The organism is Picosynechococcus sp. PCC 73109 (assembly GCF_001521855.1).
Taxonomy (GTDB): Bacteria; Cyanobacteriota; Cyanobacteriia; order Cyanobacteriales; family MRBY01; genus MRBY01.
The window spans coordinates 1,881,954-1,938,589 of the sequence record NZ_CP013998.1 but is presented as its reverse complement, the minus strand read 5'-3'; the positions used below and the strand labels follow the sequence as shown (position 1 = coordinate 1,938,589).

Genomic DNA, 56,636 nt, shown 5'->3' with positions numbered 1-56,636 from the left:
ATGAACTGTTTCAATTTAGTGAAACTTGGCAGCAAACCCCCTTTCTCCGGGCTGGGGAACGGGGCGGGCAACAGGTAGAAGGCTGTGAGCTTGGCAATTCTCCTCGCAGTTGCACCCCAGAAATGGTGGCTGGGAAGCGCCTCTTCTTAACAACCACCAACGGCACGAGGGCCCTCAAGCGCGTTGAGCAAGCGTCCACAGTGATTACCGCAGCCCAAGTGAATCGCCAGAGCGTGGTGAAGTTTCTCCAGACAGAACAGCCAGACACCGTTTGGTTCATCGGTTCCGGTTGGCAGGGGGATTATTCCCTCGAAGATACCGTCTGTGCTGGGGCGATCGCCAAGGCCCTGTGGAATGGGGACAGTGACCAGTTAGGGAATGACGAAGTAATCGGGGCAATTTCCCTTTACCAACAGTGGCAGCAAGATTTATTTGGCCTCTTTAAGCTCGCGAGCCACGGCCAGCGTCTCCTGCGCTTAGACAATGAAATCGATATTCGCTATTGTGCCCAAAGCGATACCCTGGCGGTTTTACCGATCCAAACAGAGCCGGGTGTTCTCAAAGCCTATCGCCACTAAAAAAAATTAAGGGAGCCATGAAAAAAGGGTTCCGCACGGAACCCCCAAGTCTGCTTCTGTGGCAGATTTAGACAAATTTACTTATAAAGCTCAGTGGAGAGCCGGAAAGCCAAAACACCAGGAATGAGGGCAATGGCAAGGGCCACTAACACTTGGGTATCAGAAATTCCCATAATTTTAAAAACTCCGAATATAAACTGAGGTTTATCCCTTAATTTGCGATATTGCCTCTGGTTTCCCCAAGGTTTTGTAACAAGACGCAACATATCACCCCAACCTGCACCCATTCACCAAAAATGCGTCGCTTTAACCTTGATTCTGAGAAGTTTCTGCCGTTGACTGGATAGTTTGTTTACAATGGCCTTAAGGTGACCCATTTGCCGCCACAGCAACCCGACGGGCGGTCTTTTTTTGTCTTGAATTGTTCTCAAAAGTTTACTGTGTCGAATTTTTCCCATGCTCGAGCAAATTCTTCATCCCCAGTTGCATTTCAGCTTAGAAACGTCTTTCATTCTCGTGATTTTGGTGGCCCTAGAAGCTGTTCTTTCAGCCGATAATGCCATTGCCCTCGCGGCGATCGCCCAGGGGTTAGCCAGTCCGACCCAACAACGCAAAGCCCTCAACATTGGTTTGATGGTGGCTTACATTCTCAGAATCACCCTCATTTTCACGGCAACCTGGGTGATCCATTATTGGCAAGTAGAACTTTTGGGGGCACTGTATTTGCTGTGGCTGGTTTTTCGCTACTTTACCTCCCCTGAAGATGATAAAAATCACCACCATAGCCTAGAGTTCAAGTCCCTCTGGCAAGCGATCCCGATGATTGCGGTCACGGATTTAGCCTTTTCCCTCGATAGCGTCACAACGGCGATCGCCGTCGCGGAAGACATTTGGTTGATTGTGCTTGGGGGCACCATTGGCGTTCTGACCCTCCGCTTTCTGGCGGGGCTGTTTATCCGCTGGCTCGATGAATTTACCAACTTAGAAGATGCGGGTTTTGTGACCGTGGGCTTTGTGGGGGTTCGTCTCCTCCTTAAGGCGGTTTATCCCAGTTTTGTGATGCCTGAATGGCTGATGATCACGGCGATCGCCGCCATGTTTATTTGGGGATTTTCTAAACGCAACCCTGATTTTGTCCCCCAAGAGGACTCGCCATCGCCCTAATTTGTGCCTGGATCCCTTAGTCCGCCGTAGTTTCCCCTACGGCCCATTTGTCATTCTCAGTAACTTTACATTTATTAAATAAACTTAATAAAACTCTAATTTTTTGGTAAAATAAATTCATAAATAAAAATTAAGCATTTCGATTCTCGTTTTTTCACCAAGGTTAAATCGCTGCTCCGTCAGTACAGACCTTGCCTGTTTCCTTTAGTGGACAACTCACTTTTTCCGCAGCCCTGGCGAATCCAGTCTAGGGAGTAGCTTCTTATTTTCATTTTTTAAATTTCGTCCTTTCTAGCCGAGTTGACCTATGAAAACTGCCAAATACTCCGCCGATCCTGTCCGTACCTACCTCAAAGAAATTGGAAGAGTTCCCCTTTTAACCCACGAAGAGGAAGTCCTTTATTCTCGCCGTGTCCAGAAAATGGTCAACCTAGAGAAGCTTAAAGCCGAATTAGCAGAGAAGCAGGATCAAGAGCCGAGCCTCAAGGAATGGGCCCAGGCAGCGAACCTTTCCCAGCGGGAGCTGAAAAAGCAACTCCTCCTAGGGAAGCAGGCAAAACAAAAAATGGTCGAAGCGAACCTCCGCCTTGTGGTCTCAGTGGCGAAAAAATACATTAAGCGCAATATGGATCTCCTCGATTTGATTCAAGAGGGCACCATCGGCATGCAACGGGGGGTAGAAAAATTTGACCCGACCAAGGGTTATCGTTTCTCGACCTATGCTTACTGGTGGATCCGGCAGGCAATCACCCGGGCGATCGCCGAAAAAAGTCGCACGATTCGCCTCCCGATTCATATCACCGAAAAGCTCAATAAAATTAAGAAAGCCCAGCGCCAACTGGCCCAAGCTAACGGACGTTCTGCCTCAATCCCAGAACTAGCCGATGAACTAGGTTTAACCACCAAGCAAGTCAGGGACTACCTCGAAAAATCCCGCCAGCCCCTTTCCCTAGACCTGCGGGTTGGCGATAACAACGACACGGAACTGATCGAGCTCCTCGAAGACGATGGCTTGACCCCCGACGACTACGCGACCCATGCGGCCCTAAAACGGGATTTGGCGCGGATGTTAAATGATTTGACCGCCCAACAACAGGAAGTTTTAACCCTCCGCTTTGGTCTCCGGGATGGGACGCCCCACACCCTCGCAAAAATTGGTGAACATCTGAGCATCAGCCGGGAGCGAGTGCGTCAAATTGAACGGGAGGCCCTTGCGAAACTCCGCAAACGAAAAGCGGAAATGGGTGAATATTTAGCCAGTTGATTTCCCAATCAAAGGATAATTTGGCGATCGCCTAGGGGGGAAAAATCGTAAAAATGCCACCGCAAAAGTTCGGTTACACTCCCCTCTAGGTTGTCAATAAGTTGTTACATTAGCCTTAGTTAGTATTGCATCAAAACACAGTGATTCAACCCATCACTTCCATTGAGCATCTAGGAGGAAAGACTGGTGAATAACGAAGCCCAAAGTTTTTATGGTCTCACAGGTAACAAACAACAAGGTTCAGACGAGCTTTGGCATTATGTCCAGTCTTTGTCTCCAGAAATGATTGCCCATATGTCAAAGCCCCAATCTCCAGCGGTGAATCAAGTGATTGAGCGTAATATTGTTGGGTTATTGGGGGTTTTATCCCACGCCGATGGATTTAACGTATCGGTCAATATGAGCCGTGAACAGCTTGGTCAACTGTTGGCCTCGGCGATGATGGGCGGCTACTTTATCCGTAACGCCGAGCAACGGTTTCAGATCGAAAAATCCCTCCAGGAGCAGGATCTTAATTTACCCGATTAAAGTTTATTCTCTAGCAATGATTTAGACTGTAAAATTCAGGAAACTTCAAGGGGAAAGCCTCCCCTTTTTTATTGTTTATTTATCTGCATAAGTAATTTAAACTCTGGCTCTGTGAGCGTAGCTAATATATCCAGACAAACCCGTTCCTATTAAAAATAAACCTTGGCCTTTAACGAGCCAATTTCCCCAGTGGACATAGGGTGTTTTTTTATCGCTTAAATATATTTGTGCGCTGTAGGTGACAAATTCATTTAGGGAAGATAACCACAAAGTTTTTCCGGTGGGGTCAATCACGCCCGAATGACCCGTATTGTTTGCCCGCACTAACCAGCGACCATTGGCGATCGCCTGCATCACATCGAGGGCATGGTGTTGGGCTGGCATGGTTTCACTGTAGTGGGCGTCATTGGAAGCCACAATGATAAATTCTCCCCCGGCGGCGGTTTGGCGACGGAAATGTTCTGGATAGGCAGATTCATAGCAGATAGCGACGGTGGCTGGGCCGAGGGGGGTTTGCATCACTGCTGGGTTTTGGCCCCGCACCAGGTGAGCATCAAGGGGCGACAGGCGATTAATGATCTTGCCCAGGACAGCTTCAAAGGGAATATATTCCCCCAGGGGCACGAGGCGCTGTTTGTTGTAGCGGCTGAATACATAGCCTTGGCGATCGAGAGTAAATAGGCTGTTGGTAAAGTTATTTGCTTCACTACCAAAAGCCCCCAGGACAAGGGGGACGTTTTCTGTGCGGATCAGGCGGGGCCAAAAGGTTGCTTGGAGAATTTGTTCAATGCGAAAGGGTAAGGCCGTCTCCGGGGTGATAATCAAGTCTAGGGGCTGTTGGGCAAGGGTTTCATAGCCCGCGCGATAATTGGCGATCGCCAACTGATTACCATCTTGGTAGAGTTTAATTTCGTTGGGAATATTCCCCTGAATAATGCCGATTTGGGCAGGGCGATCGCTGGTAACGGGCATTGTCTGCAGTAGCGACCAACCAATCAGGTGAGCACTACCTAGAAGAATTAGAGTGAGTCCCCCCAACAGACCACTGCAACGGTGGAAACGCACAGTCCCAGTCTCATCGAAACAGGCCTCCGCAAGACAGCCATTCACCAGCACAATCAGCCAAGAAATGGTGGTAAATCCCGACAGTTGAGCCAATTGTAAAATCGCTAAATTATGGGGACTCTGGCTAAAGGCAAGGAAGTGCCAAAAAAGATCACTCTGGCTCCAGAGATATTCGATCACACACCACAAGGACGCCCCATAAACAACCCGGTAAAGTCGTCCGGCAAAGCTTAAAGGCCCGAAGGAAGCACGAAATTCCTCGAAACAAACCATCCCTAACGCCCAGAGCACCGGGATGCCCGCCCCCCACAGGGTGATAATGATCCAGCAAAGAATGGCGATCGCCAAACTCCACAGCCAAGGAACCCCCATCCAGGTCATCGGGTGAATCCCCGTAATCCAAAACAGCGTAAAACCCTGGTACCCCAAACCCCAATAAAAACTCAACCAGAGGGGCTGTTTGTATCTCTGGTAAAAATTACGCATCGCCCGTAGACCTTTACGACCTTGAGCAGACGGGGATGACTTAGTCCTTTGGGGCGATCGCCCAAGATAAATCCAGAGGGGGATCAGGGCGATCCAAGCTAGATACCAAGCTTCGACGGGGGCCGAGGCCATGCCCATCAGTACCCCTGCCCCTAATACGAGAAATCTAGGAGCCCAGATGGGGCGGAAACTGCTGCGTACGAACATCATCGCTATAGCGTTGGACTGCGTTGGTAATCAGATTGTCTAAGTCTAAATATTGTTTGGCAAAGGGGGGCGCTTTTTCACTGAGGCCCAAAAGATCCGCTGTCACCAGCACTTGCCCATCACAATGGCGTCCCGCGCCGATGCCAATGGTCGGAATTGTCAGTTTTTCGGTAATCGTCTGTGCCAGGGTCGCTGGAATATGTTCTAAGACCACCGCAAAAGCCCCGGCCTGTTCGAGGGCGATCGCCTCTTGGATTACCCGTGTCGCTTCTAGTTCCGTATTGCCCTGTTGTCGATAACCCAGGGTATGCACCGATTGGGGAGTGAGACCCACATGACCCATCACCGGTACGCCTAAGCGAGTGAGACGTTCCACCGTTTCGGCCATCGCTGGGTGTCCCCCTTCCAGTTTGATCGCCTGGGCGGTGGTTTCCTTGAGAATCCGACCCGCCGTATGGATCGCTTGGGAAAGGCTTTCTTGGTAGGTTAAAAAGGGAAGATCGCTGACCACTAAGGCATTCTTGACCCCCCGACAAACGGCCTGGGTATGGTGAATCATCGCCTCTAGGGTCACAGGCAGCGTATTTTCATAGCCGAGGGCCACCATCGCGAGGGAGTCCCCCACTAGGATGACATCGACCCCAGCTTGATCGACTAAGCGGGCGATCGCATAGTCCCAGGCCGTCAGGGTCACGATGGGTCGCGCCGTTTTTTTATAGTTTTGTAGTGTTCTCGGTGTAACCCGCATCAATCGTTCTCTAGGGCACAATAAAGCTGACCGGGCTAGTGAACAACACCCCAAAGCAGCTTGAGCTGCAACCGACGGTGTTGGGACTTTTCCGGTAATACCTGAGCTATTATGCCCCAAATCAAAATTCTGGGGAAATCTCGGCGTTCGTGCCCCCAGATTTGCCCCAGTGATCACTACAATTTTCCCTTTCGATTTTGACTCTTTAAAAGAGACCGATTCTTAACCTTGCCAGTTGGCCCAATCCTGGGGCTTGAGGAACCGTTCATAAAGTTCTGCTTCTGGGGTGCCAGGCTCTGGGCTATAGCTATATTCCCAGCGCACCAGGGGCGGTAAAGACATCAAAATCGATTCGGTACGGCCATTGGTCTGCAAGCCGAAAATAGTTCCCCGGTCATAGACGAGGTTAAATTCGACGTAGCGGCCCCGGCGGTAAAGCTGGAATTGTCGTTCGCGATCGCCATATTCTGTGTTGCGTCGCCGTTCAATGATCGGCACATAGGAATCGAGGAAGGAACCACCACAGTCTTGCACAAACGCAAAAAGATCTTCCCAACTGCGCTGGGGCTGTTCCCCTAAATCCTTACTGTAGGCAGCAGCAGCTTTATCGGGGTGGGGGCCTTTATACAGTTCCCCGGTGCCATCTTGATAGTCGAAGAACAATCCACCGACTCCACGGGTTTCGTCCCGGTGCTTCAGGTAGAAATATTCATCACACCAGCGCTTAAAGACGTTGTAATACTCCTTGTGGTGGCGATCGCAGGCGGCTTGGTAGGTTTTGTGGAAATGGGCCGCATCCTCAGCAAAAGGATAGTAGGGCGTCAAATCTGCACCACCGCCAAACCACCAGACAGGGCCAGCTTCAAAATAGCGATAGTTGAGGTGAACCGTTGGGATATAAGGATTGCGCGGATGTAAAACCATTGATGTGCCCGTGGCATAGAACCCGTGGCCTGCGGCTTCAGGGCGCTGTTTCAAAATAGAAGGCGGCAGTTGATCACCCCATACCTCAGAGAAATTGACGCCCCCCTGTTCTAGGACATTCCCCTCACGCATTACCCGAGAACGACCGCCGCCGCCCTCCTGTCGCTGCCAAGAATCTTCCTGAAATTTTCCTTTTCCGTCGGCCACCTCTAATCCCTGACAAATTTTGTCCTGGATTTGCTGCATAAACTGGCTCACCCGTTCTTTGGAATCACTGGGGGGCACAGGCTTAGCGGGGCTGGCATTGGTGGATTCTGTTTGCAAAGCTGTCATGGTTGCGTGGGAAGAAGTTTTATTTATTAAAAGGGTTTACCTGATGGCCCAAAGGCTGATGTTGCAAGGCTTCTTTAGGTCGACACAGGTCAAACTAGTATTCCAGACTAACCTGAATTGGCACGTTTTCGGCCTCGGTGAATGTGATTTTTCATGAAGTTTGTAACGAATAATTAAAAAGCTGCCTCCCGTGAATTCGTCGCCTGAGGTTATCCCCAGAGGCAAGGCGATCGCCCCCAATCCCGCTCTAAGGTTAAGAATAGATTAACTATATCCTTACGGACTTTTCCGTTTAAAAACCCTGATACAAAGGAAATCTCCCAAAAGCTTCGGTGTATACTAAAACTAAGGTTAAGAAAAAGTAAATTATGACTTAATCCTTTCATTACCTATTGGCGTGTCCAGGAGATTTGAACAATGCATCATGTTGCTAATCCAACCACCCCCCAAACTTCGATCCCTTTTCCCCTCAAAACAGATCGAAATGTGCCGACTCGCCTCGTGGCCCACTGGTTAACAGATGCGAATGGTAAGCTCTATCGAATCTGGGTCAGCGAAAAAATTTAGTCTCTTCGTCCCAACAAATTCCATCCAGCAAAAATCCCACAGAATCCGTCAGTGACTCTGTGGGATTGTAGGTTTTTAAGATTAAAGCAAAATTAGGCGCACTTCAGCCTACTCCGACTTCGGCGTTGCTCCAAACTGTTCGATTAAAATATGCTTCACAGTTGCCTTGAGGGTGTCCCCACAGGGCACTTTCTGAGCTACCGGCGCACCGAGGCTCGCCTGGTTACCGACCGTTCCCCCAGTGAGCACATTAACCGCTTCGACAATCGCCCCATCAACTTTCGCTTTAGAGCCGATAAAGCCGATATCACCCACCTGGGCTTGACCACAGGAATTTGGGCAGCCAGTCCAGTGCATTCGTACCCTTTGGGGAATATCTAATTCGGCATCCAATTCACGGGCCAAAGCTAACCCCTGTTCCTTCGTCTCCACAAGGGCAAAATTGCAGTAGCGATTCCCTGTGCAGGACACAAAAGAACGTACCAGGGTCGAAGGATTCACCGAGAATTTTTCTAGCAACGGTTCCTGAAGTAGCGCCTCAACATTTTCGCTTTTAACGTAGGGAATAATAAAATTCTCTTCCACCGTGGCCCGAATTTCGCCATTACCATAGGTTTCTGCGAGGCGTGCCACCTCGAACATGTCCTCTGCGGTCAAGCGTCCGGCGGGGACATGCAGGCCCACGTAGTGATAACCTGCTTGTTTTTGGGCATAGACACCGATGTGATCTCGCTTATCCATGGTTAAGGCGTGTTCTGGGGCTGCCGGTTCTAAAGATTGGCCAATTTCTGCTTCTAATCTCGCCCGGAAAGCATCGACACCCCACGCTTCAACCAGCCACAACACCCGCGCTTTGGCCCGATTTCCCCGGAGACCTTCCTCGGCACTATGGCGGGTATATAGCGCTAAAATGCCACGACTGACCGCAAGGACAGCCTCATTGGGGGGAACCCAAACATTAATCGAAATCCCTTCGGCTTGTCGCTGGGCAGAAAAATATCCGCCAACCAGGACATTGAAGCCAAATTGCCCATCCTTAAAGGCCGGGACAAAACCAATGTCATTAATTTCTACGTGGGAAGAATTATCCGGCGCTCCTTCTAGACAGATATTAAACTTCCGGGGGAGGTCACTAAATTCGAGACTGCCTTCACCGTAATTGGTGATCATATTTTGGAGTTGGGCCGCGAGTTCCCGGGTATCAAAATATTCTTCTGGATCGATACCAGCAACGGGAGACCCTGTAATGTTGCGCACGTTATCGTGGCCAGACTGTACCGTGCTGAGGCCCACTTGCTTTAATTTCGTCAAAATCTCTGGGGTGTCTTCCAGACGAATGCCGCGTAATTGGATGTTTTGGCGGGTTGTGATGTCGGCACTCCCGTCTTCGCCGTAGCGTTGCACAATTTCTGCTAGGGCGCGCACTTGGGCACTGTTGAGGATGCCGTGGGGAGTCCGCAGACGCAGCATAAATTTACCTGGGGTCACCGGTCGGTGAAAAAGTCCCAGAAATTTAAGACGAATGATTAAGTCATCTTGATCCATGGCTTCCCAGCCAGCCTGGGCCAGGGTTGCCAACTCATCTTTAATCGCTAAGCCGGGTTTGGCTTGTTTGGCTTGTTCGATTTTTGTGAGTTTGATTTTTTGGATTGTGGCGGCGTCAGTCATGGAGTTAATCCTGATTTCAATACTGATGTTGCTATGGGCGTCGGCTGGATATCCAGGGTGATTTGACCAAGGTAAACATTCAGTCAGGGAGATTTTGTAGTGTTAACTACGGGCCTGGCTCGCTTTTGCGAAATCAGAATATTGATGATGCGATCGCCGCATTCAATCGACAGAAGGAACTTAGGTGCTAACCAGTCCAGTTTGGGGAGAACTGGCACTGGCAATATGTTGAACTGGAATGCGCCCGGCCAGGTGAGCGAGGCGGCCGGCAGTGGTGGCTAACCCCATGGCTCGACCCATTTGTACGGGATCTTTAGCGAGGGCGATCGCCGAATTGACCAGTAGCGCATCGGCTCCTAATTCCATCCCGTAGGCCGCTTCACTAGGGGAGCCAATCCCTGCATCAATCACCACGGGAACCTTGCTCTGTTCAATAATAATTTTGATGTTGGCTTCATTTTGAATCCCCTGGCCAGACCCAATGGGAGAACCGAGGGGCATCACCGTGGCACAGCCCACTTCCTCTAGGCGTTTCGCCAACAGAGGATCGGCATTGATATAGGGCAGCACCGCAAACCCTTCTTTGACCAATTGTGCTGCGGCTTCGAGGGTACCGATGGGATCCGGCAGCAGGTAGCGGGCATCGGGGATCACTTCTAATTTGACAAAGTTGTTATCTTCTTGGCCTAACAGACGAGCCATTTCCCGACCTAAACGAGCTACCCGGATCGCTTCTTCGGCAGTTTTACAGCCCGCCGTATTAGGCAACATCCAAATTTTTTGCCAGTCGAGGGCTTCGGCAAGTCCTTCGTGGCCTGGGGCTTTGGTTTGGACGCGACGCACCGCCACCGTGACAATTTCGCAACCGCTGGCTTCAACGCTTGCTTGCATTGCGGCAATTGAGGGATATTTCCCCGTTCCTGTCATTAACCGGGAAGTAAAGCGACGACCGGCAATGACCAGCTGATCAGGGGTTTCTGTGGGGTTTGGCGTTGCAGTTGTGGTTTTGGGGCTGATAAAAAAGCTCGGCATTGAGCCGTTTTGACCATTCTGACTGTTGTGACCGTTTTGCATGGGTTGATGGGTTGAGTTGTCTAAAAAGCGTTGGTAGGAAAAATGTTGGAGGAGGGGATCTGCTTGGTTGCGGATCAGGCGATCGCCAATGAGTTTCGCCGTGATGGGGGCCAACAAAATGCCATTGCGATAATGACCCGTGGCATAGGTGAGATTTTCACAGGGGGATGCTCCCAGAATCGGTTTTTCATCGGGAGTTGCGGGCCGAAAACCCCACCAGAGTTCCGTGATTTCCCAATCTTTGAGTTTCGGCAGCAGTTGAATCGCTTTATTTAGGAGGGTTTGGATCCCTTGGGGGGTATTGTTGGGTTGCCACTGTACAGTTTCTGCGGTGGCCCCAATGATTAGGGTGCCATTGGTGCGCGGCACGAGGTACAGATTATCACCAAAAATCACCCGCCGGAGGGCCTCAGGATCCGGCATCCTCAGGGACATCATTTCCCCTTTAATCGGATAAACGGGCAGGGGCGTAATCTGACTCGACCAGGAACCTGCGGCTAAGACATAATGACCCGCTTGGAATAGCCCTTGATCGGTCTGCACCGCTTGCACTTGCCCTTGGATTTGTTGGAGACCCAAAACAGTAACGCCTTCTTTAATTACTACCCCCAGACCCCGCGCTGCTTGGAGTAGGGCTTGGCTCAAACGGCGGTTGTCTACTTGGCCATCTTCGGGGTGCCACCAGGCCCCCACCACCCCATCACCAAAACCCGGTTCATGGTAGGTCAGTTGGGCGCAGTCTAGCCAAACAGAAGCACTATCGGTCACGGTTTGGCTCGGCGCAACGGATTTGGGAGCAAAGATACCACAGGGCAAGTAACCCACATCGACGCCGCTGAGTTGTTCAATTTTGCGACACCAGTCGGCGTACATATTGCGCGATCGCCGCCCCAATTCGAGCATCGTTCCTGTTAACCCTTCGGCCTCCGGGGCAAGCATTCCGGCAGCGGCATGGCAGGCAGCCTCGGTAAAGTTTCGATTCAGGATTGTCACGGCACAACCCTGTTGTTGCAATTCGACGGCGATCGCCAAACCAATGATCCCGCCTCCTAAAATTAAAACGTCCGCTTGCTGTGCCATTTTTTCCATCACCTTAAATTCCTTCCGGTGCCTTCCTTTAAGCTACAACGGCCAAGATTTTTGCGGCAACCTTGACTTGTAAATAAAAAATCCCCACTCCAAGTAGCAGGGATATCACGTTAGGGTACTGACATTAACCAGCCATCACAGGGGCTTTAAACTGTTGCCAATTCCTTTTGGCCACGTCCCGTTAATTTTTCAACCTCTGCCAGTTCTTGCATCACCTGGTCGAAAGCGTCTGGGGTGAGAGATTGGGGGCCATCGGAAAGGGCTTTCTTCGGATTGGGGTGAACTTCGATCATCAGCGAATCAGTGCCAATGGCGATCGCCCCTTTAGCCAGCGAGAGAACAAATTCAGACTTCCCTGTACCGTGGCTCGGATCGATCATCATCGGTAAGTGGGTCAAGCTGCGCAGTACCGGAATCACCGATAGATCCAAAACATTGCGCGTGTACTTACTGTCGAAAGTCCGGATACCCCGTTCACAGAGAATCACCTGGGAATTTCCTTCAGCCAAAATATATTCTGCAGCCATTAACCAGTCGTCGATGGTAGCGGCCATCCCGCGCTTCAACAACACCGGCTTATTCTGAGCTCCTACCTTCTTCAAGAGGGCAAAGTTTTGCATATTGCGCGCGCCGATTTGAAGCACATCGGCAACCTCAGCAATTTTTTCTACGTCCGCCGTATCCATTACTTCTGTGATAATCCCTAGACCGGAGGCTTCCCGTGCTGCCGCCAACAATTCTAAAGCACTTTCACCGTGGCCCTGGAACGCGTAGGGAGAAGTTCTCGGCTTGTACGCCCCACCCCGGAGGAATTTTGCCCCGGCTGCTTTGACCCGGAGGGCAGTTTCAACGATCATTTCTTCATTTTCAACGGAGCAAGGGCCAGCGACGACGACCACCGGATGATTGGGGCCGAAAGTGACATCCCCGTTCGGAGTGGGCACAACGACCTCGCTGTATTGACCATGACGGTACTCAAGACTGACCCGCTTAAAGGGCTTTTCGACCCGGAGTACATTTTCGATCCAGGGGCTCATTTCTTGGATCAGTTCAATGTTAAAAGTGGCGGTATCTCCCACTAAGCCAATGACCACTTTGTGGGCCCCAACAATTTTTTCGGGGGTCAGGCCTAACTCTTTAAGCTCACTCCCTAAACGGTTGATTTCGGCTTCAGGAGTGCCAACTTTCATGACTACGATCATGGTATTTCCTCGAAGATTTACGACAGGTAAAAGAAATTTTATTTATGGAATAACGATGTAATAGGGCGTTTTTTATGGATAACGTTCTTAAAAACTAAGTTGTCGGCGATCGCCACCCTCCCAGTCTTATCTTGACACATTCACCTGAGAAAATTTTGATAACCGACAAGGCTGCATACGTGATATTTAAGCTCGGAAACCCTGAAAAACCAAGGGTCTAAACTTTAAGATTTGCTGCGGGCTTCCCGGCGACTGGCACGCCAGGCTTGAACCATCCGGCCGAGGTTCAGACTAAATTCCTCCCAACCGAGACGGCTCCCCGGACGATTTTCATCCCAGGATGTGGAGAGAATGCCGTAGCTCAGCCCCACAACCCCCAAACCGAAACAGCCTAGGCTCACCAGCAGCACAGCAATGGTGGGCAACTCCAGCAGTTCGCGGGAAACAATATAGTAGGACACCACAAAAGATGTGATCCCCATAGCCGTGGGAATCCCGGAGAATAAGGCCATCCGACGAATCATCCGTTTGCTCACTGCATCGGGGATCGCCGATAAACTGGCCTCATCCTTTGGCGATCGCCTAGGTGCATTTGATCCTGAACTAGACTGGGTCGTTGCCGTTGCTGGGGGCTTTTTGGGAGCCTTTTGCTTCGTTTGCTTTGGCTCGAAGGGGAGTCGATCTCGCTTCGGTTCAGAGGACATGGGTTGGGTAAAAACTTAACGACGAATTCCGAGGCGACCAATCAAGGTTTGATAACGTTCTTGGTCGTTGGATTTAATAAATTGTAAAAGGCGCTTCCGCTTCCCAATCATTTTTAACAAACCACGCCGGGAGGAATGGTCTTTTTTGTTGACCTTGAGGTGTTCGGTCAGTTGGTTAATGCGCTCCGTGAGGAAGGCCACTTGGAGATCCGCAGACCCAGTATCAGTTTCGTGTACCTGATACTCGCCCATGAGTTCCTGTTTACGCTCTTGCGTTAAAGCCATAATCTGTTTTTGTAGAAAATAAAATACAAATATTGCAGTCTATTATGCTAACACTGTTTGCTCCGAAAGCCTATGGACAGGCGGAATCTTTTTGACCACAGCAACACGGATATCCCTGTGGGGCAAAATGGCCGAAAATTCCCCACTACCAACCGCTAATAGCGTAAAGGGGATTGGTTTCCGCAGCCGCAGTCGCCGTTGCCGAGGATGTCTGGATACGCTCTTCCATACAAAAAGTCGTTGTGTTAAAGCCCCCAAAGCGTTTTACGGTGCTGGTGCGCAGGCGTAGATCCGGGTTGGCGAACCAAAACCGTTCGTAGATCGTCATGGTTTCGTATTCGGTGGTCAGAACGAGGCCATCTTCGTGATCTAGATGATATTCACCAGCGACGGGGACGATTTCCGCATAGCCGCGCTCCCGCAGCAGTTTTCCTTGGCGGGGGTTGTCAGCATCGGGGATGAGGGCAAAAACAGTGCTACCTTCGTGGTTTTCATCATCTTTGTCCCATTGCATCGTGCCAGCCCAGGTGACATAGGAGCCGCCGACGCTGAGGCTAGCGTCCATGTCGTGCATCTGGCAAATTTCAATGATGCGGGGATCGTCTTTTTCGAGGGTTTCGACTTGGATATTAGAACCACCGGATTCGGCCCGTCGGAAGGGCAGGTGGTGGGTAACGCGTCGAGACTGCCATTGTCCGGCACTGTATTGGAAAAATTCCTTGGCATCCGCAAAGCTTTGCATATCGAAAAATTGTCCTCTGGGTCTTGGCTGATTACAAAAATATCGTTTTATCGGTGTTTGTTAAAAATATCTTTCAGCTTAACGAATTTCGGGCCGCTCCCTGGAAAATAGGCGATCGCCCCATTGTTTCTTTTTGTTTCAATTTTGACAGAATGATTGACAGAGGTTAGATTAAATGCAGTAGAGGCATTCGCAATATTCGCCAGAGCTATTGGCAAGGAGCTGCCCATGTCCCCGGAAACCAATTTGACCCTCGAACAAAGGCTACAGGTGCAAATCTTTGAAACCCGTACCCAAGACCTGAGCCTGGAGCAAGCCCAAGAATTTTTAATGGAAATGTTTCGGCAAATGCTGGTGAAAGACAACCTGTTCACCAAGTTAACGGAAAGCTAGACCCAGGTTTAGGTGTCTAGGAATAGTATTGAAAAAAACTGTCGGCGATCGCCCTTCTCCTATTCCTCTCAGGTGGCGATCGCTTTTTATTGGGATTTTTTGTGGGCAAATTTTTGCTAATCCCTAAGCTTTTAGGAGCCAAAGGGCAGTGTGAGTCACATCGGAATCGTCCGGTTGGATCAAGAGAAAATGTAACCCCTGGGCCTGCTGGAGCCGTTGTTGATAACGTTGTCCGGCGCTGGCGATCGCCACGTCATGGAAAGTCATGATCACCCACCGTTGGGTATCGGCCCCGGTAAGGACAAGTCCGCCCGCGAGGTTGGCCTCCGTTTCCTGGTAAAAAACCGTTTGGGGTTGCTGTTCCTGGAGCCACTGGGCCAACTGCATCGACTGCCTGCCGCCATAGATAATCGTCCCCGGAATCAACACATTAGAAGCTAGCCCTAATTTCACCGGCTGCAACTCCTCCGGCAGTGACAAAATTGGAATCGGGCGATCGCCAAACAAATCCCAAAAATCTCCAGCGGGAATGCTGCCAAAACGCCAATTTTCACCCAAAAGTTCATCGGGCAAAGGTTGGGGGGGAGCGGGTAAATTTTGCGCCATAATCAATTCGCCTCAGGGATTGTTTTCATACAAACTAATACAGACTTTGAATCCAGTCCCATTCTCGCCGCAGGCCCTCACTGAGTTTCACCTGGGGGTCATAACCCAAAATCGTTTTCGCCTTGGTCACATCGGCGCTGGTATGTCTGGCATCTCCCCGGGCGCGATCGCCATAGTTTCGTGGAATTGGTTTGCCAACGATCTGGTCAATTTCATCGAGCACATCATTTAAAATCACCCGACTGCCACCGCCGATATTGAAAATTTCGCCAATCGCCTTTGGTTCCTGGGCTGCCAAAAGGTTCGCCTGTACTGCGTCGCTGATATAAGTAAAATCACGGGTTTGTTTCCCATCGCCATAAATACCAATACTTTCACCCAGGATTGCCGCCCGGAAAAACTTATGGAAAGCCATATCGGGCCGTTGTCGGGGGCCATACACGGTGAAATAACGCAGGGATGTGACCGGGACAGCGTAATTTTTTAAATAAAGCCAGCAGAGCCGTTCCGCCGCTAATTTTGTGATGCCATAGGGAGAAACGGGCTGGGGACAGATGGTTTCTGGGGTGGGCATGGTTTCCGCATCGCCATAAACCGAGGATGTACCCGCATAGACAAAACGTTCTAAAGTACCGACCTTTTTCGCCGCTTCGAGCATCACCTGGGTGGAATTAATATTTCGTTCGGTGTAGTCCCGAAAGCCGATGCCCCAACTGGCCCGTACTCCGGCTTGGGCTGCCTGATGGTAAACCACACTCATACCTTTCAGCAGATCTTCCCAATCGAGATGCTGGATATCTGCTTCGATGAGTTGGAAATTTTGGTACTGAGCGAGGGCGGCTAGGTTTTTACGCTTGAGGGTTGTGTCGTAATAGTCATTCACCTGATCAACACCTACCACTGTAATCCCCTGCTGGAGGAGAGTTTCTGCGAGGCTAGAGCCAATAAATCCCGCAGCGCCTGTGACAATGACCTTCGACATGATGATGTTCGGGGGGGGAAAAAATTTGATGTTTCCAAAATAGAGGATGCGGTTAGGCGATCGCAAAGTTTTTTTCAGCCATTAGCACTCCCCCAATTTTGTTGTATTACAATATGCAATACGATAATGGTGTTGTTGATGATTACCCTAAGACTTGACCCAGACCTAGACAAAATAGTTAGTAATACGGCCAAAAATTTAGGCATCACAAAATCTGAACTAATCCGCAAAAGCCTAGTTGAATACATTCACAATCTCGACCAACAAAGTGCTTGGGAAACTGGCAAAGATTTGTTTGGCAAATATAGCAGTGGTAGAGATGATTTATCTTCCTGTCGAAAAATGCTCCTAAAAGAAAAGCTTAAAGCGAAGCGAGCATGAAAAAGATTCTGATTGACTCTGGGCCGCTGATTGCCCTGTTTGATGCGTCGGATAAATATCATCCAAAAGCCTTGGAATTCATTAGAAACAATAATCTGCCGCTGATCACAACGATTGCCTCAATCACAGAAACCCTCCATCTGTTAGATTTCAATCGCAATGCACAAATTGATTTTCTGGAGTGGATTAGTAGAGGTGGTATAGAAATTTATCAAATTGAAAACCATGATTTTCAGCGGCTACGGGAACTGACAGAAAAGTACCGTGATTTACCCATGGATTTTGCGGATTCTTGCTTAGTGCTTCTCGCAGAAAAATTAAATTTAGATACCGTCGCCACCATTGACCGCGATTTTTCTATTTATCGGATTAAGGGCCGGAAAAAATTTAAAATCATCCTTTCCTAAAAAATGCAGAATTAATTCTTCATTCAGTAACGCAAGTCTCGTCCAAGTTGCTCCGCCCCTAAAAAACTGCTTCAATCGGCAAAGGCAACATCGTTCAGGGAAATCCATGCCAGAACTACCAGAGGTGGAAACCGTTCGTCGCGGTTTGATGCAGATTAGTGTAAATCAGCGGTTTACAGGGGCAGAAATTCTCCTCCGGAAAACCCTAGCCCATCCTGTGGATCCTGATCACTTTCTAGGGGCAATCCAAGGCTTGGTTATTCAAGATTGGCAACGGCGCGGCAAGTATTTACTCGGAAAATTATCGGATGGCTCAACCCTTGGGATTCACCTGCGGATGACGGGGAAATTTCTCTGGACAACCCCGGATGTGCCTGTGCAAAAACATACTCGGATGCGGTTTTTCATAGAAGGCGATCGCGAACTGAGATTTGTTGACCTGCGCACCTTTGGGCAAATTTGGTGGGTACCAGCAGGAACTATTGTGGAATCTGTAATTACGGGATTGACACGCTTGGGTGTGGAACCCCTTTCCCCAGATTTTACGGCGGATGTGCTAGCTACTTGCTGCGAAAAGCGCCAGCGGCCAATGAAAACGTTTTTACTTGACCAAAGCATCGTGACTGGCTTGGGCAATATCTATGCTGACGAAGCGCTGTTTAAATCTGGCATCCATCCCACCCGCAAGGCTAGCAGCTTAAAGATATCGGAAATCGAGAAGCTCCATAAAGCGATTGTTGAAGTGCTGGAAACTTCTATTGCCCAGGGCGGCACCACCTTTAGCGATTTTGTCAGCACCACGGGCACCAACGGCAACTATGGCGGTATGGCCCTCACCTACGGGCGCACGGGAGAACCTTGTCGCGTTTGCAGTCATCCCATCGAACGGATCAAACTCGGTGGACGATCGACCCATTTTTGTCCCCAATGTCAGAGCTAATGTTTTTGTTTGATTAATCTTTGGCTTGGATGATGTAGCCGCACTGGTGTTCCCCTTCGTTGATCCATTGAGTGCGGGTTACGGTGCAGTCGGGTAAAACTTCTTCAAACATCTCCAGTTCGTTACCACAGACCATCGGAAAGGATTCGGCCACATCGGCGATCGCACAATGATGTTCCGTCAATAAAAAGCCATCGTGACCGTGGTCTGTCGCCGGAATGACCTCCGCCATGTAGCCTTCTTCTTTGCGTAAATTGACCAAACGGGCTAAACGCTCTGGCAAAGAACCATCCCCAAGGCGATCGCGGTAACTGTGGGCCTTCTTTTGCCATTGTTTGCGGAGCACTTCCTTAACTTGCTCTTCCCCCGCCGTCTCTGCCAAGGTATCCAAAAAAGACACCGCAAAATCGTTATAGCGGTTCGGAAAGCGATCGCGGCCGGCCCGACTCAGACCATAAAAATAATTAGGACGCCCCAAACCCTCCTGCTTTGCCCGGTGTTCAATGAGGCCTTCTTCCTCTAGATCTTTCAGGTGACGTCGCACCGCCTGGGGGCTAATTTGTAAAGATTTCGCCAACTGCACAGCCTTAACTTGACCATGTTTCAATAAATATTCCAAAATGTCATGCTTCGTTGAACGGGTTTCGGCGCGGGTGTCAGAAAGGGTCATGGATAAGCCGTTAGACAAGATCTACCACAAATATTTGACAACTTTTTTGTTGTTAAAGTACCTTGAATAGAAACTAAAACAACCAAACAGTTGTTAAACTAATCATATCGCGTTTTCTTAATCCGACAACGCCAAACCCAGAAAGCATTACCCATTCTGTAGAGAGACTGACCCCAGCATGAGTGCGACCGTCAAAACCCTTGTCAATCAGCCCTATAAATATGGTTTCGTCACAGATATCGAGACGGAAAAAATTCCCCGTGGCCTCAGCGAAGATGTCGTTCGCTTAATTTCCGCCAAGAAAAACGAACCGGACTTTATGCTGGAGTTTCGTCTCAAGGCTTACCACCAGTGGCTTAAAATGGCTGAGCCAGAATGGGCCCATGTTAAATATCCCCCCATCGACTACCAGGACATCGTTTACTACGCTGCCCCCAAAAAAGAAACTAAAAAAATCGAGAGCCTAGACGAAATTGATCCGGCCCTCCTAGAAACGTTTGAGAAGCTAGGCATCCCCCTTTCAGAACAAAAGCGTCTATCCAATGTCGCTGTAGATGCCGTTTTTGATAGCGTTTCCATTGCGACCACCTTTAAAAAAGACCTCGCCAAACACGGTGTAATTTTCTGCTCCATTTCCGAAGCACTGCAGGAATACCCAGACCTGGTCAAAAAATATCTCGGTACCGTTGTGCCCACTTCTGACAACTACTTTGCGGCGCTCAACTCCGCCGTGTTTAGTGACGGTTCCTTCGTCTTTATTCCCAAAGGCGTGAAATGCCCGATGGAGTTGTCCACCTATTTTCGGATCAATGATGGGGAAACAGGTCAATTTGAACGGACGCTGATTATCGCCGAAGAAGGTGCCTCCGTGAGCTATCTCGAAGGTTGTACCGCACCGATGTTTGACACCAATCAGCTCCATGCTGCTGTGGTCGAACTGGTGGCCCTCGACAACGCTGATATCAAATATTCCACCGTCCAAAACTGGTTTGCGGGGGACGAAGAGGGCAAAGGCGGTATCTACAACTTCGTGACGAAGCGGGGCCTCTGTAAAGGTATCAATTCTAAGATTTCCTGGACTCAGGTAGAAACCGGCTCGGCGATCACCTGGAAATACCCCAGTTGTGTCTTGCTCGGCGATAACTCCGTGGGTGAATTTTATTCCATTGCTTTAACGAATAATCACCAGCAGGCCGACACGGGCACCAAAATGATCCACATCGGTAAAAACAGCCGTAGCACAATTATTTCTAAAGGCATTTCGGCAGGCAAGTCGAAGAATAGCTACCGGGGCTTGGTGAAAATGCACCCCAAAGCCGACGGAGCGCGGAACTATTCCCAATGTGATTCGATGCTCATTGGCGATACAGCAGAAGCGAATACCTTCCCCTACATCCAAGTGGATAATCAAAATGCCAAGGTGGAACATGAAGCCTCCACTGCAAAAATTGGCGAAGAGCAGCTCTTTTACTTTGCCCAGCGGGGGATCGCCGAAGAGGACGCCATTTCAATGCTTGTTAGTGGCTTCTGTAAGGACGTGCTCAGTGAGTTACCGATGGAATTTGCGGCTGAAGCGGATAAACTTCTCAGCCTCAAACTCGAAGGCACTGTTGGGTAGTTTCAAACCTCAATTATCAGCAAATAAGTATTCGTTTTTTAGTTCAGAAATAAGCAATTGAAGGCAATGAGTGACGTTATTTTAGCGATTAAAAATTTGACCGCGACCGTCGATGGTCAGCCGATTCTCAAGGGCGTTGATCTAGAGATCAAAGCAGGGGAAATCCACGCAATTATGGGCCGGAATGGTTCAGGAAAAAGCACCCTGTCAAAAATTATTGCGGGGCACCCTGAGTATGAAGTCACTGGTGGCGAAATTATCTACAAGGGCGAAAACCTCTTGGAGAAGGAAGCCGAAGAACGGGCTTTAGATGGTATTTTCCTCGCGTTCCAATATCCGTTAGAAATTCCTGGGGTGAGCAACCTTGATTTCCTGCGGGTTGCCTACAATGCCAAGCTCAAGCATCAGGGCAAAGAAGAGATTGATGCCTTTGATTTTGAGGATTTGATCGAAGAAAAACTCGAAGTGGTCAAAATGAACCCCAGTTTCCTCGAAAGAAGCTTGAACGAAGGTTTTTCTGGGGGCGAGAAAAAGCGCAACGAAATTTTACAGATGGCCCTATTAGAACCGAGTTTAGGCATTTTAGATGAGATTGATTCTGGCCTCGATATTGATGCACTGCGAATTGTGGCGGAAGGGGTTAATCAATTGGCAACACCCGATAATGCGTTTCTTTTGATCACCCACTACCAACGCCTATTGGATTACATCACGCCTCAGTTTGTCCATGTGATGTACGATGGCCGGATTGTGAAGAGTGGCGGTAAGGAACTTGCCCTGGAATTAGAAGCAACGGGCTATGATTTCCTCGATCAAGAACTGGCTGCGGGGGTTGTGTAACTATGTCTAGCAGTACCATGACAGCGGCGATCGCCTTTTCCCAGAGTCAACCCACAGAAGTCGATCCCAATCTGGAAAAATTTCTCGAATTACTTGACCGAAACCAATCAGCGGAATTTCAAGCCATTCGCGATCAAGGCCTTGAAAAAGTTCGCCAAGGAAAATTCCCAAGCCGACGGGATGAAGCCTGGCGGGTAACAGATTTATCGGTGCTCAAAAATACGGCTTTTCAGGCGGCGCAACCGACAACCCCAACGGCGGCAGATTTGGAAGTTTTCGCCCTACCGGAAACAGCCAACAGTCGTTTGGTATTTGTGAATGGCCACTATGCCCCCGACCAGTCCTGCGTTTCGGGATTACCTGACAACGTTTTTGTCGGCAACTTCACGGCATTAGCGGCGGATCAAAAAGTGGCGATCGCCAAATATCTTGGCCAGCAGACCGAGCAACTGGATGTGTTTGCCGCCCTCAATGATGCAGGTCTTGGGGATCTCGCCATTGTTTGGGTGCCGAAAAATACCGTTGTTGAACAGCCAATCCAACTGCTATTTGTCGGCAACGGTGCGGATCAACCGATGGCTATGCAGTCCCGCTGTCTCGTGATTGCGGAAACGGGAGCCCAGGCCAATGTGGTGGAATATTACGGGGCGATCGCCCAGGGTTGCACCGATCAAGATACCCACCGCTATTTCAACAATGCTTTAACGGAAGTCTGGGTGCAGGCCAATGCCCGCCTTAACCATGTGCGGGTACAACGGGAAGCTGGGGGTGCGATTCATCTCGGTAATACGGCGATCGCCCAAGCCCAAGACAGCCATTACCAACTCACAGAAGTTAATTTTGGTGCCCAACTGAGTCGCCATACCCTGACCCTGACCCAAAACGGCCCCCAAACAGAAACCGTTCTAAAAGGGTTAACCATGGTTGGCGCCGAACAACTCAGCGACACCCACACCGCCGTTTATCTCCAGCATCCCTACGGCAGCGTCGATCAACTACATAAATGCATTATTGACGATGCGGCCCGGTCTGTTTTCAACGGCCAAATCCATGTGCCTCAGAAAGCGCAAATGACCAACGCGGCCCAACTGAACCGTAATTTGCTGCTGTCTCCCAAGGCCAAAGTCGATACCAAACCCGAACTGCAAATTACCGCCGATAACGTGAAATGTGCCCACGGCGCCACCGTCAGCCAACTGGAAGCCGAGGAAATTTTCTACCTCCGTAGTCGCGGTCTCAATGACTATGATGCGCGCCATTTGCTGATTGATGCCTTTGCTGCGGAAATTCTCGATACCGTGGCGATCGCCCATTTACAGCAGGCCCTTACGGGTTGTGTTGCCTGTCGCACCGTTGACTAACTTGTAAATTACCGCCCCAACTGTTCCCGCTCACCCATCCGACCCAGTGAATCCCTTATGATCACAACCCAACCGAAACCCCTTGCCGAACAGGTTCGTGACGACTTTCCCATCCTGCATCAAACCGTGCACGGAAAGCCACTGATCTACTTCGATAACGCTGCCACCTCCCAAAAGCCCAAGGCCGTCCTCGATGCGTTGCTGCATTATTACCAGCAAGATAATGCCAATGTTCACCGGGGGATCCATAGCCTGAGTGCCCGGGCAACGGATGGCTACGAAGGGGCACGGGATAAAGTCGCCCGGTTTATCAATGCGGCCAGTCGTGATGAAATTGTTTACACCCGCAATGCCAGTGAAGCGATTAATCTTGTCGCCTACAGTTGGGGGTTGAGTAATCTGGGGCCGGGGGATGAAATTATCCTGTCGGTAATGGAACACCACAGCAACATTGTGCCTTGGCAAATGATCGCGGCGAAAACTGGGGCTGTCTTGAAGTATGTGCCGTTAACCCAGGATGAGACCTTTGATTTTGAGCAATACCAAGCGCTACTTAGCGACAAAACGAAGCTAGTCACAGTGGTTCATATCTCCAACACCTTGGGCAATGTAAATCCGGTGACGGAGATCATCCAAGCGGCCCGTAAATATGGCGCCAAAATTCTCATTGATGCCTGCCAGAGTTTGCCCCATATGCCCGTTGATGTGCAGCAAATGGACTGTGACTGGCTCGTCGGCTCTGGTCACAAAATGTGTGCGCCCACGGGCATTGGTTTTCTCTATGGAAAACGGGATATTCTCGAAGCGATGCCTCCCTTCTTGGGCGGTGGAGAAATGATCGCTGAGGTCTTCTTTGATCATTCTACCTACGGTGAACTGCCCCACAAATTTGAAGCGGGAACCCCAGCCATCGGTGAGGCGATCGCCCTTGGAGCGGCGGTGGATTATCTCTCTCAAATTGGGATGGATCGCATCCATGCCTACGAAGCTGAACTCACTGCCTATCTTTTTAAGGGACTCCGGGACATCCCGAACCTAAAAATTTATGGCAAACAACCCGATGCCCAGGGGGAAGGTCGGGCGGCCCTCGCGGCCTTTAATGTTGCTGGTGTCCATGCCAATGACTTAGCGACCCTCCTCGACCACGACGGCGTTGCCATTCGTTCCGGCCACCACTGTACCCAACCCCTCCACCGTCTGTTTGATGCCTCTGGCAGTGCCCGCGCCAGCCTCTATTTTTACAACACCACCGCTGAAATCGATCAATTCATTGTTGCCCTGAAGGACACCATTGATTTCTTTACCAGCATGGGTAGTTAATGAAGCATACTTCTCAAATCTCCCTAATTTTCTCTAATTGCTAGAGATTATCAGGCAATACTACGAAAACTCACATTGTCTCCTTCTTCTGACTGTTTAAAGAGGAGTAGCGGTGTGGGTTTTGCTTTTTGATCCCATTCAATGGTGACGACACGCCCTTGCACCGTGGGCTGCCAATAGTCAGGGGCTTCACTGGGATTGAGGAACTTTTCGAGACAATCAATAATTTGTTCAACGGTGATGCTGCTAGCTTGGGCGGGAAGTTTTGTAAGGCTAATATTTACGCGAAATAAAACCCCCTCTTGACGTTGACCTTCTCGATTAATCGTGTCGTAATAAACATCAAAAATTTCATCCACGGGGCGACCACTGGTGGCGATCCCCACAGTGGCTACATCGGCGGTACTGGGGCGTAGGGCAACGCTGATAATTAGACGCACCTTAATTTTGAGCTGGTTCACAATCACGTAGTGGAACTGATCTTCTTCCATCCGCATCCGGAGGTAATCGAGGTTAAATTCCCGGGAGTGTACCAAATCCGGATTGCTTTCCATTTTCTTGATGGTGTTCAGGGCTAACTTGAGTTTTTTCCTGAGATCGTTGATTTTGTAACGATTGAGCTTGGCTTCTTTTTTGTGCTTTTGATTAATGCCACGAATATAGAACAAAAGACCTAGGGTAGTGCAAAAGAAGGCTGAAGCAAGGGCAATCCATAGGGCAATGCCACCAAAGGTCGGGCGATCTAAGGTTGTAATCGGTGTGGGCTGTTGCGCGATGATCGGCTTTGTGGAAGGGAGGGTTGGCGGCATATGCAAGGATAAACGGAAAATTTTAGGATGAAGGTATGGCCAGAAGTTATTAACAGATTAACAAGGGTCGGTAGGGTCTGTTTCCAGAAGTATAGAAAAAATTTAGAACCATGGAGAGTTCATCGGCCACAATTGGCGGCGGGGCGATCGCCGAATCATTCCCCAGCATTTTCACAAAAACATTGTGTATGATGAGGCGTCTCTGGGAAAATAAGAGAGTGGCAATTTTCAAAAATTGTCCAGGCCCGGCAAAAATTTAATGGAATAGGTTGCAAACCCACGATGAACAAAGCCCTTGGTTGTTTGGAGCAGTCAGTGAATACCCGTTGGACAGTGGCGCATAGCGAGACGTTATACCAAGTGGCAGGGTGGGGGGAACCATATTTTTCGATTAACAACCAGGGTCATGTGCAGGTGTCTCCCCTTGGGGACGCAGGGACGAGTATTGATCTATTTGAGCTGGTAGAATCCCTCAAACAGCGAAACATTGGTTTACCCTTCTTAATTCGTTTTCCGGATATTCTCCGCGATCGCATTGAACGGCTCCAGGACTGTTTTGCGACGGCGATCGCCCGGTATGACTATCCGAACCATTACCGGGGTGTGTATCCGGTCAAATGCAATCAGCAGCGCCATTTGGTAGAAGATCTTGTGGAGTTGGGGCGCACCCACCACCTGGGCCTAGAAGCGGGTTCTAAGCCAGAACTCATGATTGCGATCGCTCTGTTAGAACCAGAGGCCGATCAAGAGCGACTGCTCATTTGCAACGGTTATAAAGACCAGCATTACATTGAAACGGCCCTCCTGGCGACCCAATTGGGACACCGCGCCTTGATCGTGATCGAACAGCCGGAAGAATTAGACTTGGTGATTCGGGCGAGTCAAAGTTTGGGCATCCGGCCGATGTTGGGCATTCGCGCCAAGCTTGCCAGTCGCGGCATTGGTCGTTGGGGGGGCTCCTCTGGCGATCGCGCTAAATTTGGGCTAACTATTCCGCAGATTTTGCGGCTCGTGGAAAAACTACAGGCAGAGGAAATGCTCGATTGCCTGCAATTGTTGCACTACCACATCGGTTCCCAACTTTCCTCGATCAGTGTTGTTAAGTCTGCCATCCGAGAAGCCTCACAAATCTATGTGGAACTGGTAAAACTCGGCGCTCCCATGGGCTTTTTGGATGTGGGCGGCGGTCTCGCGGTGGACTACAGCGGCTCCAAGAACAATTTCCCCTCCTCGAAGAACTACAATATGCAAAACTACGCCAACGACGTGGTGGCGACGGTGCAGGATACTTGCGATGAAACCAACGTGCCCGTGCCCGTGCTGGTAAGTGAAAGTGGGCGGGCGATCGCCTCCCACCAGGCCGTGTTAATTTTTGATGTCCTCGGCAGTAGTGAAGTTGATCCGATTTTGCCCCCGAAGCCCGACTATAAAGAGCATTTGGTGCTGCGTAATTTGCGGGAAACCTACGACACCATTACCCCAGAAAATTACCAGGAAAACTATCACGATGCCGTGCAATTCAAAGACGAAGCCATCAGCCTGTTTAATTTGGGCTATCTCAGCTTAGGCGATCGCGCCAATGCCGAGGAATTGTACTGGTCTTGTTGTCAAAAGATTTTTTCGATTATCCAAGGGCAAGCCAGCATCCCCGAAGACTTTGAAGAACTTTGGCAAAATATGGCCGCCCTCTACTATGTGAATTTGTCTGTGTTCCAATCGGTGCCGGACAGTTGGGCCATTGATCAGCTTTTTCCGATTATGCCGATCCACCGACTCCACGAAGAACCTACAAAAAAAGGCATCCTGGCAGATTTAACCTGTGATAGCGACGGACGTATTAACCGTTTTATTGATACCAAGGCCGAAAGTAAAAATCTTCTTGAACTGCATCCTCCCAATGGTCAGCCTTACTATCTGGGTCTCTTTTTAATGGGCGCTTACCAAGAAATTATGGGCAACCTCCACAACCTGTTTGGCGATACCCATGTGGTGCACGTGCGTCTGACTGATGACGGTTACCACCTCGAACACCTCGTAGAAGGGGACACGATCAAAGAAGTTTTGCAGTATGTGCAATATGACGTGGCCGATCTCCTCGAAACAATGCGGTGTCGCACCGAGAAAGCCCTCAGTGAAAAACGCCTAACCCTCCAGCAGTCACAGCTTTTGATTAACCATTATCGTCAAAGTTTAGAGAGCTACACCTACCTCCACTAATCATCCGATCAGCGCACATTCACAAGGAATCTGTATTTACTCCAAGCCCAAATATTGACTTGTTTTTCTACAGGATAAGAAAAGCAGCCGTTCTCTCTATGCTTGGCTATTAACAGCTTTAATTTGAGAACTTAAGAGGCGATCCATCCAATGTTCAAAAAATTCACGGTTTGCCTGTTGCTCAGCGAGGGTTTTGGGTTCTAACCCGTGGGGAGCCAGCCCCATCAAAGCCGCACTGGTCACACAGAACATTGATTTTTGGAAGGTTTGGCAAATTTTAACCCGCAAATCCTGCTCTTTGCGCAGGGTGCCCATATAGTAATCCCAGAGATAATCGGGTAAGAAGTGGCGCATATCTTGCATCAACAGAGTCGGCGGAATCCCCGAACCACCAATGGGTAATGGGTCGGCATAGAGGGCCCCATAGGTAAAGATTCCTTGTTCGGCGGGGACTTGGGCGGCCTGGGCATTGTAGGAGATGGTGCCAGCAAAGGGAGTTCCCCGGAAGAAAATCGCTTCGACGTAGGGAACGGCGGTATCCATCAGGAAAGTTAAACCCGCAGATTCTGGGATCAACTCATACACTTCCCCTTTGATTTCGACCTTGTAGGTGATGGGACGGCTGGCATCAGCCACCAATCCGGCTAGGACATGGTTGGTCACGTCGGCGGTGGTTTTGATTTCGCCGGCATCGTAGCGATCGCTCAAGTCGAGAAACATATCACTCATGACGCGCCAAAACTGACCCAAGCCTGTGTAGTAGGCCATTTGTCGGGTTTGCTCTAGGAGAAAATCGGGGAAGAGTTTATTCAAACCCAACATGAAGGGATTATTTTTCCAGCGGGCGGCGATCGCCTTTTTGGCGGCCTCAATAAATTCTGGCGTGTCGAGGTAGGCATCTAAACCCCCCCCACCATGCCAAAACATCGACTTCATGCAATATTCGGCATATTCAAAGTTAATCCGGTCATGCCACCAATGTTTCAGGAGGCGATCGCCCGTTAATTGGCCGTTGAAATACTTAAAAAAGGGAAAAACATTGAGAAATTGCGATTCGGCCACATAGTTCAGATTATTCGAGTAGGCATCTAAGACCACCCCATAACTCTTGAGGATGCCCACTACTTCCATCACATTTTGATCGCTATTTTCCAGCATCGGTAAACCTTGCTCAAGGCGATGAATGAAAGGGGCAAGGGGATGCCGCGAAGGCTCTAAAACAGCAGTGACCATATTCATATCCACAATTCTTAAACGCTTACTCTTACTTTAAAGAAATTTCAATAGCTGTCGGGGATGCCACCAAGGCCGCCGTGTCGATCTCACTCCAGCGCACCAGCCACTGGGGCTGCAACCCAAAGACAAACAGTAATATCACTAACATAACCGCCGGAAACTGATCCGCCCAATTGACCGGGGACATATTCGTCAGTTCTGGGGTCAAGCGGCCAAAAAAGACCTTATTAATCATCAGCAGAAAATACACTGCTGTGAGACCTGTCCCCACCATACACAGGAGAGTCGCCACTGGATACACCGGAAAGCTGCCCCGAAAAATGAGGAATTCAGCGATAAAGCCCGCCATTCCCGGCAAACCCGCACTGGCCATGACCCCCAGGATCATCAAACTACCCGTCAGAGGCAGACCCCGTTCTGGGGTGAGCAGTCCCCGTAGATAATCGACATCCCGACTGCCCGTTTTTTTGTAGACAATGCCCACCAACAAAAAGAGCAGCCCAGAGATTAAACCATGGCTGACCATCTGGATTTCTGCCGCTGCCAAACTTAAGGGGGTCGCCGCCGCCGCCGCCAGCAGAATAAACGCCATGTGGGCAATGGAGGAATAGGCCACCACTTTTTTCATGTCTTTTTGGGCGATCGCACAGGAAGCCCCATACAAGGCACTGATTGCCGCCCAGATCGCTAGCCAAGGGGCCACGACAGCCCAAGCCAGGGGAAATAGGCCAATCCCAAACTTCAGTAGACCGTAGGTACCAACTTTGAGGAGCACCCCCGCCAAAATCACCGATACAGGGGTAGATGCTTCGACGTGGGCATCCGGGAGCCAGGTATGGAAAGGCAGAAACGGAATTTTGATCCCAAAGCCCACCAAAATGCCGCCGAGGAGAACTAATTGGGTCGTCAGGGGCAACAAATCACTGTGGAGGGCACTGTAGGCAAAGGTATTAGATTCTGTGAGGAAGGCCAGACCCAAGAAAGAAGCCAGAATTAAAATTCCGGAAACGGCTGTGTAGAGCAAAAATTTAATGGCGGCATAGCCTCGTTTTTTGCCGCCCCAAATCGCAATGAGGAAATATAGGGGGATAATTTCAATTTCGTAGAACAGAAAAAAGAGCAGCACATCCTGGGCCAAAAACGCCCCATTGACACTCGCCTGCAAGAGCAAAAAGAGGGCGTAATAAAAGCGAGGGCGGTGCAGATCCTTCGGACTAATCCAGAGGGCTACTAGGGTCAACAATGCATTGAGGGCAAGGAGGGGCAACGATAAACCATCAACACCGAGATCGTAGTTTAGGCCCAACCACTCAATCCAAGGATAATGTTCGACAAATTGGAGGCCGGCGATCACCACATCATAATGGAGCCCCAGCCAAGCTGTCCAAACAAAAACGAGGGCAGCCGCTCCCAGGGCCATCGTCCGGGAAAACTGATTTTTTTCTCCCTGGGGGAGTATCGCCACCAACAGAGCTCCGACCAAGGGCAGCCAAATTAAGGCACTCAGCATTCTTTCCTCCAAAATTCACAAAAAAGCAGATTTAACAACAAAGAGAGAAACTCCTTAGGCCAACTGATTCGACCAAAAATCCGTAATCATCGTCCATTGACCCGTGGCCATAAACCAGACTAGGCCGAGGATCATCCCTAAAACAATCGTCAAAACATAGAATTGAGACTGTCCCGAAACGTTGTAACGTAGAGCGCTTCCACTAAAAAGTGTCGCCAAACCGGTTAAGTTGACAAAGCCATCCACAACGTAGCGATCAAACCAAGCGGCGAGTTTTGAAAGGGTTGTGACTAGCCAAACCACCGTCACGTTGTAAATGCGGTCAATGTAAAAATCGTAGGCCAGCAAATCCTGCAAAAAGCGCAGATAAAGCTGTCGAGGGCGACTCAGGGAAGGATTCAAAGTAATCGTTAGACCAGCGACTAAGCCGAGGCCTCCCGCGATCATCAGTGCAGGTATTGCTAAAGTCACGATGAGCGGCCGTTCAACAAGGGTCGGCAGGGATGGATTAAAGAGCAATTGCCATTGGTGCAAAAAGAAGGGCACCATCAGAGTCATCAGGATCAGACTCACCATGGGCACAGCCATTTGCCAGACCACCTCAGGCGATCGCCGCGTTTTTGGCTTGGGGGCACCGAGGAAAACAGAACGAAAGACCCTGGTCAGATTAAAGCTGGAGCAGAAGTTTACTCCCACAAGGAGTAGCACGAGCCACGGGGGCGTATCCCAAAAACCATCAACCCAACGACGCATCGTCCAAAACGTCCCCAGGGGAAAGAGGCACACAAGCCCCGCTGACCCCACCACAAAGGCACTGGTGGTCGCCGGCATCCGCGACCAGAGGCCGCCCATTTCCGTAATGTTTTGGCCGTGGGTATTGAGAATAACCGCACCAATACTCATGAATAAGAGCGCTTTGGCGATCGCATGGGTTAGCAAAAGCAACAGGGCAATATCGACTTGATTTAACCCCACCGCAATAAACACCAAACCGAGGTAAGCACTGGTGGAGTGGGATAAGGCCCGCTTAATATCAATTTGGGCTAGGGCAACCAACGAAGCTCCCACCGTAGTTACAGTACCGATAATAATCAAAGCGTCGGAGGTGATCGGCGTAATCGTAAAAACGGGCTCCATTTTGAGCAGCACGTAGGCCCCCGCAGAAACCACCACCGAATTACGAATAATCCCCGCTGGGTTTGGCCCTTCCATCGCTTCATCAAGCCAGAGGTTCAACGGGAACTGGGCACATTTACCAATCGGCCCGGAAATGAGCGCAAGGCCCACGAGACTGGCTTCCCAGGGGGGCAAGGGAGGATTCGCCGCCCAAGTTTCTAGTTCACTAAATGTGAGCCCCGTACCATAGCTGGATAAGGCGACAATGCCCATCAAGAGCAAGATATCGCCGACCCGTTTGGTCAAAAAAGCATCCCTAGCCGCCGTCACGACCAGGGGTTGGGCGTACCAAAAACCAACTAATAAGTAAGTAGAAAGGGTTAATACTTCCAACAGGCCATAGCTCAAGAGCAGCGAGTCGCTAATGGCCAAACCCGATAGGGCCGCCTCAAAAAAGCCCATCAAGCCATAGAAGCGGGCAATAGACCAATCCTTTTCTAGGTATCCAAGGCCGTAGAGTTGAGCCATGAAACAAATGCCAGTGACCAGTTCCATTGCGCCGAGGTTAACCGGAGAAATTTCAATAACCAGGGAAAGGTTTAGATCGGCAACCTGGAGCCACTCCAGTGATAGTTGTTGGGGGGGCATGTTCCAAAGGGAAGCGAAGGCAAAGGAACCGTGCAAAAGACCCAAAAAGGTCATGATCAGGTTGAGGTAGGCGGCAGGTCGAGGCCCGGTGCGCCGAATTAACCCGAGGGACCAAGGCAAGGTCAAGAGTGCCCCCGTAATTCCGTAGACTGGAACTAGCCATACGCTTTGTAAAAGAAATTCACTCATGGAGGGTGTCTAGAAAATCACAACAGAAGGTTGGTTGGCATTGGGTGGATTGGCCAGAAAATATTTCAAATCGTCGGTCTACAGTCTTTGTAAGAGAGTGTAATCGATTAGATGGCGATTTCCCAAAGGTTTGAGGCTTTTTTGTGGTGATAGCGATGCTTAATTGACATAGCGTTAAGAAATAATAATTTGGCGATCGCCTACATGGTTTTGTTAATTATTAAGTCGAAATGTCAGCCTTTGCCGACCCTTTGATGTTTCTTAAAATTCAGCCGAGGGGAACCACTCCTATGATTGGCGTAGTGGCTGTTGACCGTCAATTTGAAATTCTAAAAAGATGACTTTGAGTTGATGCCCAGCGGGCCGCTTTCCCGTCACCAACTTATTCGTTGGAGTAAACCTCTCCATGGCATCAATCGCAAATATCGGGCACTGGATCTCCCGCCCAACCTTTAGACATTGGCGTGGTGATTTTTTTGGGGGGCTAACGGCGGCCATTGTCGCACTCCCCCTTGCCCTTGCCTTTGGGGTTTCTTCCGGAGCCGGGGCGATCGCCGGGATGTATGGGGCCATTTGTACTGGATTTTTTGCCGCGTTGTTTGGGGGAACTCCCGCCCAGATCACGGGACCTACGGGGCCGATGACGGTGGTGATGGCAACGGTTTTTACCGCCGCCGCGAAGACCGCTGATGATCCGGCCACAGGCCTAGCGATCGCCTTCACCGTGGTTATGCTGGGGGGTCTCTTTCAGATCCTTCTAGGCATCCTGCGCCTGGGAAAATACATCACCCTGATTCCCTACACCGTCATTTCTGGGTTTATGTCTGGGATTGGCGTGATCATTATTGTGCTTCAGTTTGGCCCCTTGCTTGGTTATCCCGGCGGCGCGAATATTTTGGGGGCCGTTCAAGAAATTCCCTACGATCTAACCCATCCTTACCTCGGGGCCACGGCCCTGGGCCTTCTGACTTTGGCGATTGTATTTGCTTCACCGGCCCGACTCAATCGTCTTGTCCCTTCTCCTCTCCTGGCTTTGGTCATCTGCACGATTTTATCTCTGTTAATTCCCAATCCTAATTTGGCGCGCATTGGCGACATTCCCCAGGGTTTTCCGACCCTCCATTGGCCCTATTTCAGCCTGCCTCTGTTGCGTCAAATGCTCGGTTATGGCGTGATCCTCGGTACCCTAGGCGCCATTGATTCCCTTCTGACCTCTTTAGTTGCGGACAATATCACCCGTACCCAGCACGACTCCGACCAAGAATTAATCGGCCAAGGCATTGGCAATTTTCTCTCCGGCTTTGTGGGAGGACTACCGGGGGCTGGGGCAACGATGCGGACAGTGATCAATGTGCGCTCTGGGGGCAAAAGCAACCTTGCAGGCATGCTCCATGCTTTGGTGTTATTGGTGATTTTACTTGGGGCGGCCCCCCTCACGGCCCCTATCCCCCATGCGGTCTTAGCGGGCATTTTGATTAAGGTGGGCATTGACATTATTGATTGGAGTTTCTTGAAACGGGCCCACAAAATTTCCTGGAAAGCGACGGGATTAATGTATGGTGTTTTATTGTTAACCGTCTTTGTCGATTTGATCACGGCGGTGGCAGCGGGGGTTTTTGTGGCGAATCTCCTGACGGTCAAAAGCCTCACAGATTTGCAAATGCAGCGGCTAGAAACCATCACTGCTGGGGCCGATACAAATACGTTAAATGAGCGCGAACGGGAACTGTTACACCAGGCCCAGGGACACATTATTCTTTTTTGTTTAGGTGGCCCCATGAGCTTTGGGGCAGCGAAAGGGATTGCCCAACGGATGGCCATCGTTGAAAAATACGAGGTTTTAATTTTAGACCTCAGTGAGGTACCCCGGATGGGAGTGACGGCCTCCCTGGCGGTGGAGACGATGATCCGGGATGCCCACGGTCGGGGACGGGAAGTGTTTTTAGTGGGGGCCATGGGCCAGGTGCGCGATCGCCTGAGGAAATTAGAAGTGTTAAAGTTGCTGCCACCCCGCAATCGTGTAACAAATCGTTTAGATGCGCTCCAACAGGCGATCGCCTTCATTCAGCAGCGAAAAGCTTAGTCCTCTGACCTTTGGGCAACTTCTTCTAGAAACCCCTGTCTATTTAAACGATGAAGCATTGACTCTACTTAACCTTGGTATTACGAAATATCATTGCAGTTTATGTTGTCAAAGGTGCCATTGTTGCTTATGCTCTTCATAGCTTGCCAAAATCAAAATTAGTAACAAACGCGATTCTTGGCGATCGCCTTGTCCACTATAAAGCCTGTAAAGGACCCTAACCCCTGCGCAGAGGCAAGTGGTCGGTCTTATGCCGCTTCCGTTATCCCAACTAGAAGCAGACCAAACTCCCAGGGGGACGCCTGTTCCTTAGTATTTTTAAGACATTAAGCTTGATAAGCGAGGATAAATTAGATGCCTATTGCAGTTGGAATGATTGAAACCCGCGGTTTCCCCGCAGTTGTAGAAGCTGCTGACGCGATGGTAAAAGCCGCCCGTGTAACCCTCGTTGGTTACGAAAAAATCGGTAGTGGCCGCGTTACTGTGATTGTCCGTGGTGATGTTTCTGAAGTCCAAGCCTCCGTTTCCGCTGGCATTGAGAGCGCCAACCGTGTCAATGGTGGTGAAGTGCTTTCTACCCACATCATCGCCCGTCCCCACGAAAACCTCGAATACGTCTTGCCGATTCGCTACACCGAAGAAGTAGAACAATTCAGAACCTATTAACCCTGGGACAGAGGGGCGATCGCCATTCTTTTTTCGGTCACGCATCCTCTGTGATTCCCAGAACCCATTAATTAAAAGCAAGAGGAGAAAAACTCAATGTCTATTGCAGTCGGAATGGTAGAAACCCTCGGTTTCCCCGCAGTTGTAGAAGCTGCTGACGCGATGGTAAAAGCCGCCCGTGTAACCCTCGTTGGTTACGAAAAAATCGGTAGTGGCCGCGTTACCGTAATTGTCCGTGGTGATGTTTCTGAAGTCCAAGCTTCCGTTTCTGCCGGTACTGATAATGTCAGCCGCGTCAACGGTGGCCAAGTGCTTTCTACCCACATCATCGCCCGTCCCCACGAGAACCTCGAATACGTTCTGCCGATCCGGTACACCGAAGCCGTAGAACAGTTTCGTGAAAGCGTGAATCCCCAACCTCTGAGAAGAGTGTAATTTTTTAATAAAAAAATTTTTAGTTATAAATTTTCATGCAAATTGCCAAAGTACGTGGCACTGTCGTCAGCACCTACAAAGCAGAAAGCCTCCGGGGGATTAAATTTTTGCTCGTTCAATTTATAGATGAACAGGGTCAGCCCCTTCCTAAATATGAAGTGGCAGGAGATCTCGTAGGCGCTGGCGTCAATGAATGGGTTTTGGTCAGTCGTGGTGGTGCTGCCCGTACCGAAACGGGAATGGAGGGAAGACCCCTAGATGCGATGGTCATTGGCATCATTGATACGGTCAACGTCGATAATCGTTCCCTTTACAGCAAGAAAGATGCAGGCTAAATGGTCTGAATTCTTTCCAGCCGGACTACCCAAAGTCAATGCGTGGCTCGTTTGGTAATCTCAAGCAATTTATGGCGGATGGTTAAAAGCTAGCGAGAGAAGCAATCAATGACATTGAGAGGAGGGATTGATTCATGGTAGTCCGCAGTACCGCGGCTCCCCCAACACCTTGGTCTAAGGACTTAGCTGAACCAAAGATTCACGAAAGTGCCTATGTGCATTCTTTCTCGAATTTAATTGGTGATGTCACAGTTTGCGAACATGTGCTCATTTCTCCGGGAACGTCTATTCGGGCAGATGAGGGCGCACCTTTCCATATCGGGGCAGCAACCAATATCCAAGATGGCGTTGTAATCCATGGTTTGGAGCAGGGCCGTGTCGCTGGGGCAGATGGCCATGACTATTCTGTCTGGATTGGCGATCGCAGCTGTATTACCCACATGGCCCTTGTCCATGGCCCCGCCTACATTGGCAATGATTGCTTTGTTGGCTTTCGTTCCACAGTGTTTAATGCCCGCATCGGCGATGGTTGTGTCATCATGATGCACGCCCTCGTTCAAGATGTGGACATTCCCCCCGGCAAGTATGTGCCTTCGGGAGCTGTGATTACGAACCAGCAGCAGGTGGAGCGCCTCTCCAATGTGACCGAGGCCGATCGCGCCTTTGCCAAACAGGTGGTGGAAATCAATGAAGCATTACGGGAGGTCTCCCCAGGGGCCACTAATAATGGTTCACGGATTGCTGCCAACCAGCAACCAACCCCCTCTTCTTCTACAAATACAAGCGGTACTAGCGAACATCAATCGGTGGGAAATATGAGTTTAAACGGAGATCTTTACAATCAGGTGCGTGGCCTTGCCGCCCAAGGGTGCACCTTCACCGCAGAATATGCCAACAAGCGGCGCTTCAAAACCAAATCTTGGTTGAGTGCTGGTTTTGTCGAAGGTCATTCTGCCGATCAAATCATTGGTAACTTGAACCGGGTGCTGGCTGATCACGCCGGGGAATATGTCCAGTTAATCGCTGTGGCTCCCAATAGCAAATCAAGGGCGGCAGAAATTGTTGTGCAACGTCCAGGCGATAGTGCTCCAGTCCAAACATCGACAACGGCTAGCTACAGCAACAACGGCAACCGCAGCAACGGCACCAGTGCGGGAAGTCAAGCGGCAGCGGTTGGGGGCGATTTAACGTCTCAGATCCATGCTTTAGCGTCCCAGGGCTGTAGCTTTACGGCTGAACACGCCAATACCCGTCGTTTTAAGACGCAATCTTGGTTGAGCGCTGGTTTTGTCGAAGGTCATTCTGCGGAACAAATCATTGCCAACGTTAATGGCTTGTTGGGTCAATATCCCAATGAGTATGTGCAAGTCATTGCCGTTGACCCCCATAGCAAGTCTCGGGTAGCGGAATTAATCGTCCAGCGTCCTGGGGAAACGGGGACTTTGTCTACTAAAGCAACAGCCTCCTCCGCCCGTCGCAGCGGCAACAAGGTGGTTAACACGGCCTCTGGTGGTGATGTGGCAGGGCAAATCGCGGCTCTGGCTTCCCAGGGTTGTAGCTTTACGGCAGAACACGCCAGCACTCGCCGTTTTAAAACACAGTCTTGGCTAGGGGCAGGCTTTGTGGAGGGTCATTCTGCTAATCAGATTTTGGCAAATATCCAGGCGATCGCCGCCCAGTTCCCCAACGAATATGTCCAGTTAATCGCCGTTGACCCCAACTCCAAAACACGGGCCGCAGAGATCATTATCCAACGCCCTGGCAACAATGCGCCTGTCCAGACAGCAACCGCAACCAGTAGTTTTTCGGGAGGCACGAAAGCAGCCCCAAGCAGCAATGGTTTCGGGGGTCACAGTAGTGGGAGTCTCAGTGGGGACGTGGTTTCTAAAGTCCGTTCGCTTTTGATGCAAGGCTACAAGATTGGAACAGAACACGCCGATAAGCGCCGTTTCCGGGTTAAGTCCTGGAGTAGCTGTGGCACCATTGACAGCACCCAAGAGGCAGAAGTTTTACGTCACCTCGAAGGTTGTCTCCAGGAGCACAGTGGCGAATATGTCCGCATGATTGGTGTCGATGAAGCGGCTAAACGACGGGTGCTTGAGGAAATTATCCAACGCCCCTAGGTTGTGTAACGCGACCACTTCGTTATGGGGGAGAAAACGAATGTCTATCCCCCAACTCTTACCCCACCTGTGATTAATTGAATCACCGTTGACAAAATCATTGTGACTTTCCAGGCAATTACCCATCCAGATATTCAAATTAATGGCGATGTAAGGATTCATCCCCGTGCGGTTATTGCCCCCGGTGTTATTCTGCAAGCAACCGAAGGCAATTATGTGGCGATCGCCGCTGGTGCTTGTATTGGTGCAGGTGCGATTATCCAGGCCCACGGCGGCAACATCGAGATCCATGCCGGCGCGATTATCGGGGTAGGCTGTCTCATCATTGGCCAATGCTCAGTGGGAGAAAATGCCTGCTTAGGTTATGGCTCTACCCTATTTCAAGCGACGATCGCCGCCGCCGCAATTCTCCCGCCCCAAAGCCTCATTGGCGATCCGTCCCGCCAAGAAACTACCGCTTCTTACCAGACTCAACCGTCAAAACCCGCGAATCAATCGACAACCCAACCCCTCGATCCTTGGCAAGCAGAAGACACAACCAACCAGACTGCCACAACTTTTTCGCCACCAGGGCGATCGCCCACTAGCAGCGGTAGCCGTCCCAATGTCCAGCCCCCACCAGAAGCAGGATCCCCTCCAACTGAAACACCAAACACCGAAGTGATGCCGACGGTTCCAGAATCAAAGGAATCCCTAGAATCGGGCGAAAAAACACCAGTTGTCGGGCAAGTTTATATCAATCAACTATTAATGACCCTATTCCCTCACCAAAATTCTCTCAATACCCCAAATCCACCAGATGAGCCTTAGCCTCACAAAACTTTCATGATTTCTTGAGTGAAAATTAAATGTTTAAAGTTCTTAAAGGAGATTGTTGAGAAACATAAATACTTAATTCATCTCACTTGAGCACTTTCCCTCTCTAAAGGTCCCAACAGAAAACGGTTTTAGCCCAATGTCTCATTAGGTAGCATGGCTGAATTCGGGCGGGATTTTATGGCTTTTTTAGGTATTTTTGTAAGGGTAAAATAGGCCCACCAAACAGCATTAGAAATGCTAATCAGCCCAAAAAACAAAAGCAATCTTTTTTTGTTGCTAAAAGATAAAAATAAGTCGAGGCTGTGGTAACATATCCCACAGATTAAAGAAAGTCATAAGACTTGAATCTTCAGAATTTTAAAAAGCAGTTTTGCCAACGTAAGATTTTTGAAGTTTTCGACCAACGATACCGTTACTGGTATTTGTCTGTTAAAGATAAGCATTTTTGCTGGAGGAAAACCGCATGGTTCAGACCAAATCTGCTGGGTTTAATGCCGGTGTACAGGACTACCGCCTGACTTACTACACCCCCGATTACACCCCGAAAGATACCGACTTACTCGCTTGTTTCCGGATGACTCCCCAACCTGGAGTCCCCCCCGAAGAATGTGCTGCGGCTGTTGCGGCTGAATCTTCTACCGGTACTTGGACCACTGTATGGACCGATGGTTTAACTGACCTCGACCGCTACAAGGGTCGTTGCTACAACGTTGAACCCGTTCCCGGTGAAGACAACCAATATTTCTGTTTTGTTGCTTACCCCCTCGATCTGTTTGAAGAAGGTTCTGTAACCAACGTTTTGACTTCCTTGGTTGGTAACGTATTCGGTTTTAAAGCGCTGCGTGCCCTGCGCCTCGAAGATATCCGCTTCCCCGTTGCGTTAATCAAAACTTACCAAGGGCCTCCCCACGGGATCACTGTAGAGCGTGACCTCCTCAACAAGTATGGTCGTCCTCTCCTCGGTTGTACGATTAAGCCGAAGCTCGGTCTGTCTGCGAAGAACTACGGTCGTGCGGTTTATGAATGTCTCCGTGGTGGTCTTGACTTCACCAAAGATGACGAAAACATCAACTCTCAGCCTTTCATGCGTTGGCGCGATCGCTTCCTGTTCGTTCAAGAAGCTATCGAAAAATCCCAAGCTGAAACCAACGAAGTTAAGGGTCACTACCTCAACGTAACCGCTGGCACTTGCGAAGAAATGCTCAAGCGGGCTGAATTCGCCAAGGAAATCGGCACGCCCATCATCATGCACGACTTCTTAACCGGTGGTTTCACTGCGAACACTACCCTCGCGAAGTGGTGCCGTGACAACGGTGTTCTGCTCCACATTCACCGGGCAATGCACGCGGTAATTGACCGTCAGAAGAACCACGGTATTCACTTCCGGGTTCTCGCTAAGTGTCTCCGCCTCTCCGGTGGTGACCACCTCCACTCCGGTACCGTTGTGGGTAAACTCGAAGGCGATCGCGCCGCCACCCTCGGTTTCGTAGACCTGATGCGTGAAGACTACGTTGAAGAAGATCGTTCTCGCGGTGTATTCTTCACCCAAGACTACGCTTCTCTCCCCGGCACCATGCCTGTGGCTTCCGGTGGTATCCACGTATGGCACATGCCTGCCCTCGTTGAAATCTTCGGCGACGATTCCTGCCTCCAGTTTGGTGGTGGTACCCTCGGTCACCCCTGGGGTAACGCACCTGGTGCAACTGCAAACCGTGTTGCTCTGGAAGCTTGTGTTCAAGCCCGTAACGAAGGTCGCAGCCTGGCCCGTGAAGGTAATGATGTCCTCCGTGAAGCAGGTAAGTGGTCGCCTGAATTGGCAGCCGCCCTCGACCTGTGGAAGGAAATCAAGTTCGAATTCGATACCGTTGACACTCTCTAAGCTCCTGATGAGCATCAGTGGATGGGGAAGTTTGTCACAATCTACCTATTCACTGATGATTTCCTCCCATGGAGTTTAAAAAAGTTGCGAAGGAAACGGCTATCACTTTGCAAAGCTATTTGACCTACCAAGCGGTGCGTCTGATTAGTCAGCAACTTAGTGAAACCAATCCTGGACAGGCGATTTGGTTAGGAGAGTTCTCTAAGCATCATCCCATTCAAGAGAGTGATCTTTACCTCGAAGCGATGATGCTAGAAAACAAAGAACTTGTCCTCAGAATTCTGACGGTGCGAGAAAACCTTGCGGAAGGAGTTCTGGAGTTTTTACCAGAAATGGTCCTCAGCCAAATCAAGCAGTCCAATGGAAACCATCGCCGTTCTTTATTAGAGCGTTTAACTCAAGTTGATTCTTCATCAACTGATCAGACTGAACCTAACCCTGGTAAGTCTGATACTTCAGAAGATTCTGAATAAACTTTGATCCGATAAAGAGGACATAAATCAATGAAAACTTTACCTAAAGAAAAGCGTTACGAAACTCTTTCTTACTTGCCCCCCCTCAGCGACCAGCAAATCGCTCGCCAAGTCCAGTACATGATGGATCAAGGCTATATTCCTGGTATCGAGTTCGAAAAAGATCCGACTCCCGAACTTCACCACTGGACACTGTGGAAGCTGCCCCTTTTCAACGCAAGCTCTGCTCAAGAAGTACTCAACGAAGTGCGTGAGTGCCGTAGTGAATATTCTGACTGCTACATTCGTGTTGTTGGTTTCGACAACATCAAGCAGTGCCAAACCGTTAGCTTCATCGTTTACAAGCCCAACCAAACCCGTTACTAAGGTTTTGTCGGTTTTTGTGACCTGAATTTAATTTGAATCATGCGGAATGCGATCGCCTTAAGACGGTCGCATTTTTTTGTTTAAGTTTAAAATTTTCGAAATACACTACTAGAATTTTTAGCATATCTGCCAGTTTCTATTGTTCTCACACTATGATCCATCGCCAAAGTCAGTGTCTAGTTCCCGATTGTCAAACTATCAATCCCTATGATCATAAATTTTGCCAGCGTTGCGGTAAAAGGTTGACCCTAAGAAATCGCTATCGTTCGGTGCAGTTTTTAGGGGAAGGTGGTTTTGGAAGAGCATTTTTGGCGATCGACTCGGATACCTGGGACACACCCTGCGTGATTAAGCAGTTTTTGCCGAACTTGGGAGGAGCATCTGGCAGTGCGGTGCTCGAAAAAGCGAAAGAATTGTTTAAACGGGAATCGAAGCAGTTGAAAGAGTTGGGCAAACATCCCCAAATTCCTGATCTGTTGGCATTTTTTGAAGAAGAGAGCAAGCTTTATATCGTTCAAGAATATATAGAAGGGCAAAACCTGCTGGATCTAGCATTGTCTCAAGGGCGTTTTCCTGAGGCAAAGATCCGAGAATTTTTGGTTAGTCTGCTCAAAGTTTTGGAATTTGTTCATGGGCAAAAGGTAATTCACCGAGACATTAAGCCAGAAAACATCATTTATCAGACGGAAAAGCGGCAATATGTACTGATTGATTTTGGGGTGTCGAAGCAGGTGGGCAGTACTTTAACTCAGATAGGGACGAGTGCGGGGACTACGGGGTATGCGCCACCAGAACAAATGCGAGGGTATGTGGATTATTCTTCTGATCTTTATGCTTTAGCGGCGACAACAGTTCGGTTATTAACGGGGAGGTTTGCGCAAGAGGTCAATGGCTTGATCGAAGATGAAGTCTATGACATTCCTAATTGTGAATGGGTCTTTGGGGATTGGTGTCGGCGTAATCAGATTTCCCTAAGCGAAGAGCTAGAACAAGTGCTCTTGAAAATGTTGAGCCTGCGTCCAAAGGAGCGTTTCACCACAACAACGGAAGTTCTATCAGTCCTAAATAAGAATCAACCACAGCAGATTGCTACACCACCAGTATCTTCTCTTAGCAATCAACTATCTTTGCCATCTTCTTTTGTGGAGGATTTGGGGAATGGAGTCAAACTGGAAATGATTCTGATTCCAACCGGTAGTTTCATGATGGGTACACCAAGAGGATCTGGGATTGAGCGTGCCATGCCACAGCATTACGTAGAAATTACAGAGCCTTTTTACATGGGAAAATTTTTGGTCACTCAGAGACAATGGCAACAAATCATGGGTACTAATCCCTCACACTTCAAGGGCCCTGTAGCTGAAGACTTTCATCGCAATCTCTCTGCAATAGCAAAGATTTATATGCGCTATGCCTACCCCCAAATACTCAAATTTGCTGACAGTCGCTATCCTGTAGATTCTGTTTCATGGCATGATTGCCAAAAGTTCATTCAGAAACTGAATGATATTACCGGAAAAACTTATCGTTTACCCAGTGAAGCGGAGTGGGAGTATGCTTGTCGAGCCGGAACGACGACAGCATTTTATTTTGGAGAAACTATCAGCACAGACCAAGCAAACTATAATGGCAATTTCGTCTATGCTCAAGGTAAGAAAGGAACATATCGAGAAGAGACAACTTGGAATTATAGTTTTCCAGCTAACGCTTTTGGTCTATATGATATGCATGGCAATTTATGGGAATGGTGCGAAGATGATTGGGAAAATAATCATAAACAAAGAAGGACTCAAGCAGCTTATAAAAAGATGACAGGTCATCAGAAAGTTTTGCGGGGCGGTTCTTGGATGAATAAGCCATCACACTGTCGATCGTCACATCGGAGCTGTGCCAACCCATCCGTTGCTAACAAGGTCAGAGGGTTTCGGCTTGTGTGTGGATAGGTGTTTACCATGGTAATTACTAAAATAACCATAGAAATAAAATTCTAGGGGAATTCTTAAGATGAAAAAACGAGTGACCTTAACCTTTCCCCAAGACACGGTGCAAATGCCCGTCACCTATCGCTTGGCAAAGGATTTTAATATTGCGGCGAATATCATCCGCGCCCAGGTCGCCCCAAACCAGGTGGGCAAGTTGGTGGTGGAACTCCAGGGGGATATTGATGCCATTGAGATGGCCTTGGAATGGATGAAAGGCAAGGGGATTTTAGTTTCCCTCGCGAGCAAAGAAATCGTGATTAACGAAGATATTTGTGTGGATTGTGGTCTCTGTACAGGGGTTTGTCCGACGGGAGCATTATCGCTAGATCCCCAAACGTTTCGACTAAAATTTACCCGCCAAAAATGTGTGGTTTGCGAACAGTGTTTACCCGCTTGTCCGGTGCAGGCGATCGCCACGAATTTCTAACCTAAAAAAGTGCTGTTGGCGGTGATGAAATCAACCCAAAGATTGCAATTGTTAATGAGAGTGATTATAAATTCTGTTGAAAAATGTATTTAAAGGTAGAAACCATTGTGTTTTAAGCTTTTTGGGTCTGTTTTGAGCAATTAAGAAGATTATTCTAGGCCAGAGCATCCCTTAGGATATTGTTAGGAATCCCTAACTTTTTAATTCTTCATGAAAAAACAGGCCAACGTTCAGCGTCACACAGAGCCCGCAGATCAGAATTTGCGGCTAAAAAGTCATGGCAATTTATTCTATTTATTGGCTGTGGCGGCGGGCTTGATTTTTTTGCAGGGTTATATGATTGCGCCCTTAATTCCCCGTTTATCGGAGATTTTTGGCGTTTCTGTCCAGGAAATTGGCTTTATTGTGCCGATTTATATGCTTTCCTACGCTGTCATGGCTCTTTTTTATGGCATTCTCTCGGATCGTTTTGGTCGTTGGGCAATTATTCGAGTTGCACTGATTATTTTTGTAATTTGTACCGGGTTAACAGCGACATCCCAAAATCTGTCCCAATTAGCTACTTGGCGACTATTAACGGGCATTGGGGCCAGTGGCATTATTCCAATGACCTTTGCTCTAATTGGAGATCTGTTTCCCTTTGAGCGTCGGGGCGCAATGTTGGGTTTAATCTTTGCGGCAATGGAAGGGGGGATGGCTGCGGGTTCTGCTGGGGGCGCAATCCTAGAGCCGTTTATTGGCTGGCGGACTTTGTTTATCGGCACGGCGATCGCCGCTGGTTTAGTGCTGTGGCGACTGCAACCCTATGGTGCACTGTTTGACGAAGCCCCCCAGGAATCTCCTCCTTCGATCCAGCAAATCTTCCGGGGATACTGGCAGGTACTCCGTAGCTTTCGGGGCCAGCGCACCTATGCCTATGTCCTGTGGAATGGGATTTACCATGCAGGGGTCTTTACTTGGTTGGGCCTTTATCTCTCGGAACGCTTCACCATGAGTCCCTTGAATATTGGTTTAACCATTTTGGGTTATGGGGTGCCGGGCCTATTGCTGAGTGCTTGGATCGGCAAAGCGGTAGATCGTTGGGGAAGACGCTGGTTAGTGCCGGCAGGTCTGGTGATGGCGGCCCTGTCGGGTCTGGTGATGATCTTACCGATTACCCCTTGGATGACAACGGTGGCCGTGGTCATTTTGTCCATTGGCTATGATTTGACCCAACCGCTTTTTGTGGGTATTGTCACGGACTTGGGGGACGACGACAATCTCGGTCAAACCATGGGTCTCAAGGTTTTTACTCTCTTTACGGGGTTTGGGATCGGTAGTTTGCTATTCGGAAAGCTGCTCACCTGGGGCTTTGCCTGGGCCTTGGGGATTTTTGGCGGGTTCCAGTTGCTAGCGGGGATCTTCGCCTTGAGGTTTTTTTGGTGGGAAGTACCTTGGCGGCGATCGCCCCAGTAAGGGAATAATATCGCGCCTTGAATTCTGCTTTGAAAAGACTACTTTTTAGCTGATCACCTGAACCAAGCAATCAGCCTTGATTTTTTAACAAATTACCGGATTTATTCCAAAAGCCACCTAAAAATATCTTCGACCGTTAACTGGATTGCCTGGGCAAAAGATGGCATAGCAATTTGCTGAGTTGGCCCATCAAAAACCAATGTTTGCTGTTTGGGTTGATATACAAAAATTGTTCTTTCGGCAGGATCAATTAACCACCCCATTTCAGTGCCATGATCGAGACAGTGCAAGATATTTTTCGTGACTTTCGTTTGACTTTGATCCGGCGATAGAATTTCAATTGTCCAATCAGGAGCAAGCTGGAAAGCATTAGCAATCTCACCATTTTCATCCCGTACAATTCTTGCCCAAGTAAACACAGAAATATCAGGGACTGTAGAGCGATCGCCAAAGGTACAGCGCAGTTCAGAAAAGGCTCTTGCTATTTTTGAAGATCTCAACTTCAAGTTAATTGTTGAGGCCAACTCTGTTTGAATGGAACTATGCTTTCCTTGGGGCATTGGTTTTTGGATGATTTGGCCATTGATATACTCCCCCGCTGGTTTTGTTTCGGGTAATGAGAGGAATTCTGGGAGCGTTAATTGTTTTAAGGGAGTTTGAACCATCTCAAGATCTCCTGAAGAATATAGACCAAACGCGGTAAATTGAGCCCATGGGAATTTATGCTTTTGGTTTCGTGGCCTGGAGTAGACCATAGCGAATTAAACCCCGCCGAAAACCGCTTTTCATCAAGTCTAAGGCCAATGCCCCTTGCAGGGTTTGCCAGCCTGCTTTGAGAATGCCAAAAACTGCTTCTGGGGTAAGAGCAGAATCGATCACTTGATCCCAGAAGGGGGCCACGGCGGTAGACCAATCTGCTGTCTCGATATTTTCTAAACCACATTCGGTGGCGATCGCCTGATAATCTGGCAACGAAATCACATAGGGCAAGCAGTAAACCCGATACAGATCTTCAAGGTGCTTTTGTTCATCCGGGGTCAGGGTGCCCGCCACCGAATCCGTTGGTCGATGACACCAAGTCGCCATTAATAACTTGCCACCCGGCTTGAGCACCCTTGTGCATTCCTGGAGAAACTGCCGCTTGTTGGGCATATGTTCGCCACTTTCGAGGGTCCAGACGAGGTCAAATTCCCCATCCCGAAAGGGCATATTTAGCGCATCGGCCACTTTAAACTCAACCTGATCCTGTAAATTCTGTGCCGCTGCCCTAGCGATCGCCCGATTGGCCTGTACCGGAGAGAGGGTAATCCCAACGCCCTGCGCATTAAACTTATCAGCCAAATAAAGGGTACTGCCGCCAATACCACAGCCCACATCGACAAAATTTCCAACTTGTTCGACTTTGCCCCAGGCCAGAAATTCTTCAATTAATTCAATTTGTGCCTGCCGACGATTGAGCCGTTCTGTGCCCCCTAGACCATAGAAACCGTGGTGCATATGTTCACCCCAGATCGATTCCCAGAGGGGACTAGACGCATCATAAAATTCGCGGATTTGCTGATACAGTTGCGCTCCCATAAACCTTAAGCCTATTCTTCATACTCAATTAACACCTGAACCCAGTGGGGCGGACGCGGAATCGAATTTCCCAAACGATCCAACATCAACAATGCCACCAGATGCACCACGAATAGGTATAACACACTATTAATAGTCAGCATGACCAGGGCCAAAAGCTGAATCACCAGTAAACTCGGTTGGGTCAACAGGCCCAGCTTGAGAAAGAGCCAATCCGCCATCTCCGAAATTTGCGAGATTACATAAACCCACAGGTCTTCGCCGAGCAGTAATGACAGGAGCCACACCCGAAAGAAAAAGCCGAGGGTGCCCAAAATTGTCCCCAGGGTGACTGACCAATACCAAGACACCTGGCGTCGCCACATCCACCCCAACTGCACACCAATCAGGCCATAGGGAATGGTGTAAATAATGCTACGGGTCGGCCCCATCAAAATCGACAATAGCAAGCTAGAGACGAGGGTTGACATCCACGCCGCCCGGGAACCCCAACGCAAATAGACCAAGGCAATGGGCAACGGAAAAAACAGCCGTAGTAGTGGCCCAATGGGAAAGTAATAGTTAATCAGCCAAATTAAGCTGGCAGTGCTGGCTAAAAAAGCCGTTTCGACTACCACCAAGGTTTTGCGATGTCTTGTCGCTGAGGTGGGAGCCGGTGGAGCAATAATATCTGGGTTATTGACCTGGGTAAGGGAGGAGCTTGGGGGTTGGGATGCTTGGGAATCTAAATCTACCCAATTCATATCCTCTGGAGAATTCTTTGGATCAGAAAAATGCTCAGTCACAGCGATCGCCTAATGGATGATGTCGTCGAGGGCACGCAGATTTGGGATAAACACAGCATCCGGGGTGCGCCTAATTAAACCTTTCTTTTCTAACTTAGTCAAAACCCGCGTGACTGTCTCCCGCGCCAGACCACTTAAACTACTCAGTTCCCGATGGGGCAGACTCGGAATGCGGATCTCCCCTTGGTCTGTGGCTTGTCCTTGACTTTCGGCCAAAAAGACCAGAATATCAGCGACCCGCGCCAGACTATTGGTTTCGCGCACCTGGAGGCGACGGTTAACCTGTCGGAGACGTTTGGCCATCAGTTGGGCGAGACGGACTCCCACCAGAGGCTCTGTGTTTACCAATTCAACGAAGTCGGCGGCGGGGATACTACTAATGGTGGTGGCGGTCAGGGTGATCACATCGGTGGAACGGGTGGCTTCTTCGAGGGCGGCCATTTCGCCAAATAATTCCCCAGCGCCGAGGATATTCAGGGTAATTTCTTTGCCATCGAGGTTGTAGGTGCGAATTTTCACCCAGCCCGTCTGGATAAAGTAAACAGAACCGCCCCAGTCTTTTTCTAAAAGGATAATTTGGTTGGCTGGAAAGGGCCGCGTCACCAGATGGGCGATCGCCTTTTGTAGACTTGCCTCCGGTAGCCCCTGGAAAAAAGGCAACGCCTTGAGGAAGGTGCGGGCTGTGTCATCACTCACCGGATTCGTGGGGGATTCGGCCATAATTCTTGGGGCAAAGGGCAGGAGATACTACCTGCTGGTAGCGATAGATCTGTCGAATGGCAGGGCCACACTGAGCTTAAATCTCCCTCCATTATGCAATGCCTCCGGAAAATCGATAGCCCCAACATTTTTATTCCAGAGCAGATGGCACACAAGGGTTCGCGGCAGGCACCGTAAAATCAGGGGTTAATTGTCCCTCTAGGTCAGCGAGGGCCACCCAAGCATTATTGCCCTCGGTCAAAAGTTTGCGACTTGGAGGCGCGCTTTGATCGCCTTTTTGACAAAGTTTCAGCATTACCTGATTTTCCCCATTGATTTGCTCGACCCGAAGAATACTGCCCCCCAAAATCAACAATGGATCGGCGGTGGTGGTGGCGATCGCCTCTGGTGTGGCGTAGGCCGTGAGGGAACGATTTTCCTGGAGTTGAAAAATTTGGTTTTTGCTCAGGGGTAAAGTCGTCTCCTCTGGTTCCCCTGCGGGCACCGTTACCGTTGGTGGATCTTCGGTGACATCCGTAATGGGGACAGGATTAATCGTTGGTGGTGTTGTGGAGGGAGAACTGCCTAGGGGTTCCCGCTGCCAACGTTGCCACAGCAAACTACCGACCCCCAACAAACACAGACATCCAGCCAAAATCAGCAATAGACGACTGGGGGAATTTGCCGTTTTGCGTCCCCGGAGCCGAGACATTTGGGTTGCCACGGGGGGCGGTGCCTTGGGTTGGATAAAAGTTGGTTGTAGTTGGGTGAGTTTCGGGTAAGGAATCGGCGTTTCGGGAACTTCTCCCTGCACTTTGACCTGGAGTAGGGCAATGGTGCTGTTGTCGTGGCCATTCTTGGTATTGGCAATTTCAATCAGGCGATCGCCCACTTGGGTCAAATCTTTTTTGCCTTGGATTAGGGGGGCGATTTCCGCTGCCCAATGGGCTTCTACCTGGCCATCATCACTGAGGCCGTCGGAACAGAGGAGATAAATCGCGTCTTGATCCAGCACCAGGGACGTTACGGTAGGGTGGAGGGAATGGGACGGATTCATCCCCAAAGCTTGCACCAAAGCCCCAGATCCAGGGTAGGCCAGGGCATCTTTGTAGAGGGCATAGCCAAGGCGGACTTCCCGGGAACCGAGGTCATCGTCATAGGTCAGTTGGTGGCAACTGGTGGTGGTGATGCGATAAATGCGGGAGTCCCCCACGTGGGTCAAGTAAAGTTCGGGGGCATGAACCCAGGCCATGACAACGGTGGTGCCCATGCGGTTCCGGTCTTGGCGATTTTCTTGGTCGTTGCGATCGCAAATTACATCGTTGGCCTGGAGCACGGCGGCGGCTAATTTTTCTTGGATCTGGGCGGCCTGCTCCGGCGGATGATCCGTGAGATTTTCCAGTTGGGTTTGCAGTTGCTCAATGGCGATCGCCGAGGCCACTTCCCCCTGTTCATGGCCACCAATGCCATCACAGACAATTGCTAGGGGCGCATCGGGATAAACTTTGCCGGGGGGCGGAAAACAGGCATCCTCATTGTGGTCACGGCTGGGGCCGGCGTCAGTTTTGGTATAGAGGCGGTAATGATATTCCAGGGGCGATCGCCCCAATTCCAAAACCCCCTGGCGCAAAATCCCATAGAGCTGCTGCGGATCTTGGATCTGGCCTTGGCTTAACCCCTGCTGGAGGCGATGACAAAAGGGTTGAATCACAGGGGCCACGGTTTCGAGTAACTCGGCCCACAAATTCCCCAGGCGCACCAAATTTAAGGGCTGGTTGGGTTCAAAGCGCAATTTTTGCACCTGAATAAGGCCCCCGTGGACAGCCCAGTCCCCTAGATAGTAAACACTCGGAACCACTCCATGTTCCACAAAATCTGGTAACAGCGCCGCAATCTGCATCAGCCAGTTGAGTTGTTGCAGGGGAGTTGCAGTCTGCCAAGCCTCCGTGAGGGGCATAAATAAATTTGGCCAGCGGGGATAACCCGTTTCGTCGAGGGCCACCGATGGATATTCTAGTAACCACCCTTCCTGGGGCGTCAATAGGCCAAATACCTTGGGAATGTGGAGCAGATGGGTCGAGAGCCGTAGATAACTTTCGATGGCCGGGGGGAGCGTTTCAGTCAGTACCGGGGGCAATGCGGGCTTTGTGTCTAAGAGAATATCTGGGGTTTCTGTCACCCAATAGCGATCGCCTTCCCCCACCAGAGTTTGGGGCGTCAGGGTCAACTGGGGTGCCCCCACAACCCGCAGATAGCGCTTGACCACCGGCGCTTGGCAGAGGGGACAATGGGATTGGGCCAACGAAGCTACCCCTGGGCAGTCGTTTTTCCCGCAAGAAATCGTTACCTTAGAAATATCCATACATCTGTGCCTGAGGGGCAGATTGACTGGGGGTTTCCCCGCATGATCACTAATTTAACGTATTCTTTGCGCTGCATTTTCTATGATTCTTTCCCCTAGCCAACGGCAGAAGCTCGATTCTAGCGATGATCAGCTTTTCTACGATTACCCCCGGTTTGTGACCCACGTAGATGATGGCTTTATTGACCAGTTAACCCAACTCTATGGCACATTGTTGCAGCCCAATGATCGAGTTCTAGATTTGATGAGTAGTTGGGTCTCCCATTTGCCAGATTTCGTGTTTCGGGAGGTGGTCGGCCACGGAATGAACGCGGCAGAACTAGCAAAAAACCGTCGTCTAGATCGCTATTTTGTTCAAAACCTCAATGTCGATCCCAAATTACCCTTGGCCGATCAAAGCTTTGAGGCGGTTTTGGTGGCGGTGTCAGTGCAATATCTCCAATATCCAGAAGCGGTGTTTGCAGAAATTCAGCGGGTACTGACCCCAGGGGGAATTTGTATTGTTAGTTTTTCAAATCGGATGTTTTACCAAAAGGCGATCGCCGCTTGGCGGGACAGCACCGACGCCGAACATCTCCAGCTCGTGCAGTATTACTTTCAGCAAACCCCAGGCTTTGCCAAACCGACCGTGGTGACACAGCGGAGCGACCAACCCCTGCTGTTACAAATGCTGGGCCTGGGCCATCGGGATCCGTTCTATGCGGTTTCTGCCAGAAAGCAGTAAATGGGGAGCCGCAACAATTGTTAACTTAATCTGGGTCTGCAGGGAAAGCAAACTATAGTATTAAATGGGTACTTAGAGAAAAGTATTTTTTGCCCTTGTTTTCGCCAAAATCTGCAGTCTTTGCTAAAAAATCCCCCGTTGCTCTCCAGGGGCCATTATTATGAATCAGCCATCTGCGCCCTCACCAGGAAAGGGCAATCGCCGTGCTTACCAAAATATTATGGAAAACCTGGTGCACAAGGAAATCCATCGGCAACTCAAGCGCCTTCCACAGAAATTAGCTGAATATATTGATGTAGTGGAGGTGGCCACCTATGCTTTGAACCGGGTGCCTCCCCTCTATGCCTCCAGCGAACGGGGTAAAGAGCGCCAAGAAGAAAAAGGCGTTCTGGATCTCAAGCAACAAATTAGTATTGCGGTGCGCCAGGCGATCGCCGCTGTCCAACGGGATCCTTTGCGTTCTTCAACGCCCCTAGTGCCAGCCCAATATGCCCAATACGAAATCGCCGAAACCTGCCTACGGGACCTCGAAAAACTTCTACGGGATTCCTACCTCATCGAATCAGATGCCCCGGATATGGATTGGGATACCCTGAAAATCATTGTGGCCAAAGCCCTCAAAAAAGCAGCCACCCAGGGGATTGTGCACCGCCGCATTGAAGATGTGATCACAGAATGGGAATATCAAACCTACGTTCCCCCTGTCTTTGATTGGCAAGATCCCCATTACAAGTTTTAGGGGCGATCGCCAGCTTAATTTTTCCACCGATGACCGCGACCACACAGCCTTTTGTTTATCGTTATCCTGGATTGATCCCTGGCATCCTGCGGAAACGCTACAAACGTTTTCTAGCAGACATTGAATTGGCCTCCGGAGAAATCGTTACGGCCCATTGTCCCAATACGGGGCCGATGACGGGGATTTGTGAGTTGGGAGCGCCGGTGATGCTCTCAAAAAGTGATAATCCCAAGCGCAAACTAGCCTATACCTGGGAGATGATCCAGTTACCCACCCCAGAACCGACCTGGATCGGCGTCAATACAGCGTTACCTAACCGGGTGATCAAAGCGATGCTTTTGGCGAAGCAAATCCCTGAATTAGCCGACCATTACGACACGGTGCGACCGGAGGTGCGCTATGGCACAGAGAACAAAAGTCGCATTGATTTTCTGCTGACAGGGGAAGGGCGATCGCCTCTTTATGTGGAAGTTAAAAATACCACCTGGACAAAGGGAAAACTGGCGCTTTTCCCGGATACTGAAACCACCAGGGGCCAAAAGCACCTCCAAGAACTTATCGACATTGTGCCCGCAGCAAAAGCGGTGATGCTCTATTTCATCAACCGAGGCGATTGCACCCGGTTTGCCCCTGGGGATAGCAAAGACCCGAAATATGGAGAGCTATTCCGTCAGGCGATCGCCGCCGGCATTCAAATTCTTCCCTGTCGCTTTGCGGTTAGTCCAGAGGGCATTCGTTACTTGGGTTTAGCTCCCTGGGAATCAACTGAAATATCTGGGGTTGGTTAACGTTTGGGATCTGCTTTACCAGCGGCAGGCAATGGGCATCCGCCACCCCGTACCAAAGGCTCGATCGGTAATTTTCAAACCAGGGGCAGCTTGACGGCGCTTAAATTCGGCACGATGGAGGAGCTTTAAAACCTGGGCCACAGTATCGTGGTCATAGCCAGCGGCGTGGAGTTCTGGGGCCGATTGATTGCGGTGGATGACCCGTTTGAGGATCTCATCCAACACCGGATAGGGGGGCAGGGAGTCTTGATCCAATTGGTCGGGACGCAGTTCCGCACTAGGGGGTTTGGTAATAATTGCCGGGGGAATGAGTTCTCGGTCACGGTTTAACCATTTACAAAGGCTAAACACCCGCATTTTCGGGACGTCGGCGATCACCGCTAGGCCGCCATTCATATCGCCATAGAGGGTGCAATAACCCACCGCCATTTCGGACTTGTTGCCCGTTGACACCAAGAGATAACCAAACTTATTGGCGATCGCCATCAGCAGATTCCCCCGGATGCGGGACTGGAGATTTTCTTCGGCCACCCCAAATTCTGTGCCCGCAAATAAATCACCCAGCATCGTCTCAAAGGCTTGCATTGCTGGCTCAATGGGAATAATTTCGTGGCGAATCTGGAGATTTTCCACCAGGGCGATCGCATCACTGAGGGAATGTTCCGAACTGTAGGGGGAAGGCATCAGCACCCCCAGGACATTTTCTGCCCCCACCGCTGCAACGGCGATCGCCGCCACCAAGGCCGAGTCGATGCCACCACTCAAACCCAGGACAATTTTCGAGAAGCCACATTTACGGGCATAGTCCCGGAGACCCAACACCAGGGCCGCAAAAATTTCCGCCTCATCGGCATCATATTCGGGACTAATGGTTTGCTGAAAAGCAGCAGGTAAACCCTGGGGCAGTGATAGGGTTTGTTGGTCGGGGCTAAATTCCACCGCCAACAGGGACTCTTGAAAACTTGGCGATCGCCCAACCAGTTGTCCCTCTCGGTCAAAGGCCACACTCCCGCCGTCAAAAATCAAATCGTCATTCCCCCCCACTTGGTTCGCGTAGAGAATGGGGGTGCGGTAACGTTGGGCGCCATGGTGGAGCATCCCTTCCCGCAGGCGCTGTTTCCCGACGGTGTAAGGAGAAGCCGACAAGTTCACGATTAAATCGACCCCGGCCTCGGCCAATTGTTCGAGGGGATTAATTTCGTACTGGCGCTTGCCCCAAAAGGCTTGGTCATTCCAGAGATCTTCGCAGATGGTGACGCCAATTTTTAAAGGGGCGACCGTTGGGCTGGGATGGAGGAAAAACCAGTTGGACTGCTTGCCGGGTTCAAAATAGCGGTCTTCGTCGAACACATCGTAGGTGGGCAACAGTTGCTTATGGAAAATGTGCTGGACTTTCCCCTGGTCAATGAGAGCGATGCTGTTGTGGAGGGCTTTTTCCCCCTTGGCGATCGCCTCTGGGTTGGGGGTCGCCAAACCGACTAAAACGGCGAGGGTCGGCGGAATTTTTGCCGCCAGGGTCGTGAGCTGGGCCTGCATCCGCTCAATAAAATCCGCATGGAGCAAGAGATCCCGGGGCGGATACCCACAGAGGGACAGTTCCGGTGTGAGCAATAAGCGGACATTGGCGATCGCCGCTTCTTCTGCTGCGACCAGGATTCGCTCGGCATTACCAGTCAAGTCCCCGATGGTAGGGTTCAGTTGGGCGATCGCAATTTTCATTCGGCAAACATTTGGCAAACAATTAAAAGGGCTTGTGGGCAATGATCGTGCGGTGGCGCGGATCACTGGCGACGGTGGTGCGGTAATCAAAACCGACTTCCTTTAGTGTCGATTCTACATCAAAAGTATAATATTCGTCACTCCAAGGTTCTGTACTCTTCATCAACACAAACAAGGCTGGCGGTAAACCCTGAATCACCGGAGATTTCGGATTGTTATCGACGATCGCCAAACAACCTCCGGGCCGCAAAATGCGTCGGCATTCCTGGAAGATCTCACGGGTGGCCTGGTTGGGCAGTTCATGGAGGACAAATTGCAAGGTAATTAAATCGAATCGATCATCGGTAAACTCCGTCGTTTCCGCCTTGCCATGGCACCATTGCACCGCCTGATTTTTATCTTGAACCTTAGCCACCGCGAGCATATGGGGCGAAAGATCGAGGCCCGTTACCTCAACTGCTGGATTTTTGGCCTGGAGTCGCTCTAGAAGCGCAAAGGTCGAAATGCCCACGGAACAGCCGATATCAAGGGCTTGATCCACGTTCTGAGGCAAATATTGTTCAAGAACATCTAAAAAACTATTGCGGAGTCGGGCCTGGGCCACTTCTGGGGTGAGGGGTTCCGTTTTCCAAACCCGTAGGGCCATCGCTGCCGTCGCCGGGGCCGCCTCAAAGGCTGCTTGCCAACACAAATTCCCTTCGTTGTAGGCATGGAAGGGGACTCGGTAATAGTCGGGGTAGTCCAGGTGGGGGTTGGCGATGTCTTGGAAATATTGTTTGGCGGGGGATTGCTCTAATTCCTTCACAGTCTGCCGCCAGGGGACACCATTTTTTTCGGCGGTTTTAATCAGAACGCGTCGGGCCTGTTGTTTCATCAGAGCGTAGAGGGGCTTTGTTTGGATCAGACGGTTGACGAGGCGGGATAACCAGTCTTCCCCAGCCCAATCGGGTTTTTCTTTGGCGATCGCAGTGTGGGTCATGGATAACGTTGGGGACTTTTGTCAGCGGATGTAAAACACAGAAACTGGGTCTATTTTACCGCCATTGCTGAAATCCCTTGTTTTCTCTAACGGGAGACCAGAAGGATGCTGTGGACGTGGGGTAAGATTTTCGGCTCAAGGGAATTTTTGCTGAAATAATAGAAAAATTCACCTAGCCTCACAGTCTTCTATGCCCCAAACCATCGTCGTTAAAATTGGCACCTCTAGCCTCACAGATCCCAAGACAGGCATGTTGGCTTTGGCAACCATCGGTACCCTCGTGGAAACCTTGACTCGCCTCAAACAAAAGGGCCACCGGGTGATCCTCGTCTCCTCTGGGGCCGTGGGTGTGGGCTGTGGGGTGTTGAAACGTTCAGAACGTCCGAAAAAAATTGCCGAAAAACAGGCGATCGCCGCCGTGGGTCAAGGCCGCTTAATTCGCCTCTATGATGATCTATTTACCAGTCTGCAACAGGCGATCGCCCAGGTATTACTCACCCGTCGAGACCTCGTGGATCGCACTTCCTACCTGACCGTCCAGGAAGCCCTCAACGCGATGTTGGATCTCAGCGTGATCCCGATTGTGAACGAAAACGATACCGTTGCCGTCGATGAACTGAAATTCGGCGATAACGATACCCTCTCTGCCCTGGTCGCCAGCTTGGTGAATGCCGACTGGTTGGTGCTACTCACCGATGTGGATCGCCTCTATTCCGCTGACCCCAGACAAAATCCTGACGCCCGCCCTATTCCCCTGGTCAGTTCCAGCGAACTGTTTAACCTCCAAGTCGATGCTGGATCTAGCGGCTCCCAATGGGGGACAGGGGGCATGCAAACAAAGCTCACTGCTGCTCGCATTGCCACCAGCGCTGGCGTACGCACGGTGATTACCCAGGGCAAAACCCCCCAGAATCTCCTGAAAATTGTTGCTGGGGAAGATATCGGCACCCATTTTGAAGCCCAACCCCAGGCCGATAATGCCCGTAAACGTTGGATTGCCTATGGCCTTGTACCCCAGGGAATTCTCACCCTTGACGATGGCGCAACCCAGGCTCTCCTGAAAAATGGTCGTTCTCTCCTTGCGGCAGGTATTGTTGCCGTGGAAGGAGAATTTACCATTAACGACCCCGTAGAACTGAGAACCCAAACAGGTCAGGCGATCGCCAGAGGGTTAGTAAACTACAACCACCAAGATATTGAAAAAATTCAAGGGCAACATTCGACCCAAATTCGCCAAATTCTCGGCTACGGCAGCGCCGACACCGTGATTCACCGAGATAACTTGGCCCTGCTGATCGCCGCTGAAGGGATATGAGAAAATAATCTATGGCCTAAATTTCCTTAGACCT

Annotated in this window: 54 protein-coding genes (1 of these 54 only partly in view); 30 read left to right on the top strand and 24 right to left on the bottom strand. The window is 50.0% G+C overall.

What is annotated here, in order from left to right; genetic code table 11:
- Window positions 1-578 carry the 3' portion of a 2-phosphosulfolactate phosphatase family protein gene (locus AWQ23_RS09350; RefSeq protein ID WP_030006385.1) on the top strand. It extends 151 nt beyond the left edge of the window, so 578 of the gene's 729 nt are visible here — the last part of the coding sequence; its start codon lies off the left edge, out of view; its stop codon occupies window positions 576-578.
- Between the two features lie 77 nt (window positions 579-655).
- Here AWQ23_RS09350 and psaM read toward each other — a convergent pair whose 3' ends face one another.
- Complete coding sequence (gene psaM, locus AWQ23_RS09345; RefSeq protein ID WP_012307445.1) at window positions 656-751, bottom strand: photosystem I reaction center subunit XII; 96 nt, start codon at window positions 749-751, stop codon at window positions 656-658.
- Window positions 752-1,034: 283 nt separating this feature from the next.
- Between psaM and AWQ23_RS09340 the strand changes: the two genes are divergently transcribed.
- The 3 genes from AWQ23_RS09340 (at window position 1,035) to AWQ23_RS09330 (ending at window position 3,534) form a co-directional block, all read left to right on the top strand.
- Entirely contained in the window at window positions 1,035-1,742 is a 708-nt protein-coding gene (locus tag AWQ23_RS09340) for a TerC family protein (protein ID WP_030006384.1), read from the top strand.
- Between the two features lie 307 nt (window positions 1,743-2,049).
- On the top strand, window positions 2,050-3,006 hold the full coding sequence (locus AWQ23_RS09335) for an RNA polymerase sigma factor, RpoD/SigA family (RefSeq protein WP_012307443.1): 957 nt from the start codon (window positions 2,050-2,052) through the stop codon (window positions 3,004-3,006).
- 186 nt (window positions 3,007-3,192) lie between these two features.
- The gene (locus AWQ23_RS09330) at window positions 3,193-3,534 is read left to right on the top strand and encodes a DUF760 domain-containing protein (RefSeq protein WP_062434748.1); all 342 of its coding nucleotides are present in this window, start codon (window positions 3,193-3,195) and stop codon (window positions 3,532-3,534) included.
- 96 nt (window positions 3,535-3,630) lie between these two features.
- Here the strand turns inward: AWQ23_RS09330 and lnt are convergent, their stop codons facing one another.
- The 3 genes from lnt to hemF all read right to left on the bottom strand — a co-directional run bounded on the left by lnt (window position 3,631) and on the right by hemF (window position 7,297).
- The gene (gene lnt, locus AWQ23_RS09325) at window positions 3,631-5,295 is read right to left on the bottom strand and encodes an apolipoprotein N-acyltransferase (RefSeq protein WP_232308883.1); all 1,665 of its coding nucleotides are present in this window, start codon (window positions 5,293-5,295) and stop codon (window positions 3,631-3,633) included.
- Window positions 5,252-6,040 carry a 3-methyl-2-oxobutanoate hydroxymethyltransferase gene (panB, locus tag AWQ23_RS09320; protein WP_012307440.1) on the bottom strand — a complete coding sequence of 263 codons (789 nt, stop codon included), beginning with the start codon at window positions 6,038-6,040 and terminating at the stop codon, window positions 5,252-5,254. Before panB ends, lnt begins: the two co-directional genes overlap by 44 nt.
- 222 nt (window positions 6,041-6,262) lie before the next feature.
- Window positions 6,263-7,297 carry an oxygen-dependent coproporphyrinogen oxidase gene (gene hemF, locus AWQ23_RS09315; RefSeq protein ID WP_062434743.1) on the bottom strand — a complete coding sequence of 345 codons (1,035 nt, stop codon included), beginning with the start codon at window positions 7,295-7,297 and terminating at the stop codon, window positions 6,263-6,265.
- Window positions 7,298-7,714: 417 nt separating this feature from the next.
- On the opposite strand from hemF, the gene AWQ23_RS16185 reads away from it, so the two are divergent.
- Complete coding sequence (locus AWQ23_RS16185; RefSeq protein ID WP_157094607.1) at window positions 7,715-7,864, top strand: hypothetical protein; 150 nt, start codon at window positions 7,715-7,717, stop codon at window positions 7,862-7,864.
- Between the two features lie 108 nt (window positions 7,865-7,972).
- Here the strand turns inward: AWQ23_RS16185 and AWQ23_RS09310 are convergent, their stop codons facing one another.
- The 6 genes from AWQ23_RS09310 to AWQ23_RS09285 all read right to left on the bottom strand — a co-directional run bounded on the left by AWQ23_RS09310 (window position 7,973) and on the right by AWQ23_RS09285 (window position 14,628).
- A complete protein-coding gene (locus AWQ23_RS09310) occupies window positions 7,973-9,532 on the bottom strand; it encodes a ferredoxin--nitrite reductase (RefSeq protein WP_062434740.1) in 1,560 nt (519 codons plus the stop codon).
- Between the two features lie 180 nt (window positions 9,533-9,712).
- Window positions 9,713-11,686, bottom strand: coding sequence for a glycine oxidase ThiO (gene thiO, locus AWQ23_RS16505; RefSeq protein ID WP_062436620.1), 1,974 nt, complete (start codon window positions 11,684-11,686; stop codon window positions 9,713-9,715).
- Window positions 11,687-11,841: 155 nt separating this feature from the next.
- Entirely contained in the window at window positions 11,842-12,897 is a 1,056-nt protein-coding gene (gene aroF, locus AWQ23_RS09300) for a 3-deoxy-7-phosphoheptulonate synthase (protein ID WP_062434737.1), read from the bottom strand.
- Window positions 12,898-13,121: 224 nt separating this feature from the next.
- Window positions 13,122-13,601: a PAM68 family protein gene (locus AWQ23_RS09295; RefSeq protein WP_062434734.1), complete on the bottom strand. Its 480-nt coding sequence runs from the start codon at window positions 13,599-13,601 to the stop codon at window positions 13,122-13,124.
- Window positions 13,602-13,616: 15 nt separating this feature from the next.
- Window positions 13,617-13,886: a 30S ribosomal protein S15 gene (gene rpsO / locus AWQ23_RS09290; RefSeq protein ID WP_012307434.1), complete on the bottom strand. Its 270-nt coding sequence runs from the start codon at window positions 13,884-13,886 to the stop codon at window positions 13,617-13,619.
- Between the two features lie 145 nt (window positions 13,887-14,031).
- Window positions 14,032-14,628, bottom strand: a complete 597-nt coding sequence (locus AWQ23_RS09285; protein ID WP_030006376.1) for a phycobiliprotein lyase — start codon at window positions 14,626-14,628, stop codon at window positions 14,032-14,034.
- 228 nt (window positions 14,629-14,856) lie between these two features.
- Here AWQ23_RS09285 and AWQ23_RS09275 point away from each other — a divergent pair, with 228 nt between their 5' ends.
- Complete coding sequence (locus tag AWQ23_RS09275; RefSeq protein WP_030006375.1) at window positions 14,857-15,021, top strand: NblA/ycf18 family protein; 165 nt, start codon at window positions 14,857-14,859, stop codon at window positions 15,019-15,021.
- A gap of 123 nt (window positions 15,022-15,144) precedes the next feature.
- Here AWQ23_RS09275 and AWQ23_RS09270 read toward each other — a convergent pair whose 3' ends face one another.
- Together AWQ23_RS09270 and AWQ23_RS09265 are read right to left on the bottom strand one after the other, a co-directional pair.
- Window positions 15,145-15,627 (bottom strand): Tab2 family RNA-binding protein, encoded by a 483-nt coding sequence (locus tag AWQ23_RS09270; protein WP_062434728.1) that lies wholly within the window; start codon window positions 15,625-15,627, stop codon window positions 15,145-15,147.
- Between the two features lie 34 nt (window positions 15,628-15,661).
- The gene (locus tag AWQ23_RS09265) at window positions 15,662-16,609 is read right to left on the bottom strand and encodes an NAD-dependent epimerase/dehydratase family protein (protein WP_062436618.1); all 948 of its coding nucleotides are present in this window, start codon (window positions 16,607-16,609) and stop codon (window positions 15,662-15,664) included.
- Window positions 16,610-16,735: 126 nt separating this feature from the next.
- Here AWQ23_RS09265 and AWQ23_RS16340 point away from each other — a divergent pair, with 126 nt between their 5' ends.
- The 3 genes from AWQ23_RS16340 (at window position 16,736) to AWQ23_RS09250 (ending at window position 18,337) form a co-directional block, all read left to right on the top strand.
- Window positions 16,736-16,990, top strand: a complete 255-nt coding sequence (locus tag AWQ23_RS16340; protein WP_012307429.1) for a ribbon-helix-helix protein, CopG family — start codon at window positions 16,736-16,738, stop codon at window positions 16,988-16,990.
- Window positions 16,987-17,397, top strand: a complete 411-nt coding sequence (locus AWQ23_RS09255) for a type II toxin-antitoxin system VapC family toxin (protein WP_062434726.1) — start codon at window positions 16,987-16,989, stop codon at window positions 17,395-17,397. The genes AWQ23_RS16340 and AWQ23_RS09255 overlap by 4 nt, the downstream gene beginning before the upstream one ends.
- A 106-nt stretch (window positions 17,398-17,503) precedes the next feature.
- The gene (locus AWQ23_RS09250; RefSeq protein WP_062434723.1) at window positions 17,504-18,337 is read left to right on the top strand and encodes a DNA-formamidopyrimidine glycosylase; all 834 of its coding nucleotides are present in this window, start codon (window positions 17,504-17,506) and stop codon (window positions 18,335-18,337) included.
- Window positions 18,338-18,350: 13 nt separating this feature from the next.
- Here the strand turns inward: AWQ23_RS09250 and sufR are convergent, their stop codons facing one another.
- Window positions 18,351-19,007 (bottom strand): iron-sulfur cluster biosynthesis transcriptional regulator SufR, encoded by a 657-nt coding sequence (gene sufR, locus AWQ23_RS09245; protein WP_030006369.1) that lies wholly within the window; start codon window positions 19,005-19,007, stop codon window positions 18,351-18,353.
- A 178-nt stretch (window positions 19,008-19,185) separates the two neighbouring features.
- On the opposite strand from sufR, the gene sufB reads away from it, so the two are divergent.
- The 4 genes from sufB (at window position 19,186) to AWQ23_RS09225 (ending at window position 24,146) form a co-directional block, all read left to right on the top strand.
- Entirely contained in the window at window positions 19,186-20,625 is a 1,440-nt protein-coding gene (sufB, locus tag AWQ23_RS09240; RefSeq protein ID WP_012307425.1) for a Fe-S cluster assembly protein SufB, read from the top strand.
- A 66-nt stretch (window positions 20,626-20,691) separates the two neighbouring features.
- Window positions 20,692-21,465, top strand: a complete 774-nt coding sequence (gene sufC / locus AWQ23_RS09235) for a Fe-S cluster assembly ATPase SufC (protein ID WP_062434719.1) — start codon at window positions 20,692-20,694, stop codon at window positions 21,463-21,465.
- 2 nt (window positions 21,466-21,467) lie between these two features.
- The gene (gene sufD, locus AWQ23_RS09230; protein ID WP_157072213.1) at window positions 21,468-22,826 is read left to right on the top strand and encodes a Fe-S cluster assembly protein SufD; all 1,359 of its coding nucleotides are present in this window, start codon (window positions 21,468-21,470) and stop codon (window positions 22,824-22,826) included.
- Window positions 22,827-22,883: 57 nt separating this feature from the next.
- Window positions 22,884-24,146 carry a SufS family cysteine desulfurase gene (locus AWQ23_RS09225; RefSeq protein WP_062434716.1) on the top strand — a complete coding sequence of 421 codons (1,263 nt, stop codon included), beginning with the start codon at window positions 22,884-22,886 and terminating at the stop codon, window positions 24,144-24,146.
- Window positions 24,147-24,196: 50 nt separating this feature from the next.
- Here the strand turns inward: AWQ23_RS09225 and AWQ23_RS09220 are convergent, their stop codons facing one another.
- Window positions 24,197-24,955, bottom strand: coding sequence for a hypothetical protein (locus AWQ23_RS09220; RefSeq protein ID WP_062434713.1), 759 nt, complete (start codon window positions 24,953-24,955; stop codon window positions 24,197-24,199).
- Between the two features lie 282 nt (window positions 24,956-25,237).
- Between AWQ23_RS09220 and speA the strand changes: the two genes are divergently transcribed.
- Window positions 25,238-27,172 (top strand): biosynthetic arginine decarboxylase, encoded by a 1,935-nt coding sequence (gene speA, locus AWQ23_RS09215; protein WP_062434709.1) that lies wholly within the window; start codon window positions 25,238-25,240, stop codon window positions 27,170-27,172.
- Window positions 27,173-27,268: 96 nt separating this feature from the next.
- On the opposite strand, the gene AWQ23_RS09210 is transcribed toward speA, so the two are convergent.
- The 3 genes from AWQ23_RS09210 to AWQ23_RS09200 are packed head-to-tail and all read right to left on the bottom strand — an operon-like array spanning window position 27,269 to window position 31,871.
- Window positions 27,269-28,405 (bottom strand): CO2 hydration protein, encoded by a 1,137-nt coding sequence (locus AWQ23_RS09210; RefSeq protein ID WP_041443893.1) that lies wholly within the window; start codon window positions 28,403-28,405, stop codon window positions 27,269-27,271.
- A gap of 31 nt (window positions 28,406-28,436) precedes the next feature.
- Entirely contained in the window at window positions 28,437-29,918 is a 1,482-nt protein-coding gene (locus tag AWQ23_RS09205; RefSeq protein ID WP_062434706.1) for an NADH-quinone oxidoreductase subunit M, read from the bottom strand.
- A 54-nt stretch (window positions 29,919-29,972) separates the two neighbouring features.
- Window positions 29,973-31,871, bottom strand: coding sequence for an NAD(P)H-quinone oxidoreductase subunit F (locus tag AWQ23_RS09200; RefSeq protein WP_062434703.1), 1,899 nt, complete (start codon window positions 31,869-31,871; stop codon window positions 29,973-29,975).
- A gap of 406 nt (window positions 31,872-32,277) precedes the next feature.
- Between AWQ23_RS09200 and AWQ23_RS09195 the strand changes: the two genes are divergently transcribed.
- From AWQ23_RS09195 to AWQ23_RS09140, 12 genes are all read left to right on the top strand, one after another.
- Entirely contained in the window at window positions 32,278-33,954 is a 1,677-nt protein-coding gene (locus tag AWQ23_RS09195; RefSeq protein ID WP_062434700.1) for a SulP family inorganic anion transporter, read from the top strand.
- A 354-nt stretch (window positions 33,955-34,308) separates the two neighbouring features.
- Complete coding sequence (locus AWQ23_RS09190) at window positions 34,309-34,620, top strand: carbon dioxide-concentrating mechanism protein CcmK (RefSeq protein WP_012307414.1); 312 nt, start codon at window positions 34,309-34,311, stop codon at window positions 34,618-34,620.
- 96 nt (window positions 34,621-34,716) lie between these two features.
- The gene (locus AWQ23_RS09185; RefSeq protein ID WP_012307413.1) at window positions 34,717-35,055 is read left to right on the top strand and encodes a carbon dioxide-concentrating mechanism protein CcmK; all 339 of its coding nucleotides are present in this window, start codon (window positions 34,717-34,719) and stop codon (window positions 35,053-35,055) included.
- 35 nt (window positions 35,056-35,090) lie between these two features.
- A complete protein-coding gene (locus AWQ23_RS09180; RefSeq protein WP_012307412.1) occupies window positions 35,091-35,390 on the top strand; it encodes a EutN/CcmL family microcompartment protein in 300 nt (99 codons plus the stop codon).
- Window positions 35,391-35,524: 134 nt separating this feature from the next.
- Window positions 35,525-37,513, top strand: a complete 1,989-nt coding sequence (locus AWQ23_RS09175) for a ribulose bisphosphate carboxylase small subunit (protein WP_062434697.1) — start codon at window positions 35,525-35,527, stop codon at window positions 37,511-37,513.
- Window positions 37,514-37,615: 102 nt separating this feature from the next.
- A complete protein-coding gene (locus AWQ23_RS09170) occupies window positions 37,616-38,323 on the top strand; it encodes a hypothetical protein (protein ID WP_062434695.1) in 708 nt (235 codons plus the stop codon).
- A gap of 472 nt (window positions 38,324-38,795) precedes the next feature.
- Entirely contained in the window at window positions 38,796-40,211 is a 1,416-nt protein-coding gene (locus AWQ23_RS09165) for a form I ribulose bisphosphate carboxylase large subunit (protein WP_012307409.1), read from the top strand.
- Between the two features lie 68 nt (window positions 40,212-40,279).
- Entirely contained in the window at window positions 40,280-40,684 is a 405-nt protein-coding gene (locus AWQ23_RS09160; RefSeq protein ID WP_062434693.1) for a chaperonin family protein RbcX, read from the top strand.
- A 30-nt stretch (window positions 40,685-40,714) separates the two neighbouring features.
- Window positions 40,715-41,050, top strand: a complete 336-nt coding sequence (locus AWQ23_RS09155) for a ribulose bisphosphate carboxylase small subunit (protein WP_012307407.1) — start codon at window positions 40,715-40,717, stop codon at window positions 41,048-41,050.
- A 152-nt stretch (window positions 41,051-41,202) separates the two neighbouring features.
- Complete coding sequence (locus tag AWQ23_RS09150; protein ID WP_065716652.1) at window positions 41,203-42,993, top strand: bifunctional serine/threonine-protein kinase/formylglycine-generating enzyme family protein; 1,791 nt, start codon at window positions 41,203-41,205, stop codon at window positions 42,991-42,993.
- 61 nt (window positions 42,994-43,054) lie between these two features.
- A complete protein-coding gene (locus AWQ23_RS09145; RefSeq protein ID WP_012307405.1) occupies window positions 43,055-43,459 on the top strand; it encodes an NIL domain-containing protein in 405 nt (134 codons plus the stop codon).
- Window positions 43,460-43,669: 210 nt separating this feature from the next.
- The gene (locus AWQ23_RS09140) at window positions 43,670-44,914 is read left to right on the top strand and encodes an MFS transporter (protein WP_012307404.1); all 1,245 of its coding nucleotides are present in this window, start codon (window positions 43,670-43,672) and stop codon (window positions 44,912-44,914) included.
- 101 nt (window positions 44,915-45,015) lie between these two features.
- On the opposite strand, the gene AWQ23_RS09135 is transcribed toward AWQ23_RS09140, so the two are convergent.
- The 5 genes from AWQ23_RS09135 to AWQ23_RS09115 all read right to left on the bottom strand — a co-directional run bounded on the left by AWQ23_RS09135 (window position 45,016) and on the right by AWQ23_RS09115 (window position 50,338).
- Window positions 45,016-45,579: a Uma2 family endonuclease gene (locus AWQ23_RS09135; protein ID WP_012307403.1), complete on the bottom strand. Its 564-nt coding sequence runs from the start codon at window positions 45,577-45,579 to the stop codon at window positions 45,016-45,018.
- A 55-nt stretch (window positions 45,580-45,634) separates the two neighbouring features.
- Window positions 45,635-46,492, bottom strand: a complete 858-nt coding sequence (locus tag AWQ23_RS09130) for a methyltransferase domain-containing protein (protein ID WP_062434688.1) — start codon at window positions 46,490-46,492, stop codon at window positions 45,635-45,637.
- An 11-nt stretch (window positions 46,493-46,503) separates the two neighbouring features.
- Window positions 46,504-47,235 (bottom strand): DUF2232 domain-containing protein, encoded by a 732-nt coding sequence (locus tag AWQ23_RS09125; RefSeq protein ID WP_012307401.1) that lies wholly within the window; start codon window positions 47,233-47,235, stop codon window positions 46,504-46,506.
- Between the two features lie 51 nt (window positions 47,236-47,286).
- Window positions 47,287-47,997 carry a Crp/Fnr family transcriptional regulator gene (locus AWQ23_RS09120; protein WP_062434686.1) on the bottom strand — a complete coding sequence of 237 codons (711 nt, stop codon included), beginning with the start codon at window positions 47,995-47,997 and terminating at the stop codon, window positions 47,287-47,289.
- A 130-nt stretch (window positions 47,998-48,127) separates the two neighbouring features.
- A complete protein-coding gene (locus AWQ23_RS09115) occupies window positions 48,128-50,338 on the bottom strand; it encodes a PP2C family serine/threonine-protein phosphatase (RefSeq protein ID WP_062434683.1) in 2,211 nt (736 codons plus the stop codon).
- Window positions 50,339-50,420: 82 nt separating this feature from the next.
- Here AWQ23_RS09115 and AWQ23_RS09110 point away from each other — a divergent pair, with 82 nt between their 5' ends.
- The 3 genes from AWQ23_RS09110 (at window position 50,421) to sfsA (ending at window position 52,589) form a co-directional block, all read left to right on the top strand.
- Window positions 50,421-51,062, top strand: a complete 642-nt coding sequence (locus tag AWQ23_RS09110) for a class I SAM-dependent methyltransferase (RefSeq protein ID WP_062434679.1) — start codon at window positions 50,421-50,423, stop codon at window positions 51,060-51,062.
- A gap of 160 nt (window positions 51,063-51,222) precedes the next feature.
- Complete coding sequence (locus AWQ23_RS09105; RefSeq protein WP_062434677.1) at window positions 51,223-51,801, top strand: late competence development ComFB family protein; 579 nt, start codon at window positions 51,223-51,225, stop codon at window positions 51,799-51,801.
- Window positions 51,802-51,830: 29 nt separating this feature from the next.
- Window positions 51,831-52,589: a DNA/RNA nuclease SfsA gene (gene sfsA / locus AWQ23_RS09100; protein WP_062434674.1), complete on the top strand. Its 759-nt coding sequence runs from the start codon at window positions 51,831-51,833 to the stop codon at window positions 52,587-52,589.
- Window positions 52,590-52,604: 15 nt separating this feature from the next.
- Here sfsA and AWQ23_RS09095 read toward each other — a convergent pair whose 3' ends face one another.
- Window positions 52,605-54,308 carry an NAD+ synthase gene (locus AWQ23_RS09095; protein ID WP_062434671.1) on the bottom strand — a complete coding sequence of 568 codons (1,704 nt, stop codon included), beginning with the start codon at window positions 54,306-54,308 and terminating at the stop codon, window positions 52,605-52,607.
- A 22-nt stretch (window positions 54,309-54,330) separates the two neighbouring features.
- Complete coding sequence (locus AWQ23_RS09090) at window positions 54,331-55,287, bottom strand: class I SAM-dependent methyltransferase (protein WP_062434668.1); 957 nt, start codon at window positions 55,285-55,287, stop codon at window positions 54,331-54,333.
- A 190-nt stretch (window positions 55,288-55,477) separates the two neighbouring features.
- On the opposite strand from AWQ23_RS09090, the gene proB reads away from it, so the two are divergent.
- The gene (gene proB / locus AWQ23_RS09085) at window positions 55,478-56,602 is read left to right on the top strand and encodes a glutamate 5-kinase (RefSeq protein WP_012307393.1); all 1,125 of its coding nucleotides are present in this window, start codon (window positions 55,478-55,480) and stop codon (window positions 56,600-56,602) included.
- Window positions 56,603-56,636: the final 34 nt, after the last annotated feature.

What these genes read in the sequence shown, in the direction of transcription:
- psaM (WP_012307445.1), bottom strand. Translation starts at nt 751, where the DNA reads ATGGGAATTTCTGATACCCAAGTGTTAGTGGCCCTTGCCATTGCCCTC.
- AWQ23_RS09340 (WP_030006384.1), top strand. Translation starts at nt 1,035, where the DNA reads ATGCTCGAGCAAATTCTTCATCCCCAGTTGCATTTCAGCTTAGAAACG.
- AWQ23_RS09335 (WP_012307443.1), top strand. Translation starts at nt 2,050, where the DNA reads ATGAAAACTGCCAAATACTCCGCCGATCCTGTCCGTACCTACCTCAAA.
- lnt (WP_232308883.1), bottom strand. Translation starts at nt 5,295, where the DNA reads ATGATGTTCGTACGCAGCAGTTTCCGCCCCATCTGGGCTCCTAGATTT.
- panB (WP_012307440.1), bottom strand. Translation starts at nt 6,040, where the DNA reads ATGCGGGTTACACCGAGAACACTACAAAACTATAAAAAAACGGCGCGA.
- hemF (WP_062434743.1), bottom strand. Translation starts at nt 7,297, where the DNA reads ATGACAGCTTTGCAAACAGAATCCACCAATGCCAGCCCCGCTAAGCCT.
- AWQ23_RS16185 (WP_157094607.1), top strand. Translation starts at nt 7,715, where the DNA reads ATGCATCATGTTGCTAATCCAACCACCCCCCAAACTTCGATCCCTTTT.
- AWQ23_RS09310 (WP_062434740.1), bottom strand. Translation starts at nt 9,532, where the DNA reads ATGACTGACGCCGCCACAATCCAAAAAATCAAACTCACAAAAATCGAA.
- thiO (WP_062436620.1), bottom strand. Translation starts at nt 11,686, where the DNA reads ATGGCACAGCAAGCGGACGTTTTAATTTTAGGAGGCGGGATCATTGGT.
- aroF (WP_062434737.1), bottom strand. Translation starts at nt 12,897, where the DNA reads ATGATCGTAGTCATGAAAGTTGGCACTCCTGAAGCCGAAATCAACCGT.
- AWQ23_RS09295 (WP_062434734.1), bottom strand. Translation starts at nt 13,601, where the DNA reads ATGTCCTCTGAACCGAAGCGAGATCGACTCCCCTTCGAGCCAAAGCAA.
- rpsO (WP_012307434.1), bottom strand. Translation starts at nt 13,886, where the DNA reads ATGGCTTTAACGCAAGAGCGTAAACAGGAACTCATGGGCGAGTATCAG.
- AWQ23_RS09285 (WP_030006376.1), bottom strand. Translation starts at nt 14,628, where the DNA reads ATGCAAAGCTTTGCGGATGCCAAGGAATTTTTCCAATACAGTGCCGGA.
- AWQ23_RS09275 (WP_030006375.1), top strand. Translation starts at nt 14,857, where the DNA reads ATGTCCCCGGAAACCAATTTGACCCTCGAACAAAGGCTACAGGTGCAA.
- AWQ23_RS09270 (WP_062434728.1), bottom strand. Translation starts at nt 15,627, where the DNA reads ATGGCGCAAAATTTACCCGCTCCCCCCCAACCTTTGCCCGATGAACTT.
- AWQ23_RS09265 (WP_062436618.1), bottom strand. Translation starts at nt 16,609, where the DNA reads ATGTCGAAGGTCATTGTCACAGGCGCTGCGGGATTTATTGGCTCTAGC.
- AWQ23_RS16340 (WP_012307429.1), top strand. Translation starts at nt 16,736, where the DNA reads ATGGTGTTGTTGATGATTACCCTAAGACTTGACCCAGACCTAGACAAA.
- AWQ23_RS09255 (WP_062434726.1), top strand. Translation starts at nt 16,987, where the DNA reads ATGAAAAAGATTCTGATTGACTCTGGGCCGCTGATTGCCCTGTTTGAT.
- AWQ23_RS09250 (WP_062434723.1), top strand. Translation starts at nt 17,504, where the DNA reads ATGCCAGAACTACCAGAGGTGGAAACCGTTCGTCGCGGTTTGATGCAG.
- sufR (WP_030006369.1), bottom strand. Translation starts at nt 19,007, where the DNA reads ATGACCCTTTCTGACACCCGCGCCGAAACCCGTTCAACGAAGCATGAC.
- sufB (WP_012307425.1), top strand. Translation starts at nt 19,186, where the DNA reads ATGAGTGCGACCGTCAAAACCCTTGTCAATCAGCCCTATAAATATGGT.
- sufC (WP_062434719.1), top strand. Translation starts at nt 20,692, where the DNA reads ATGAGTGACGTTATTTTAGCGATTAAAAATTTGACCGCGACCGTCGAT.
- sufD (WP_157072213.1), top strand. Translation starts at nt 21,468, where the DNA reads ATGTCTAGCAGTACCATGACAGCGGCGATCGCCTTTTCCCAGAGTCAA.
- AWQ23_RS09225 (WP_062434716.1), top strand. Translation starts at nt 22,884, where the DNA reads ATGATCACAACCCAACCGAAACCCCTTGCCGAACAGGTTCGTGACGAC.
- AWQ23_RS09220 (WP_062434713.1), bottom strand. Translation starts at nt 24,955, where the DNA reads ATGCCGCCAACCCTCCCTTCCACAAAGCCGATCATCGCGCAACAGCCC.
- speA (WP_062434709.1), top strand. Translation starts at nt 25,238, where the DNA reads ATGAACAAAGCCCTTGGTTGTTTGGAGCAGTCAGTGAATACCCGTTGG.
- AWQ23_RS09210 (WP_041443893.1), bottom strand. Translation starts at nt 28,405, where the DNA reads ATGGTCACTGCTGTTTTAGAGCCTTCGCGGCATCCCCTTGCCCCTTTC.
- AWQ23_RS09205 (WP_062434706.1), bottom strand. Translation starts at nt 29,918, where the DNA reads ATGCTGAGTGCCTTAATTTGGCTGCCCTTGGTCGGAGCTCTGTTGGTG.
- AWQ23_RS09200 (WP_062434703.1), bottom strand. Translation starts at nt 31,871, where the DNA reads ATGAGTGAATTTCTTTTACAAAGCGTATGGCTAGTTCCAGTCTACGGA.
- AWQ23_RS09195 (WP_062434700.1), top strand. Translation starts at nt 32,278, where the DNA reads ATGGCATCAATCGCAAATATCGGGCACTGGATCTCCCGCCCAACCTTT.
- AWQ23_RS09190 (WP_012307414.1), top strand. Translation starts at nt 34,309, where the DNA reads ATGCCTATTGCAGTTGGAATGATTGAAACCCGCGGTTTCCCCGCAGTT.
- AWQ23_RS09185 (WP_012307413.1), top strand. Translation starts at nt 34,717, where the DNA reads ATGTCTATTGCAGTCGGAATGGTAGAAACCCTCGGTTTCCCCGCAGTT.
- AWQ23_RS09180 (WP_012307412.1), top strand. Translation starts at nt 35,091, where the DNA reads ATGCAAATTGCCAAAGTACGTGGCACTGTCGTCAGCACCTACAAAGCA.
- AWQ23_RS09175 (WP_062434697.1), top strand. Translation starts at nt 35,525, where the DNA reads ATGGTAGTCCGCAGTACCGCGGCTCCCCCAACACCTTGGTCTAAGGAC.
- AWQ23_RS09165 (WP_012307409.1), top strand. Translation starts at nt 38,796, where the DNA reads ATGGTTCAGACCAAATCTGCTGGGTTTAATGCCGGTGTACAGGACTAC.
- AWQ23_RS09160 (WP_062434693.1), top strand. Translation starts at nt 40,280, where the DNA reads ATGGAGTTTAAAAAAGTTGCGAAGGAAACGGCTATCACTTTGCAAAGC.
- AWQ23_RS09155 (WP_012307407.1), top strand. Translation starts at nt 40,715, where the DNA reads ATGAAAACTTTACCTAAAGAAAAGCGTTACGAAACTCTTTCTTACTTG.
- AWQ23_RS09150 (WP_065716652.1), top strand. Translation starts at nt 41,203, where the DNA reads ATGATCCATCGCCAAAGTCAGTGTCTAGTTCCCGATTGTCAAACTATC.
- AWQ23_RS09145 (WP_012307405.1), top strand. Translation starts at nt 43,055, where the DNA reads ATGAAAAAACGAGTGACCTTAACCTTTCCCCAAGACACGGTGCAAATG.
- AWQ23_RS09140 (WP_012307404.1), top strand. Translation starts at nt 43,670, where the DNA reads ATGAAAAAACAGGCCAACGTTCAGCGTCACACAGAGCCCGCAGATCAG.
- AWQ23_RS09135 (WP_012307403.1), bottom strand. Translation starts at nt 45,579, where the DNA reads ATGGTTCAAACTCCCTTAAAACAATTAACGCTCCCAGAATTCCTCTCA.
- AWQ23_RS09130 (WP_062434688.1), bottom strand. Translation starts at nt 46,492, where the DNA reads ATGGGAGCGCAACTGTATCAGCAAATCCGCGAATTTTATGATGCGTCT.
- AWQ23_RS09125 (WP_012307401.1), bottom strand. Translation starts at nt 47,235, where the DNA reads ATGAATTGGGTAGATTTAGATTCCCAAGCATCCCAACCCCCAAGCTCC.
- AWQ23_RS09120 (WP_062434686.1), bottom strand. Translation starts at nt 47,997, where the DNA reads ATGGCCGAATCCCCCACGAATCCGGTGAGTGATGACACAGCCCGCACC.
- AWQ23_RS09115 (WP_062434683.1), bottom strand. Translation starts at nt 50,338, where the DNA reads ATGGATATTTCTAAGGTAACGATTTCTTGCGGGAAAAACGACTGCCCA.
- AWQ23_RS09110 (WP_062434679.1), top strand. Translation starts at nt 50,421, where the DNA reads ATGATTCTTTCCCCTAGCCAACGGCAGAAGCTCGATTCTAGCGATGAT.
- AWQ23_RS09105 (WP_062434677.1), top strand. Translation starts at nt 51,223, where the DNA reads ATGAATCAGCCATCTGCGCCCTCACCAGGAAAGGGCAATCGCCGTGCT.
- sfsA (WP_062434674.1), top strand. Translation starts at nt 51,831, where the DNA reads ATGACCGCGACCACACAGCCTTTTGTTTATCGTTATCCTGGATTGATC.
- AWQ23_RS09095 (WP_062434671.1), bottom strand. Translation starts at nt 54,308, where the DNA reads ATGAAAATTGCGATCGCCCAACTGAACCCTACCATCGGGGACTTGACT.
- AWQ23_RS09090 (WP_062434668.1), bottom strand. Translation starts at nt 55,287, where the DNA reads ATGACCCACACTGCGATCGCCAAAGAAAAACCCGATTGGGCTGGGGAA.
- proB (WP_012307393.1), top strand. Translation starts at nt 55,478, where the DNA reads ATGCCCCAAACCATCGTCGTTAAAATTGGCACCTCTAGCCTCACAGAT.